This window comes from Peptoanaerobacter stomatis (assembly GCF_000238115.1).
GTDB lineage: Bacteria > Bacillota > Clostridia > Peptostreptococcales > Filifactoraceae > Peptoanaerobacter > Peptoanaerobacter stomatis.
Genome location: NZ_JH414553.1, coordinates 1 through 57,671, shown reverse-complemented (window position 1 = coordinate 57,671; position 57,671 = coordinate 1). Strand labels below are relative to the sequence as shown.

The 57,671-nt window shown below is 30.9% G+C and carries 57 protein-coding genes and 2 pseudogenes (1 of these 59 running past the window's edge); 15 read left to right on the top strand and 44 right to left on the bottom strand.

Annotation, left to right across the window (positions count from 1 at the left end; all coding sequences use genetic code 11):
* The 15 genes and pseudogenes from HMPREF9629_RS12215 to HMPREF9629_RS12205 form a co-directional block, all read right to left on the bottom strand.
* Positions 1 to 1,630, bottom strand: a pseudogene (locus tag HMPREF9629_RS12215) (recombinase family protein); it reaches 210 nt to the left of the window's first position.
* 50 nt (positions 1,631 to 1,680) lie between these two features.
* Positions 1,681 to 2,034 (bottom strand): hypothetical protein, encoded by a 354-nt coding sequence (locus tag HMPREF9629_RS06570; protein WP_009525594.1) that lies wholly within the window; start codon positions 2,032 to 2,034, stop codon positions 1,681 to 1,683.
* Positions 2,035 to 2,040: 6 nt separating this feature from the next.
* Complete coding sequence (locus tag HMPREF9629_RS06565) at positions 2,041 to 2,526, bottom strand: PcfB family protein (protein WP_009525593.1); 486 nt, start codon at positions 2,524 to 2,526, stop codon at positions 2,041 to 2,043.
* A gap of 4 nt (positions 2,527 to 2,530) precedes the next feature.
* Complete coding sequence (locus tag HMPREF9629_RS06560; protein WP_009525592.1) at positions 2,531 to 3,385, bottom strand: ATP-binding protein; 855 nt, start codon at positions 3,383 to 3,385, stop codon at positions 2,531 to 2,533.
* A gap of 89 nt (positions 3,386 to 3,474) precedes the next feature.
* A complete protein-coding gene (locus tag HMPREF9629_RS06555; RefSeq protein ID WP_009525591.1) occupies positions 3,475 to 4,494 on the bottom strand; it encodes a replication initiator protein A in 1,020 nt (339 codons plus the stop codon).
* Between the two features lie 98 nt (positions 4,495 to 4,592).
* A complete protein-coding gene (locus HMPREF9629_RS06550) occupies positions 4,593 to 5,480 on the bottom strand; it encodes a BRO-N domain-containing protein (protein WP_009525590.1) in 888 nt (295 codons plus the stop codon).
* 99 nt (positions 5,481 to 5,579) lie between these two features.
* Entirely contained in the window at positions 5,580 to 6,185 is a 606-nt protein-coding gene (locus HMPREF9629_RS06545; protein ID WP_330367846.1) for a hypothetical protein, read from the bottom strand.
* Positions 6,186 to 6,259: 74 nt separating this feature from the next.
* Complete coding sequence (locus HMPREF9629_RS12210; RefSeq protein WP_009525588.1) at positions 6,260 to 6,547, bottom strand: ParB N-terminal domain-containing protein; 288 nt, start codon at positions 6,545 to 6,547, stop codon at positions 6,260 to 6,262.
* The gene (locus HMPREF9629_RS06540) at positions 6,540 to 7,316 is read right to left on the bottom strand and encodes a ParA family protein (protein ID WP_009525587.1); all 777 of its coding nucleotides are present in this window, start codon (positions 7,314 to 7,316) and stop codon (positions 6,540 to 6,542) included. The genes HMPREF9629_RS12210 and HMPREF9629_RS06540 overlap by 8 nt, the downstream gene beginning before the upstream one ends.
* Before the next feature lie 145 nt (positions 7,317 to 7,461).
* On the bottom strand, positions 7,462 to 8,061 hold the full coding sequence (locus HMPREF9629_RS06535) for a VapE domain-containing protein (RefSeq protein ID WP_009525586.1): 600 nt from the start codon (positions 8,059 to 8,061) through the stop codon (positions 7,462 to 7,464).
* Positions 8,054 to 8,977: a DNA primase gene (locus HMPREF9629_RS06530; RefSeq protein ID WP_009525585.1), complete on the bottom strand. Its 924-nt coding sequence runs from the start codon at positions 8,975 to 8,977 to the stop codon at positions 8,054 to 8,056. The genes HMPREF9629_RS06535 and HMPREF9629_RS06530 overlap by 8 nt, the downstream gene beginning before the upstream one ends.
* A 15-nt stretch (positions 8,978 to 8,992) precedes the next feature.
* Complete coding sequence (locus tag HMPREF9629_RS12455) at positions 8,993 to 9,115, bottom strand: hypothetical protein (protein WP_278224220.1); 123 nt, start codon at positions 9,113 to 9,115, stop codon at positions 8,993 to 8,995.
* Positions 9,084 to 9,449 carry a plasmid mobilization protein gene (locus HMPREF9629_RS06525; protein ID WP_242822022.1) on the bottom strand — a complete coding sequence of 122 codons (366 nt, stop codon included), beginning with the start codon at positions 9,447 to 9,449 and terminating at the stop codon, positions 9,084 to 9,086. The genes HMPREF9629_RS12455 and HMPREF9629_RS06525 overlap by 32 nt, the downstream gene beginning before the upstream one ends.
* The gene (locus tag HMPREF9629_RS06520) at positions 9,439 to 10,563 is read right to left on the bottom strand and encodes a site-specific integrase (protein ID WP_009525583.1); all 1,125 of its coding nucleotides are present in this window, start codon (positions 10,561 to 10,563) and stop codon (positions 9,439 to 9,441) included. Before HMPREF9629_RS06520 ends, HMPREF9629_RS06525 begins: the two co-directional genes overlap by 11 nt.
* Before the next feature lie 2 nt (positions 10,564 to 10,565).
* Positions 10,566 to 10,880, bottom strand: a complete 315-nt coding sequence (locus tag HMPREF9629_RS12205; protein ID WP_242822021.1) for a hypothetical protein — start codon at positions 10,878 to 10,880, stop codon at positions 10,566 to 10,568.
* A gap of 166 nt (positions 10,881 to 11,046) precedes the next feature.
* On the opposite strand from HMPREF9629_RS12205, the gene HMPREF9629_RS06510 reads away from it, so the two are divergent.
* Positions 11,047 to 11,487, top strand: a complete 441-nt coding sequence (locus HMPREF9629_RS06510; RefSeq protein WP_009525581.1) for a helix-turn-helix domain-containing protein — start codon at positions 11,047 to 11,049, stop codon at positions 11,485 to 11,487.
* A 173-nt stretch (positions 11,488 to 11,660) separates the two neighbouring features.
* Here the strand turns inward: HMPREF9629_RS06510 and guaA are convergent, their stop codons facing one another.
* The 4 genes from guaA to rnc all read right to left on the bottom strand — a co-directional run bounded on the left by guaA (position 11,661) and on the right by rnc (position 16,705).
* A complete protein-coding gene (guaA, locus tag HMPREF9629_RS06505; protein ID WP_009525580.1) occupies positions 11,661 to 13,190 on the bottom strand; it encodes a glutamine-hydrolyzing GMP synthase in 1,530 nt (509 codons plus the stop codon).
* Positions 13,191 to 13,604: 414 nt separating this feature from the next.
* Positions 13,605 to 14,726 carry an amidohydrolase family protein gene (locus HMPREF9629_RS06500; RefSeq protein ID WP_009525579.1) on the bottom strand — a complete coding sequence of 374 codons (1,122 nt, stop codon included), beginning with the start codon at positions 14,724 to 14,726 and terminating at the stop codon, positions 13,605 to 13,607.
* Between the two features lie 46 nt (positions 14,727 to 14,772).
* Positions 14,773 to 15,801, bottom strand: a complete 1,029-nt coding sequence (locus HMPREF9629_RS06495; protein ID WP_009525578.1) for an elongator complex protein 3 — start codon at positions 15,799 to 15,801, stop codon at positions 14,773 to 14,775.
* 202 nt (positions 15,802 to 16,003) lie between these two features.
* Positions 16,004 to 16,705, bottom strand: coding sequence for a ribonuclease III (gene rnc / locus HMPREF9629_RS06490; protein ID WP_009525577.1), 702 nt, complete (start codon positions 16,703 to 16,705; stop codon positions 16,004 to 16,006).
* A 401-nt stretch (positions 16,706 to 17,106) separates the two neighbouring features.
* Here rnc and HMPREF9629_RS06485 point away from each other — a divergent pair, with 401 nt between their 5' ends.
* From HMPREF9629_RS06485 to HMPREF9629_RS06475, 3 genes are all read left to right on the top strand, one after another.
* Complete coding sequence (locus tag HMPREF9629_RS06485) at positions 17,107 to 17,364, top strand: glutaredoxin family protein (protein WP_009525576.1); 258 nt, start codon at positions 17,107 to 17,109, stop codon at positions 17,362 to 17,364.
* Between the two features lie 309 nt (positions 17,365 to 17,673).
* On the top strand, positions 17,674 to 18,180 hold the full coding sequence (tpx, locus tag HMPREF9629_RS06480) for a thiol peroxidase (RefSeq protein WP_009525575.1): 507 nt from the start codon (positions 17,674 to 17,676) through the stop codon (positions 18,178 to 18,180).
* Between the two features lie 181 nt (positions 18,181 to 18,361).
* Complete coding sequence (locus tag HMPREF9629_RS06475) at positions 18,362 to 19,204, top strand: NAD(P)H-hydrate dehydratase (RefSeq protein ID WP_009525574.1); 843 nt, start codon at positions 18,362 to 18,364, stop codon at positions 19,202 to 19,204.
* A gap of 93 nt (positions 19,205 to 19,297) precedes the next feature.
* On the opposite strand, the gene larC2 is transcribed toward HMPREF9629_RS06475, so the two are convergent.
* The 12 genes and pseudogenes from larC2 to HMPREF9629_RS06415 form a co-directional block, all read right to left on the bottom strand.
* Positions 19,298 to 19,648, bottom strand: a complete 351-nt coding sequence (larC2, locus tag HMPREF9629_RS12450; RefSeq protein WP_330367849.1) for a nickel pincer cofactor biosynthesis protein LarC2 — start codon at positions 19,646 to 19,648, stop codon at positions 19,298 to 19,300.
* A gap of 5 nt (positions 19,649 to 19,653) precedes the next feature.
* Positions 19,654 to 20,580 (bottom strand): nickel pincer cofactor biosynthesis protein LarC, encoded by a 927-nt coding sequence (gene larC, locus HMPREF9629_RS06465; RefSeq protein WP_009525572.1) that lies wholly within the window; start codon positions 20,578 to 20,580, stop codon positions 19,654 to 19,656.
* 129 nt (positions 20,581 to 20,709) lie between these two features.
* On the bottom strand, positions 20,710 to 21,456 hold the full coding sequence (larB, locus tag HMPREF9629_RS06460; protein WP_009525571.1) for a nickel pincer cofactor biosynthesis protein LarB: 747 nt from the start codon (positions 21,454 to 21,456) through the stop codon (positions 20,710 to 20,712).
* Positions 21,457 to 21,488: 32 nt separating this feature from the next.
* Entirely contained in the window at positions 21,489 to 22,304 is an 816-nt protein-coding gene (larE, locus tag HMPREF9629_RS06455; RefSeq protein ID WP_009525570.1) for an ATP-dependent sacrificial sulfur transferase LarE, read from the bottom strand.
* Positions 22,305 to 22,415: 111 nt separating this feature from the next.
* Positions 22,416 to 22,766: a hypothetical protein gene (locus tag HMPREF9629_RS06450; protein WP_009525569.1), complete on the bottom strand. Its 351-nt coding sequence runs from the start codon at positions 22,764 to 22,766 to the stop codon at positions 22,416 to 22,418.
* 450 nt (positions 22,767 to 23,216) lie between these two features.
* Positions 23,217 to 23,894, bottom strand: a complete 678-nt coding sequence (locus HMPREF9629_RS06445) for a GntR family transcriptional regulator (protein ID WP_009525568.1) — start codon at positions 23,892 to 23,894, stop codon at positions 23,217 to 23,219.
* Between the two features lie 179 nt (positions 23,895 to 24,073).
* Positions 24,074 to 25,045: a C-terminal binding protein gene (locus HMPREF9629_RS06440; RefSeq protein ID WP_009525567.1), complete on the bottom strand. Its 972-nt coding sequence runs from the start codon at positions 25,043 to 25,045 to the stop codon at positions 24,074 to 24,076.
* A gap of 11 nt (positions 25,046 to 25,056) precedes the next feature.
* On the bottom strand, positions 25,057 to 26,328 hold the full coding sequence (locus HMPREF9629_RS06435; RefSeq protein WP_009525566.1) for a TRAP transporter large permease: 1,272 nt from the start codon (positions 26,326 to 26,328) through the stop codon (positions 25,057 to 25,059).
* A 2-nt stretch (positions 26,329 to 26,330) separates the two neighbouring features.
* Positions 26,331 to 26,834, bottom strand: a complete 504-nt coding sequence (locus HMPREF9629_RS06430) for a TRAP transporter small permease (RefSeq protein WP_009525565.1) — start codon at positions 26,832 to 26,834, stop codon at positions 26,331 to 26,333.
* Positions 26,835 to 26,933: 99 nt separating this feature from the next.
* A complete protein-coding gene (locus tag HMPREF9629_RS06425) occupies positions 26,934 to 27,971 on the bottom strand; it encodes a TRAP transporter substrate-binding protein (protein ID WP_009525564.1) in 1,038 nt (345 codons plus the stop codon).
* 181 nt (positions 27,972 to 28,152) lie between these two features.
* Positions 28,153 to 28,557, bottom strand: coding sequence for an aconitase X swivel domain-containing protein (locus HMPREF9629_RS06420; RefSeq protein WP_009525563.1), 405 nt, complete (start codon positions 28,555 to 28,557; stop codon positions 28,153 to 28,155).
* Positions 28,557 to 29,761 (bottom strand): annotated as a pseudogene (locus tag HMPREF9629_RS06415) (aconitase X catalytic domain-containing protein). The gene HMPREF9629_RS06420 and the pseudogene HMPREF9629_RS06415 overlap by 1 nt, the downstream one beginning before the upstream one ends.
* Before the next feature lie 608 nt (positions 29,762 to 30,369).
* Here HMPREF9629_RS06415 and HMPREF9629_RS06410 point away from each other — a divergent pair.
* From HMPREF9629_RS06410 to HMPREF9629_RS06375, 8 genes are all read left to right on the top strand, one after another.
* Positions 30,370 to 31,662: a dihydroorotase gene (locus tag HMPREF9629_RS06410; protein ID WP_009525560.1), complete on the top strand. Its 1,293-nt coding sequence runs from the start codon at positions 30,370 to 30,372 to the stop codon at positions 31,660 to 31,662.
* 60 nt (positions 31,663 to 31,722) lie between these two features.
* Positions 31,723 to 32,451: a dihydroorotate dehydrogenase electron transfer subunit gene (locus HMPREF9629_RS06405; protein ID WP_009525559.1), complete on the top strand. Its 729-nt coding sequence runs from the start codon at positions 31,723 to 31,725 to the stop codon at positions 32,449 to 32,451.
* Positions 32,445 to 33,356, top strand: coding sequence for a dihydroorotate dehydrogenase (locus tag HMPREF9629_RS06400; protein ID WP_009525558.1), 912 nt, complete (start codon positions 32,445 to 32,447; stop codon positions 33,354 to 33,356). Before HMPREF9629_RS06405 ends, HMPREF9629_RS06400 begins: the two co-directional genes overlap by 7 nt.
* A 22-nt stretch (positions 33,357 to 33,378) precedes the next feature.
* Positions 33,379 to 33,966 carry an HD domain-containing protein gene (locus tag HMPREF9629_RS06395; protein ID WP_009525557.1) on the top strand — a complete coding sequence of 196 codons (588 nt, stop codon included), beginning with the start codon at positions 33,379 to 33,381 and terminating at the stop codon, positions 33,964 to 33,966.
* 111 nt (positions 33,967 to 34,077) lie between these two features.
* Positions 34,078 to 34,776 (top strand): orotidine-5'-phosphate decarboxylase, encoded by a 699-nt coding sequence (pyrF, locus tag HMPREF9629_RS06390; protein WP_009525556.1) that lies wholly within the window; start codon positions 34,078 to 34,080, stop codon positions 34,774 to 34,776.
* A 185-nt stretch (positions 34,777 to 34,961) separates the two neighbouring features.
* On the top strand, positions 34,962 to 35,600 hold the full coding sequence (gene pyrE / locus HMPREF9629_RS06385; protein ID WP_009525555.1) for an orotate phosphoribosyltransferase: 639 nt from the start codon (positions 34,962 to 34,964) through the stop codon (positions 35,598 to 35,600).
* Positions 35,600 to 36,523, top strand: a complete 924-nt coding sequence (gene pyrB / locus HMPREF9629_RS06380) for an aspartate carbamoyltransferase (protein ID WP_009525554.1) — start codon at positions 35,600 to 35,602, stop codon at positions 36,521 to 36,523. Before pyrE ends, pyrB begins: the two co-directional genes overlap by 1 nt.
* Positions 36,524 to 36,694: 171 nt before the next feature.
* On the top strand, positions 36,695 to 37,117 hold the full coding sequence (locus HMPREF9629_RS06375; protein WP_009525553.1) for an aspartate carbamoyltransferase regulatory subunit: 423 nt from the start codon (positions 36,695 to 36,697) through the stop codon (positions 37,115 to 37,117).
* 93 nt (positions 37,118 to 37,210) lie between these two features.
* Here HMPREF9629_RS06375 and sufU read toward each other — a convergent pair whose 3' ends face one another.
* From sufU to HMPREF9629_RS06320, 11 genes are all read right to left on the bottom strand, one after another.
* Positions 37,211 to 37,645 (bottom strand): Fe-S cluster assembly sulfur transfer protein SufU, encoded by a 435-nt coding sequence (gene sufU / locus HMPREF9629_RS06370; RefSeq protein ID WP_009525552.1) that lies wholly within the window; start codon positions 37,643 to 37,645, stop codon positions 37,211 to 37,213.
* Entirely contained in the window at positions 37,632 to 38,876 is a 1,245-nt protein-coding gene (locus HMPREF9629_RS06365) for a cysteine desulfurase (RefSeq protein ID WP_009525551.1), read from the bottom strand. The genes sufU and HMPREF9629_RS06365 overlap by 14 nt, the downstream gene beginning before the upstream one ends.
* Positions 38,877 to 38,882: 6 nt before the next feature.
* Positions 38,883 to 39,920, bottom strand: a complete 1,038-nt coding sequence (locus tag HMPREF9629_RS06360) for a SufD family Fe-S cluster assembly protein (protein ID WP_009525550.1) — start codon at positions 39,918 to 39,920, stop codon at positions 38,883 to 38,885.
* A 9-nt stretch (positions 39,921 to 39,929) separates the two neighbouring features.
* Complete coding sequence (gene sufB, locus HMPREF9629_RS06355) at positions 39,930 to 41,339, bottom strand: Fe-S cluster assembly protein SufB (protein ID WP_009525549.1); 1,410 nt, start codon at positions 41,337 to 41,339, stop codon at positions 39,930 to 39,932.
* Positions 41,340 to 41,402: 63 nt separating this feature from the next.
* The gene (sufC, locus tag HMPREF9629_RS06350) at positions 41,403 to 42,143 is read right to left on the bottom strand and encodes a Fe-S cluster assembly ATPase SufC (protein WP_009525548.1); all 741 of its coding nucleotides are present in this window, start codon (positions 42,141 to 42,143) and stop codon (positions 41,403 to 41,405) included.
* A 465-nt stretch (positions 42,144 to 42,608) separates the two neighbouring features.
* A complete protein-coding gene (gene hcp / locus HMPREF9629_RS06345) occupies positions 42,609 to 44,249 on the bottom strand; it encodes a hydroxylamine reductase (RefSeq protein ID WP_009525547.1) in 1,641 nt (546 codons plus the stop codon).
* A gap of 277 nt (positions 44,250 to 44,526) precedes the next feature.
* Positions 44,527 to 45,225, bottom strand: a complete 699-nt coding sequence (locus HMPREF9629_RS06340) for a Crp/Fnr family transcriptional regulator (RefSeq protein ID WP_009525546.1) — start codon at positions 45,223 to 45,225, stop codon at positions 44,527 to 44,529.
* Positions 45,226 to 45,444: 219 nt separating this feature from the next.
* Positions 45,445 to 46,278: a DUF6734 family protein gene (locus tag HMPREF9629_RS06335; protein WP_009525545.1), complete on the bottom strand. Its 834-nt coding sequence runs from the start codon at positions 46,276 to 46,278 to the stop codon at positions 45,445 to 45,447.
* A gap of 37 nt (positions 46,279 to 46,315) precedes the next feature.
* On the bottom strand, positions 46,316 to 46,882 hold the full coding sequence (locus HMPREF9629_RS06330; protein WP_009525544.1) for a hypothetical protein: 567 nt from the start codon (positions 46,880 to 46,882) through the stop codon (positions 46,316 to 46,318).
* 328 nt (positions 46,883 to 47,210) lie between these two features.
* The gene (rsmI, locus tag HMPREF9629_RS06325) at positions 47,211 to 48,044 is read right to left on the bottom strand and encodes a 16S rRNA (cytidine(1402)-2'-O)-methyltransferase (protein ID WP_009525543.1); all 834 of its coding nucleotides are present in this window, start codon (positions 48,042 to 48,044) and stop codon (positions 47,211 to 47,213) included.
* A gap of 16 nt (positions 48,045 to 48,060) precedes the next feature.
* On the bottom strand, positions 48,061 to 49,842 hold the full coding sequence (locus HMPREF9629_RS06320; RefSeq protein ID WP_009525542.1) for a heme NO-binding domain-containing protein: 1,782 nt from the start codon (positions 49,840 to 49,842) through the stop codon (positions 48,061 to 48,063).
* Positions 49,843 to 50,255: 413 nt separating this feature from the next.
* Between HMPREF9629_RS06320 and metG the strand changes: the two genes are divergently transcribed.
* From metG to HMPREF9629_RS06305, 3 genes are all read left to right on the top strand, one after another.
* A complete protein-coding gene (gene metG / locus HMPREF9629_RS06315; protein WP_009525541.1) occupies positions 50,256 to 52,196 on the top strand; it encodes a methionine--tRNA ligase in 1,941 nt (646 codons plus the stop codon).
* Between the two features lie 193 nt (positions 52,197 to 52,389).
* Positions 52,390 to 53,160, top strand: a complete 771-nt coding sequence (locus tag HMPREF9629_RS06310; protein WP_009525540.1) for a TatD family hydrolase — start codon at positions 52,390 to 52,392, stop codon at positions 53,158 to 53,160.
* Between the two features lie 14 nt (positions 53,161 to 53,174).
* A complete protein-coding gene (locus tag HMPREF9629_RS06305) occupies positions 53,175 to 54,068 on the top strand; it encodes a DUF368 domain-containing protein (RefSeq protein ID WP_009525539.1) in 894 nt (297 codons plus the stop codon).
* Positions 54,069 to 54,449: 381 nt separating this feature from the next.
* Here HMPREF9629_RS06305 and HMPREF9629_RS06300 read toward each other — a convergent pair whose 3' ends face one another.
* Together HMPREF9629_RS06300 and HMPREF9629_RS06295 are read right to left on the bottom strand one after the other, a co-directional pair.
* Entirely contained in the window at positions 54,450 to 55,775 is a 1,326-nt protein-coding gene (locus tag HMPREF9629_RS06300) for a sodium-dependent transporter (RefSeq protein WP_009525538.1), read from the bottom strand.
* 236 nt (positions 55,776 to 56,011) lie between these two features.
* Positions 56,012 to 57,394, bottom strand: coding sequence for a tyrosine phenol-lyase (locus tag HMPREF9629_RS06295; protein ID WP_009525537.1), 1,383 nt, complete (start codon positions 57,392 to 57,394; stop codon positions 56,012 to 56,014).
* Positions 57,395 to 57,671: the final 277 nt, after the last annotated feature.

Below are 57,671 nucleotides of genomic sequence, written 5' to 3'. Positions count from 1 at the left end.
TTCAAATTTTCCGATATAGTTGAAATACACTTCTATTCGCTGAACCGCATATTTTGCTCTTTTAACATCTCGCTCATGTACTACAATTTTACTGATAAATTCATTGATGGCGGTAGAGGTAAGTTCTTCAAAGTCTGAATAGCTTTCTGCCAGTCTTATAAAGTTCTTTGCTCTTTGGTTGGCATTTTCAAATTCAGATAAGTGTTCCTCTATTTTCTCTTGTTCTGCTTTCAAAGTATAATATTCTTCTGCATACTTCCTTGATAGTAATTCATAGCGTTCCCTTTCGATATTGCCCAGTGCATTGTCCTCATACAGCTTATTCATAACTCTTTCTATCTGTTCCATTCTGTCTGTGATTTGTGGTATACGCTTTTTCTGTTTTTTGATTTCTTCTGTCTGTTCTTTGGCAAGACTGCTTTTTACCAGTGCCTCAAATTCTTCTTTATTTGCCAATGAATACTGTGCTATCTTTCGCAAAACCTCTGTGAGATTTTCCATCACATCATCGACATCAATACGGTGGGGAGAATGGCATTTCGGGTGTTTGGATTTTCCTTTGGCATATTCGCTGCAATAGGTTACATGCTGTACCTTATTGTTCTTGTGTATGGTGCGTATGTGCATTTTTGTACCGCAATCTTTACAGTACATCAGTCCCGATAATGGGTGGATTTCTCCATCTCCGTTTGGTCTTTTTACCGGTGCATTTTTTAATATCCGTTGTACATTTTCATAGGTACTTCTATCTATGATTGGTTCGTGTACATCAGGGATTATTTGCCACTTGTCTTTATCTACATAATGGTTTCGCTTATCTTTATAATGCTTTTCAGTTTTGAAGTTGACTACATCGCCACAATACTCCTGCCTTTTCAGTATGCGTGTTAGGGTTGCTTTGTTCCAGTTATAGCGGTTTTCTTCATTCAGCTTTTTGTTTTTCGCTGTTCCTCTGTCTTGCTGTTTCATATAAAAGGTTGGGGGTTAGTATTTCTTTTTCTTTCAAGTAAACGGCTATATGATTGCGGTTTTTCCCCTCCATAAAGAGCGTAAAAATGAGTTTTACGACTTCGGCAGCTTCTTTATCGACGATCCAATAATCTTTGTTGTTTGGGTCTTTTATATAGCCGTATGGAGCTTCTGTTGCAACGGGCTTTCCGTTTGCTCCTTTGGTCTTAATGCCTGTTGTTACTTTCTTGCTGATGTCCCTTGCATACCACTCGGACATAATATTGATAAAGGGGGCAAATTCCAATGTGTTTTGGTCTTGGCTGTCGATACCGTTATTGATAGCAATAAAGCGTACATTGTTTCGTCTGAATATCTCCATAGCGTTTCCTACTTGAAGATAATCTCGTCCCCATCTTGTCATATCTTTCATAATGACAATGCCGATTTTATCGCTTTCTACATCGTTTATCATCTGTGTATAGGCACTTCTATCAAAGAACCTACCGCTTTCATCATCGTCGATATAGTGGCGAATATTCATCAGCTTATGCTGTCTTGCATATCGCTCTAAAAATGCCTTTTGATTTACGATACTGTTGCTTTCGCCACCGTCCCTGTCCTCATCACCAACTGAAAGGCGGGAGTATAGTGCTGTGATTTTATTTGTGTATTCTATCATGGCGTTATCCTCCTTTTTTGTGTCTATATATCACTCCTTTACAGTTAATATTATGCAACCCATCTTGCCGAGCCGTATTCTACTCCTTGGCGAAATTTCTTTGCATTTTTCTTTTTTTGATAAACAATAAGCCAAATAACTGCTGAAAAACAAATACCTGCAAATAAGTCATCTATATGAAATGATGGCAGATAAGACAGTGTTCCTATATCAGATAAAGCTACTATCATCTTATCTACATAATCACCACCTACATAACTGTTTATATGCCTTGAAAATATATTCGCCAGATAAAAGAAAAAGAGATAAGGTAAGTTTTTAATTACAAACTTTTTCTTATCTCTTATGTGAAATATATTTTTTATATCCTTTAGTATTTCTTTTACAATCTTCGTCTTTACCACTCCTTCCTACAAACTCTGTTCCTTATGCTTTTCTTTGATTTTATCTCTTTGGGGCGTGTTTTTCACTTTCTCTTTAAAGTGATTTAGCTTGTCTATTACAGATTCTCTTTTCTTATTCTTTCCTGCAAATTTTGCTACTGCTTCTTTAAATGCCTGTTCCATTACCTTTTCATCTTTTGCCTGAAAAAAGATAATATTGTTTCCTGTTGTCAAATCTTTTTTAATACTGAATTTCACGCCACTTTTATTTAGTTCTCTTTTTAAATTCTTTAAGTCCACATCATTTAACTCTAAGGTTTCAACTTTTCCCTTTTTTACTAAATCTTTTACCGTAGTTGGCTTTTGCTTGCCGATAAAGTCTTTTAAGCTGTTTTTTTCTTTTTCTGCCTTATTAAGTATCATTTTCATAAGTTTCACAACTTCTCTTACCGTTAGATGAAGTGCTTTTTTCTTTACTGCAATTACTTGCCTTGTAACTTCTTCATTGATCAATATATCACCTGCTTTCCATGAGTATTGTGTTTACCTTTCGTGCTTTTTCTTTCATCTTTGATATTCTTCTGTTTTCTCCTGTAAAAAGAATGGGTGTTGCCATTTCCAGTATCCTTGAATAAATTCTCTGTTCTTTAAGATTATTCGGATTTGTGAGCTGTTTTGCACTAAGATTCGTAGTCAAAATTATCGGTTTATTTGCTCTGTATCTGCTGTCAATGATATTAAAGATATGCTCTGTGGCAAAAGGGGTATCTCTTTCCATTCCGAAATCATCAATGATAAGAAGTCTATGTTTATTAAGCTTTTCAATATACTTATTTTTGTTGATGTCCAAATTCATCATATCGTTTAGAATGGTGGCAAAGTTGGTCATTTTAACGGAGATTTCTTTTTCAATTAGGGCATTTGCTATTGCCGATGCCAAATAGGTTTTTCCGGTTCCCACAGGTCCTGTAAGGAGTAAGCCTATATTTTCCTTTTCCATTTCTTCAAATTTTTTCACATAGTTTTCTCCGATTTTTCTATGCTCTAAGCTGCCATCTTCCGCTTCAAAGGTTTGATTTTGCAACAGCTTATCTTCAAATGCCTGTTTTCTTAAATCCGACAGGATACTTTGATGCTCCAGTTCTTTCCAATGCTGTCTTTCCTTCTCCAATTCTTTTTCTCTGCAAATACAGTTTTTAGGTATTTTCCTTAAACCTCCACCTATATTACTGATTTGCTGTTTGGGACTATGACATACTCCACAATAAACAAGTCCGTCATTCTCATTGACATAATCTCCGTTCTTTTCGTTTAAAATATCTTTTTGCAAACGTTCAAATACTCTCCCAAAGATATTCTCCGCATTATCCATATGATTCCTCCATAATCTCTACAATAATCTTTATAATTTCATTTGATTTCCCCAATTCTTAAACTTACTTTCCTTATCATTTACACCTGCTATGTGGTGTTGAAAAGCTCCTGCCATATTTCCATATCTTTGCTGTAATCAGTACCCTCTAACTTTGTATCTTCTGTCATTCCTAAAATATTGACCGGTGCATTATACAAAAGGGATAACAAATAGGCTCTTAGGTTTGTAATTGTCCTCTTATTTTCATCAAGAACAAATAGGACATAATTAATATGTTCTTTTTGTAGTGATAAAAACTGCTCTTTTACCGTTTCATAAGCAATCATTCTTCGGTTGATTCTTATATCCGTCTTGTTTTGAATTGCTTCTGCCATAAGGTTTAGGATAAGATCAATCTTTTCTTTATTTTTTGATTGTTCTTTCACAAGAAAAGAGTAATCTATATTCTCTTTTAGTATTTCTATAACCTCTTCTACCTCCGTATCCTGTTTCTGACTAAGTGAATTATCTTTTATGATTTTTTCTTTTGAGGGGGATATGGGGGAGGTATTATTATACTCAGTATCACTATATTCAGTTTTATTAAGATTAGTCTTATTACATTGTGATTTACACAATTCTTGTTTTGTGAAATTCACATTTCCTGAATTGTGATTTTCATCATTCTTGAGTTGTGATTTACATAATTCCTGATTTGTGATTTCTTCGATTTCTTCTTTTGATGAACTTTCTTTCTCCGACTCTTGTATGATAAAGTTTTTTACATATAAAATATTTGGCTTTCCAAGTCCGAGTCTCTTTTTTTCTACAAGTCCTATGCCTTTTTTATCATCTAATTCCTGAAGTATCTTTGTTGCTTTCTGTGTGGCACAGCACATGATTTCTGCGATTTCTTCAATGGTAAAGATAATATATACCTTGTTTTCTTCATCAAGCCAGCCGTTTTTCATAGATAAATTCATTCGATCCAGTAAAATCCCGTAAAGCACTTTGGCATCACTGCTAAGTTTACTAAATGTGGAATCTGTAAATAACAGTTTGGGAATACGAAAAAAAGAGAACTGCTCTGCTTCTTTTCCATAATAGTAGTTAAATTTTATGCTCATACTCTCTACCTCCTCCTATGTTTTAAGCATCAAAAAAGAGATAGCTGTTTTTCTTTGCTATCTCTTCACAAATGAATGCTCTAATATTTTATTTTTATCTATGTTTCATTATCTGTATCGTCTTTTTTATCTTGTTTTTTATTGAAAGGTTCTTTGACCACATCTTCAATCAGTCTTGATAGGTCAACTGCATTTTTTGAGGTAATGACCGGTTTGCCTGTTTTTTGTTCTATTTCTTTTCTTGCATTTCCTGCAACACTTCCTCCTTCTTTAGCAACTTTCTTGTTTTCTTCCAAGCCTTTCGGATTGGTCGTCTTAGTCAGTTCTGTTGTTGTAGCTTCTGCAAGCATATTCAAAACAATTTCAAGAGTAGTCATATTATCCCTTAGATTTTCTTTTTTCAAACCCTTCAGATTTTTATATCCTCTTGTTGTCATTCCTGACCATGCTTTGGTGATTTCATCAGTAAGAATTGCGTATTCTACACCTTTTTGTATTCCATGATCGTCCCAAGCATCGGTCAGTTCTTTTCTTACCTGAATGGCTTGAAGTCTTTGATTTATCCACTCACGTGTATACCCTTTCTTTAGGTAGGTTTCTAAGGCTCTGTCAATCGTAAGTTCAGGATCAATGATTTCATCGATTCGTTCTTTTCCTACTTCTGCAAGCCATAACTTAAAAGATTCTGCTTTAGGAGATGGTATGGACTGGATAATACGGAATATCCCTTGCATATCAGCTACATCAGTTAAACGCATTTTCCCATCCGTTGCTTTCATTTTCAACTGCTTACAAATTGTAAGCAGTTCATTTCCTTCTTCTTTTAATCTCTTTTTTAGTACAGCCCAATAAGTACTGGCGCCTCTTGCATTTTCTTGTCCTGTCAATACTCCAACTACATCAACTACTGAAAAATACCATTCTTCTTTTTCTTCATCCCAAACGGAGCGTATTTCTTTATTTTCATATAGTTTTATTTCATCCATTACATCTACCTCTTTTATATATTATCCTGTTAAATAAGCTCTTTTTTTACCTTTTTAGCACCTTATATTATACCTTAAATTTATAATTTTGTCTTTCTGCTAATGGAGATACTCTCTAAAGTAAATTTCCAGTGCTTTTTCTATAATTCCCTCTACTTCTTCCTTACTTTCTTCATATCGGAAAAATTTTTGATAAATACTCTGAGATAGCTTGATATTCTGATACTCTTTTACCTTCGGTTTTTTCAAGTTCAGCAAATATGTTGCAACCATTTCTTGATTCATCTCTTCTTGTCTGTTCATCAGATGAAGTGTTTTGGCATCGCTTGGTTTTAAGGACAGTTCCAATTCTTTACACTGTTGATACAGATATTCCTGTATCTCTTTTGTAAGATAGGATAGCTCCACTGCCATCGTCAAACCTATTTTATCTTCATCAACTTCTTGTTTCCAAGACTTAGATAATTCATTTAATCTAAGATACCTTGCAATGGATGCCCCCGAAAGATGATATTCTTTTCCGAGTGCTTTTCTGCTGTTTGTTTTATCTTCTGTTTTGCTTTCCTTTTCTATAATCCCCTGTTCTAAATTGTTTATCTCTTTTTGTAAATCATTTCTCTTTCCCTGACTTGCTATTTTTTCATATCTAATTTTAAGAACAAGGGCTTTTTCTGTCGGCAGTAAGTCGGAGAAAGAACGCTGCATCAAGTTGGTTTCTATCACATAGGTATAGGCTTGTTCTTCAGAGAGATTTTCTTTTACTATACAAGGAACAGTTTTTAGGTTCGCAAGTCTGGCTGCACCTGCTCTATTGTGTCCGGAAAGTATTTCATAAGCTCCATCTTCTTTTTGAGTATGATGATTGGATTAAGTATTCCATTTTCTTTAACACTTTCTACCATATCACTAAGTCTCTTTCCTGTGTATAGGGTAAACGGATGATCGTGATAATTTTCAAGCAGATTGAGTTCTATATTCTGTATATCTCCCTGTTCTAAAACACTTGTATCTTCAAGCAGAAAATCTACGGCATCAGTGATTTCTCTTTTTAGAAGTTTTTTACTCATAGCAGATCTCCTTTGCCAGATTGTCATAGGCAATATCTACACTGCTGCCTTTTGCATATTTTTTTATGCTTTGACCGCTGTATATGGCTTCCCCCACTTTGACTGTTTTCGGAATTTTCGTCTGAAAGACCTTAATTTTCTTTTGGAACATTTCTTCTACCTGCTCTGTCAGTGTTTTGGAGAGATTGGTTCTGTTCTCACACATGGTTAGCAAAATTCCTTGTACTTTCAGCTTAGGATTCACTCTCTTTTTTATTTTTTGAATTGTCTTTAAAAGTTCATTAATTCCAACGACTGCAAACAACTGTGTATCTGCTGCTATAAGGACACTGTCTGAGGCACAAAGGGCATTTATCGTTAAAATGTTAAGTGATGGAGATGTATCTATAAGGATATAGTCATAATGCTCTTTTGCCTGATTAACAATTTCCGATAATATCCGTTCACTTCCTGTTTCTATCCTCATTTGTGTTTCAACGGCGGATAAGTAAACACTTGAAGGGATAATATCTATCTCATCATAAGATTTGGTATAGTCCTCTACCAAGTAGCTTTCTTCTTCCTCCATTTCTGTTATTAACAAATGCCCTATGGTTTTTATATTTTCTGTATTTTCCACATCAAAACATCTTGTAAGATTGGCTTGTGGATCAAGGTCAATGACTAATACTTTTTTACCCAGTTCTTTTAGTGAATAGGCAAGGTTTAGAGTTGTAGTTGTTTTTCCAACTCCGCCTTTTCGATTGGCGATTGTTATAACGTCTGCCATAAAGTCCCTCCTTCTTCTCTATACAGAGATTTCATTTTATGCTATACTTTTAGATAATTTTAGATATAAAAAAAGATGATAGTCTTAATCCATCATCAAGTTTAAAAGTTTTGTGGAAGCCTTTAACCATTGATTTTACTTGGATTTATTGTACTATCATCATTATAGCATTATCCCCTACACCTTGAATTCCCGTAAGAACCATCAGCTCATCAAACTTGCATCCAGGATTAAAAACTCTTTTTACCATACCAACTAGCATATGCTCCATAATCCAGGCATTTAATTTTGTATCTTCTGCTCCAAGATATTTGGGAAGCAATTTAGATATATAACCCTCACCATCATACGCAAGCGATTTCATATACATAGCAGGAAGATTTATCGCCCTTTTATGAGCAATAAAAGTTATGGCATCATCCATTCTATTTTTAGAATACTTAATCCCAAATTCTCTTTCGATTTCCACCCCTAAAAGATTAGTTAAGTGATCGTTCCATTTTCTTATCTCATTTTCTTTCTGCTTTTCACCTTTCAAAGTTCCAAAAAACCTGACTGTCATGCTGCAAGTATCAAAGAAAATTGTTCCGTCTATCATCTGTTCTTCTTTGCAAAATAGTGGATTTACTAACACCGTGATGATATTGGTTGTGTTACTCTTTATTTGTCCCTTATCTGTGTATTCTAAATCTCTATTAAGATAATCCGACAGTTCATCGTCATTAAATTTCAACCAATCAGTCACGACTATCACCTACACTTTTTCTGTGATAGTTATAATCCCAATATCTTTGTTTCCCATACTGAATTGCTTTTTTAATACTATCCTCCAAATATCTGATATAAGCCGCTTCATTTTTTCTTTTACTCTTATCATCAATACGATTTAAGGCAGATTTTAGAAATATATCTTTCATCAACACCTCATTGCCATGTGTATAGCTATTTAATAATAGTAGTAATAGGAAATCATCTTTACTGGCATCACCACTTGAGATAGTTCCCTCAAACAATCCTTTAGCTTTTGTATTATGCTTGCACATCGTTTCTATGATTTTAGGTGCATCAGGCAGTAAATCATTATCTGATTGATATGCTTTTATTTGCTCTCTAATGCTCTTTTTAGGTGCAAAACATTCATAGTATTTATCAATTTCCTTTTGCTTATCTATGATGTTATTTAGCGTTCTATCAACACTGTTCCCAGTCATGGCAATACATCTGTTATTTTGATACATTTCCACTTTCTCAATTTGATTATTAAAATTATAAGCAATTTTCCCTTCTGCAAAAATATGAAGCCCTTTGCCGGATTGAGAAGTTTCAATGTAGGTATCATGAAAATCTCTGCAAAACATTTTTCTCATATCACGAGATACATTATCCAAGTCGATACAAAGAAATGGATCATCCTTGCTTAGTACAAAAGACAATCCATCACAACCACTACTCTCTATATTATTAACTGCTGTTTCAAAGTCTGCCCAGTTTTCTTTATTATTCCAATCACTTGATTTCAGGGTAATTGGACTTACAGGAATCTTAAGAGTTTTTTCTCTTCCTTTCAAATCCATTTTCCTAATCTTCTTAAACCATAACCACTGTTTATATTCTCTTAATTCCATTGGAATATTTTGTTTATACTTTTCTGTTTTTATCATTTTGTCCTCCAATCTTTATGTTGCTGACGGAAGTACAACCTGATAAAATAATCTTGTCAGGGATGAAATACCAAGTTGTACTTTCATCTTGCCTTTGGTCTTTTGGCTAAAGGCTTTTTTCTTGTTTAATTTCTTCATAAATCTCTAAAATATATAGCAAAAGATTTTGCTCTTCTTCATTTAATTTCCCGAACTTTTTAATCACTTTTGCTAATTGAAATATCTCTTTTGATATAGCATCTAATACTCTGTAGTCAGCTATAATTTTGATTTGATGTTCTCCAAGTAGCTGTATGAAATACTCTTGTTTTGATAGCCCACTTATTTCAATTTGCTTATTTATCAGATCATATTCTTCCTCTGAAACTCTGAAATTCAAAATACGATTACGCTTTCTGTTTTTCTCGTTCTTTTTCTTGTTATCTTTAATCTGCTTTGTTCTTCTTTGCAATGACTCCGGTCTAAACATCATCTTCATCCTCTTTCAATAAATCTTCCCAATCATTTTGAAAATTTGCCCTAACCTGTGTTAGTGAAACTGCCATTTCTTTTTGTTTACTTGGAAACAGATGTGCATATCTATAAGTTATATCAATTGATTCATGCCCTACTCTATCTGCAATAGCTGTAGCAGAAAATCCAAGTTCAATTAGAAGGGATACATGAGAATGTCTTAAATCATGCACTCTTATTCTTTTTATATTGGCTTTCTTGGAGCCTCTATCCATTTCATGGTGTAGAAAGCTCTTAGAAAAAGTAAATATTAAGTCTTTCGGCTTTAATTTATAAAAACCATCCAGATAAATTTTAATTTCCTCTGCCAAGAAATCCGGCATGACAACTTTTCTAATGCTCTTTTTTGTTTTAGGTGGAGTTATAAGATTCTTTCCATCAATTCTTTGTAGCGATTCATCAATTTTTATAGTGCCGGTCTTAAAGTTGAATTTTTCTTTAGTCAGTGCAAGAAGTTCTCCCATTCTAAGTCCACACCAATACAGAATTTCAAAAGCATAAAACGACTGTGGCTTGTCCTTAACCGCTTCAATAAATGCTTCATATTCTTCCTGTGTCCAGAACGACATTTCATCAGCTTCTTTTTCTCCCATAGTACCAACATCTCTTGCAACATTAGTTTTCAAGTTGTAGTATCTGCAAGCATGATTTAGGATACTGCTAAGTTGAGCATGTATTGTTCGAAGATAAGTCGGTGAATATGTTTGACCTCTATCATCTTTAATTTTCATCAATTCATTCTGCCACTGTATAATCGCTACATTGCTAATTTCATTCATTAACAAATCTCCCAAATATGGCATGATTTTAGTCATAACAATTGCTTCTTTCGTTCGCCATGTGTTCTCTCTAATGCGTGGCTTTTTATCTCTTTTATACAGTTCAAAGAATTCCCTAAATGTCATTTCAACCGTTCCAGCTTGTTGTGACAGAAACTCTTTTTCCCAATTCAAGGCTTCCTTCTTTGTTGAAAAGCCTCTTTTTTTCTTATATAGCTTTTCCCCTTTCCAATTCACATAGCTGAACTTGCAGTACCAAGTGCCGTTTTTATTTTCATCTCTATATGCACCCACTTTTACACCTCTTTTCTAACTTCATTTCCATAACAATACTTTTCCATGAAATACTGTCGATTCACTTTACCTCTTTGTACTCTATAGCCGAGCTTTGTAAGTTCTTGATTCATTTCGTTTATCAACTGATATGCAGTCGTTCTGCTGACTTCTAAAAAATCTTGAACTTCATTTGCTGTCATGAATACCTTTTGCATTTTTAGCCCTCCTTTCAATTCATAGTTTTTGCAAGGTTCTGCATCCATGTCTTGAGATAGGACGAGCGTCGATTTAAATATCTTGCGTTCTAACAGTTCGTATTTGAACTGTATGTCCATATTATAATAGTTCGTTTTCGTTCTGTCAAGCTTTATTATAAAATATTTTCTTCTATGATTGCTGATATTAAAGCGTTATTTAAAATATCAAACAGAACGCTTATGTTGTGTTTTGTGATTATTTATGATAAAATATAAAAGAAATTTTTAAGAGAGGAGTCCTAAAATGATTTCCGGTAAGAAATTAAAACAAATTCGTTTGTTTAGGAAACTAACACAGAAAGAACTTGCCATCATGTCCGGACTGACTGATGCTGCAATTCGTAATTATGAATTAGGAAATAGATCGCCAAACAAGGAACAATTAAGAAAAATAGCAGATGCACTTAACTGTGATATTTCAGCTTTAATCGACCATGAGCCGAATTCTATTTTTGAAATCATGCATATCATCTTTGACTACGAAAAGGAAATGAAATTCCGTCCCCTTGCAGGAAATGGCGAGCCTACTGCTCTTTTATCCCACAATCCTCATTTTGATGATTTTCTATTAGAATGGGACGAAATGAGAAAGAAACACTATAACGGAGAAATCTCCGATGAAGAATTTGAAGATTGGAAGTTGTCTTTTCCAAAGAAATCTCGCTTCCTGAAAAAGCATAAATAAACACAAAAAGACCGTAACAATTAAGCTACGGTCTAATTTTTTATTCATTTGTAAAGCCACTTTGAACTATTATCGGATTTATTCTTTTTGAAATTTTTACCCAATTTTGTCCCAGCCGCTCATTCTAACAGGCTGTAAACCTTGATTTTAAGCCATTTTTGAGAAAATCTACTCTATTCCCACTCGATTGTTGCTGGGGGTTTACTTGTTACATCATACACTACCCTATTTATTCCTTTTACTTCATTTACTATCCTTGATGATATTTTTTGCAATGCATCATATGGTATCGGGTAAAATTCAGCTGTCATTCCATCTGTTGATGTTACTGCTCTTAGACCAAGTGCATAGCTATATGTTCTTTCATCTCCCATTACTCCAACCGTTTTTATATCAGGAAGTATGGCAAATGCCTGCCAGATTTTTTTAGTAAGTCCGAAATTATCCAATTCTTCTCTATATATATGATCTGCTAATCTTAATATATCGCATTTTTCTTTTGTTGCTTCTCCTAATACTCTTATACCAAGTCCTGGACCAGGGAAAGGATGTCTAAATATCATTTTTTCCGGAATACCTAATTCCAAACCTACTCTTCTTACTTCGTCTTTAAATAATTCTCTTAGTGGCTCTATTAAAGTAAGTTTCATATCTTCTGGAAGCCCGCCGACATTATGGTGTGATTTTATTACACTTGCATCTTTTGTTCCACTTTCTATAACATCAGGATATATTGTGCCTTGTACTAAATAATCTATATTTCCTAATTTTCTTGCCTCTTCTTCAAATATTCTTATAAACTCTTCACCTATTATTTTTCTCTTTCTTTCAGGATCAGTTACTCCTTTTAATGCATCATAAAATTTTTGACTTGCATCTATTTTTATAAGATTTATATCAAATGTTTCTCTAAATACTTTTTCCACTTGTTCAGCTTCTTTATATCTAAGTAAGCCATGGTCTACAAATATGCAAGTAAGATTTGAACCTATCGCTTTGTTTACGAGTACTGCTGCAACTGATGAGTCAACTCCGCCACTTAACGCACATATTACTTTTTTATCTCCTACTAATTTTTTTATCTGTTCTACTTTATCATCTATGAATGATGTTGATGTAAAACTTGGAGATAGATGACATACTTCATATAAAAAGTTCTTTATTATTGTAAATCCGTCTACAGTATGCTCTACTTCCGGATGAAATTGCAGACAATAAACTTGCATATCATGGTTTTCCATAGAGGCTATTTTACAATTTTTTGTACTTGCTGATATGGAAAATCCTTTAGGCAAATCAACTATATGGTCTGTATGTGACATCCAACATATATTTGACTTGCTTATATTTTTAAACAGACTACTGTTTGCATAGTCTATCGTAGTTTTTCCATATTCTCTGTTTTCCGCTTTTTCTACTTTTCCACCTGTTTTTTTGGCTACCAATTGTGCTCCATAGCATATTGCAAGAATAGGTATGCCTAATTTGAATATTTCGTCGCTTATATCAGGACTGCCTTCTTCATTAACGCTTGCCGGTCCACCTGTGAATATTATTCCCTTAGGCTGAATAACTTTTATTCTGTCAAGAGCTTTATCATAAGGAACTATTTCACAATATACATTAGCTTCTCTCACTCTTCTTGCTATAAGTTGGTTGTATTGTCCACCAAAATCTACTATAATGGCTGTTTCGTTTTTCATGTATTCCTCCATTTTTATACTAATTTTTTATTTAAAACAAATAATACTAATATTAAATATACATACAACAAAAATGCTTAACAAATATGTATTTGATTATGGGTACTTTTTGCTGCAATAGTATTAACAATCTACTTAATCAAACACATTTAAAAGCATTTTTTATATTTTAATGTTATATGTTATTTTAAATAGGTTTTAGTATAATATGAAAACCTATTTTAAAAATTACGCAATAAAAATATTATAGCTGTTTGTAATCGCTTATTATTGTTTAAGTTGAATGTTATAAATCATATTTGATTTGGCGAAAATATCTTTTTTAGATATTACCCTATCTTTAATCAGCTTTAAAAAGACAGTAAATGTCCTAATTAACACAAGATAATATTGAAAAAATATAATTTATTAACATCAAATATTTATCTTAAACACTTCTTTTCCTGATTTTATCATATTAACTACAATCGGCTCTTCATCAAAAATTTTAAAAGCAATTATATCTGCAATATTGCCTTCTTTTATTTCGCCTCTGTCTTCTATTCCAAGTGCATCTGCAGGATTTTTTGTAGCAGTTTTCACTGCATCTTTCAGTCCTATTTTGTCTGCTATTTTATTTAGACATATCAGCAATTCACTCGGTTCTCTATCTGAGGAAATTATGACCTTTCCATCTGATAAGTACTCATCTGTACATTTTTCCAAGGCTTTTGATGTATTTATCAGCTTGAAATATATATCTCTTGATATGTTTTCTTTACAATTTTCGCTTGTAAGTGTTATTATGTCTGTAGTATCTTTAAACTCTTTATATATTTTATCTGCAGATTTGTACTCTGATGTGCACACTTTTACTCCTCTAAAATGGGCGTATTTGATTAGATATGCAAGCTCGTCTATATTCGATTCTCCTCTTAATTCTCTTATTCTTTCAATCACTTTGTCTGCTTTTTCTTCTGTTAGGTTCAACTCGTCTTGCAAAAAACTTTGCATGTACAAGTCTTTATAAAGGTTGTTATTCTTATAATTGGTCAACAAATCATAAGATACAAAATCAAGCAAATTTTCATCCAACATAAGTTTCACATCGTCCATAGTTTTCACAGAGTGTATTTGGAATTTTAAATGCGTCTTGTTGTCAATCAATGAAACAGGAGAATTATTGTAATCTTTTATAAATTGCATTATCTCCATAGTTTTCCCTTTTTCGTGCTCACTTTTTATGTTTTTCTCTGTGAGATTTATGCCGTGGTATAATGTGCTTACTCCTCCTGCTGCATAAGAATATTCTATAACTCTAAGTTTATTTGTAAATCTTGGTGTATCCATATCATATAAATCATTTTTATTCATATTATTGCTATTTATATTGATAATTCCTGCCATAATATTTGTTCCACTAAGATCTGTCAAATATTTTTCTTCTTCCTTTGTGATAGATTTATCTATTGATTGTATATAATTGTCCTGTATTTTTATATATCCCGAAAAAACTTTATCGGGCAATACTATCTTGTCTGAATAAATGACTAACATTGTTCCTCCAATCAATATTAATAATTTTATATGTGCAGATAAAAATTTATTGTAATACAGATTTATCTGAAAATCTTCTCCCCATTATGTCTATGATATCATCCTGAGAGGTTTCTATTTTTATGCTTATTCCATATTTGTCTTTAAAATAGTTATAGTTTTTCTTTTTGTTTCCAAGTATTTTGGAAATATATTTTTTATGTGATTTTATAACTACTGTCTTTTGAGCAAAATTTTCTTCTAACAATATCTGCTCAATTTTATCTCTATAAATCTTGTTTAAAACCAATTCTCCAAATGCACTGTGAAATGGACCTGCAACTACGTCTTTGTCAAAATTTATATTATCTGTAGCTTGTAATCCTATGCGTATTACATTTATGCCTGAATTTTCAAATTTTTTGTACATATATGCTGACAAATCTATCGCTTCATCAAGCTCCATTGCCTTATATATCCCCTGTCTGTACATATGTTCAAGCTGTGTGTCTTTTATGACCAGTACAGGATATATCCTTGCAATATCAGGTTTTATTGATATTACTTTTTCTATTGTATTATACAATTTTTCTTTTGTGTCATTTGGAAGACCTATCATTATCTGCAATCCCAAAGAAATATTTGCATGTTTTATAAGCTGAGATGCTTTAAACACCTGCTCGCTGTTATGTCCTCGATTGCTAAAAAAAAGAACTTCATCGTCTAAAGATTGTACTCCAAGTTCTACTGTGTCTACTTTATATTTTAATAATCTGTCTATAATTTTTTCGTCTATTGAATCCGGTCTTGTTGACAATTTTATTTTTATGTCTCTGTTTAACTTTTTCCTTAGGTTATTAGCAAGCGATAAGCATATTTCTTGCACTTCGCCTTCTATCGCTGTGAAACTCCCTCCGAAAAAAGCTATTTCTGCTGTATCTTTTTCATCAATAGTTGATATATCTCTAATTATATCTTTTTCTATAGCAACATAGTCAAGATTGGTTGTCTTGCCCGATATTTTGACTTGATTACAAAAAACACAATCATTTGGACAACCATAGTGAGGTATAAATACAGATGCTGTTTTTTTCAATCAAATCATTCCTTTTTTAATCATAAAAATTTATATAGCTTCGTCATAATTAATCTGTTGTCATCTTTAATAAAAATTGAAGGTTATACTGGATAAATTATAAAAACTAACTTAATGCTAAATAAATATTTAAAACTGTTCATATTAAATAACTATATAGGTTAAAGCATAATGTCAAATTTTTTTAACTTCATGCTTTAGCTTATAAATTATCATTTGGTTTGGAAAGTGCATCTTGAGCAGCATTTTGCTCAGCCTCTTTTTTGCTGTTTCCTTGTCCTTTTCCTATCAATTTGTTATCACAATAAACGCATATAGTAAATTTTCTGTCATGATCCGGACCTTCTACATCGACCACTTCATATTTCAAAACTCTACCTTTTACTTTTTGAATTTCCTCTTGCAGTTTGCTTTTATAATCGCTGTCTTTTTTGTGTTTAATAGCTGATACAATAGTATCTTCAAGCCATAATATCACATATTTAGAAACTGTTTCTAAATCAGAATCCAAATATATAGCTGCAATTATCGCCTCAGTTGCATCTGCCAATATAGAAGTTCTTTTTTTCCCTCCGGAGTTTTGCTCTCCCTTACCGAGCCTTATATAATCACCAATTTTAAGTTTATTAGCAACATTTATAAGTGATTTTTCACATACACAGCTTGCTCTTATTTTTGTGAGCTCACCCTCTTTTAAATTACTCTTGTAATTAAATATATAGTTGCTCACTACAAGACTTAATATAGAATCTCCCAAAAATTCAAGTCTTTCATTATCTCTTGAATTTTTATTTTCATTGACATACGAACTGTGTGTAAGTGCAGTTTTTATAAGCCCCTTATTTTCAAAGACATAACCTATATTTTTCTCTATTCCGCTAAAAAATGCTTTGTCCGATTTCACCGTCCACCTCCTTGATAAAATAAATTTTTAATACAAAAATTTATACAAAATCTCTTTATAATTATAGCATATTTTTTAAAAATAATGTATCAAAATGTTAATATTAAATTTTTTATGGTATAAATAAAAAATGTATTTTATATTAAAATTTATTTGAATATAAATAATAAAAACTATATTTTAAAATAAATTAAATAAATAGAAACTAATTTTTTGATTTATATTTATTCATAAACAATCGAATATTATTGAACATTTTTTTATCTATATAGATATATGTTTTTATTTTTAATATTAAAACTACAATCTTCATTTGATATATTTTACGTTTAATATGTACTCATATTGTTTATCAGTAAATTTTTTATATTATTATCATTTTATAGATAGGAGATTTATTTATGAAAAAAATAAGAATGTTCGTAGCATCATGGTGTCCACATTGCAACAACGCAAAAGCTTGGTTAAAAGAACTGCTAAATGAAAACGAAGAATACAAAAACTTGCCTATTGAGCAAATCGATATAGATTACGAAAAAGAAAAACTCGTAGACGTTGACTTTTACTATGTACCTACTTTTTATGTAGAAAATGAAAAAGTTTTTGAAGGAGTACCAAGCAAAGAAATAGTTAAGCGTGTACTTGATGAAGCTATGTAACAATTATTTTAACTCACCGCAATCTATTTCTTTTATAAAAAAATATAGAGTTATAATTATTTTTGCTTAAATTATTTACGATTACTAATTTAAACATATAAGAATATAAATGCTTTTTTTTACAATTAATATAGCAAATTCACTTATAAATCATCTTTTTAGGTTTACAATATAATTGCACACTAAAAAAATAATTACTTCAACTCATATTTTACAAATATTTTTATTACTTTATTAAGCAGATTTGCTGTTAAAATATAAAACAAAACTACACAAAAACAGTGTATTATAAAAAAGGAGATAATAACAATGGAAAAAAGAACAGTAACTATGGCTGGAAACCCTGTAACTTTATTAGGTAAAGAGGCAAAAGTAGGCGAAAAAGCTGAAAACTTTAATTTGACAAAACAAGATTTATCAAACTATAATTTTGATGAATCAAAAGGAAAAATAAGAATAATATCAGTTGTTCCATCTATTGATACAGGTGTATGTGAGTTACAAACTATCGACTTCAATCAAAGAGCATCTCAACTTAAAGATGTTGAAATCATAACTATAAGCCTTGATTTACCATTTGCACAAAGCAGATTTTGTGCAGCAAAAGGAATAGATAATATAGTAGTTGCATCAGATTATAAAGATAGAGAATTCGGACTTAAATACGGATTTTTAATAGATGAATTAAAACTACTTGCAAGAGGAATAGTAGTAGTTGACAGAGATGACACTATAAGATATGTTGAATATGTAAGCGAAGTTACAAACCATGTTGACTATGATAAAGCCATAGAAGAAGCTAAAAAACTTATATAATTAAAATCAAAATATTCAAATCTGTGTCTGAAAAGTATAATTTATCATTGATATTTTTATAAATATCCATACTTTTCAGGCATTTTTATACTAAATCTTATTTTTTATTTTAAAGAAATCTAATCAAAAAATCATTTTATTTCACTTTAAATAAAAAACAACTTTATCGAGGAAAATTAAAATGTCAAAAATATTATCCTTGCAAGATATAAAAAATTACATACCTATAAGAAAAGATGAATCACATAAAGGCAATTACGGGAAAATACTTATATTAGGCGGAAGCAGAAGATTTACAGGTGCACCTTGTATATGTGCATCAGCTTGTATGCGTTCAGGTAGTGGACTTGTTACGCTTGCTGTTGAAAATAATATATTTCCTATAATATCGCAAAAACTTAATGAAGTTATGGTGCTTGATATAGAAAATTATAAAGATGATTTTGAAACTATTGTAAAAACTGCTGATTGTATAGCAATAGGCTGTGGAATGGAAAAAAGAAAATACACACTTGACAAGCTTATATACTGTTTGAACAACTCCTCTTGTCCTATAGTTGTAGATGCTGACGGTATCAACGTCTTATCTGAAAATATGGATATATTTGAAAATTATAAAAATAAAATTATACTCACTCCTCATGAAGGTGAATTTTCAAGATTAAGCAAATTAGACATAAACTGCATACAAAAAGATAAAGCCAAAATTGCAACTGATTTTGCAAAAAAATACAATGCAATTTTGGTCTTAAAAGGAAAAGAGACTGTAATAACTGACGGAAATATCACATATATCAGCAATATAGGTGTGCCTGCAATGGCAACCGGCGGTATGGGCGATTGCCTTACAGGAATGATTGCATCTTTCATAGGTCAAAAAATATCCGTCTTAAATGCCGTTTCGTCAGCAGTTTATTTGCATTCATATATAGCAAGAAACCTTTCAAAAAATATGTATAGCGTTCTTGCAAGTGATATAATACAAAATATACCATATACTATAAATAATATAATATATTCTTAAAAACATATATATTTCTACTTAGATAATAAATCTATATTCCTATAAATATCCTTTATAATTTCAAAAGCTGCTTTTATAGGAATATTTTTATTTTTAGCCAATTTTTTTTGCACTTTCATATTCAGGATATATATATTCTTCATCTTCAAAATTTACTATTTTAAGATATAATTCCATATCTTCATAATAAACTTTTTCTGCTCTCCTACTCAATATATCCCTTTGCACTTCATATTTTCTCACACCTATTGTAGTAGTATTTCTAAATATTATTTTTTCTATCTCTTTCTCATACTCTTTATCGCATATTACTGATAATTTATATGCCGGACGATTTTTTTTCATAAATATAGGTGTAAAAAATATATCCAGAACTATATCATTTAACTGCTCCATAACATATCCAAGTACTTCCGCCGAAGTATCATCTACATTGGTTTCTATGACTTCTATTGTTTTTTTTTATCCGTTTCTATCTCTATAACTCTCAATATATTAGTTGTGTTTGCAAAATCTTTGTTTCCTGCACCTAAGCCTATTTTTTTGATTGTAAAGTCTTCAAGCTTATAACCTCTATTAAAATTAGCTACAATAGCTGCACCTGTAGGTGTGATATGCTCTCCCATATCATCTATTATATTTAATTTTAGATTATGAGCATTCACTATGTTGAGTACAGCAGGTACAGGTACCGGCATCATACCATGAGCACATTTTTGATAACCTTTCCCATCATATAAATCTGAAAAGTATATTTCTTCAACATTCAAGTCATCTAACAACACACTGACGCCTACTATATCTATTATGGAATCTATAGCACCTACTTCATGAAAATGTACTTCATTTTTATCTATATTATGTGCTTTAGATTCGCTATTTGCAATAATGTCGAATATTTTTTTAGCATTGTTTTTTATATTGTCATTAAAATCTCCTCTGTCAATTATTTCATATACATCTTTTAAATTTCTATGTTCATGTGAATGTTCATGATGATGATTATGGTCATGGTGATGCTCATGTTCATCGTGATGATGATAGTCATGGTGGTGCTCATGTTCATCGTGGTGATGATGGTGATGATGTTCTAAAAGTCCGCCATGATCATGTTCTTTGTGTAAATGTTCATGATGATGCTCATGCTCATCGTGGTGGTTATGTCCTTCTTCATCTGAATGATTATGTAATTCCACATCGAAGTTATAAGCATCTATCCCATTTTTCTTAGTTCTTGAAAAGCTTAGTTCATATCCTGATATATTTAACGATTTTATAGCATTTTCAAGTTTTTCTCTGCTTGCCCCCAAATCCAATAATGCGCCGATAGTCATATCGCCTGATATCCCTGAATACATTTCAAAATAAAGTTTCATTATTTTCTCCTTATTACAATAATTTTTTAATATCGATTTTTGTCTAAATAAATATTTTTAAAGTTTTATAGCAATATTTCATATAAAAATACTTTTTTAATATAGAGCTATAAATTTAAATCAATATTTTTAATATTTTTCAATCAATCTGTTTATTTGTACTGCGTTATAAGCTGCTCCGTAGCCGTTATCTATATTCACGATATTTATACCTTCACTGCATGAATTAATCATGGTCAAAAGTGGTGCCAAGCCGTTAAAATTTGCTCCATAACCTACAGATGTAGGTACTGCTATTATGGGTTTATCACACAAACCGGCTATTACTGTCGATAATGCACCCTCCATACCTGCAACTGCAATTATTACATTTGCTTTTTTTATTTCATCTATGGAGGACAATAATCTTTTAAGAGCCGATACGCCAATATCATAAAAAGTAGTTACATTTGCACCAAAAAATTCTGCCGTTATTCTTGCCTCCTCGCATACAGGTATATCGCTTGTTCCACCGCAACATATTGCTATATTGCCCTTTTTTTCTATTTCTTCAAATTCCAATCTTATAGTTCTTGACAATTCGTCATATATAAGATTGTCCATCTCTTTTGCCAAAAGCTCAAATTGTTCTTTTCTTGCTCTTGTTGCCAAAATATTTTCTTTTCTTTCAAAAAAAGACTTAAATATAGCTATCAAATGTTCATCAGACTTACTCTGTGCAAATATGACCTCAGGCAGATGTCTTCTTTTTTTTCTGTCAAAGTCAATTTTTGCAAAGCCTAAATCTTTGTAATTTGAATCTTTCATATATTCAAGACCATCTTCAATAGACATGGCTCCGTTTTTTATACCTTCCAAAAATTCTCTATCATTCATAATAAATCTCCAAAAATTATAAAATATTTTTTCTAATCTTTATCTATTACAATATCCATACTTCCGGATCTAAATCCCTCTATATCAAGATTTACATAGACAAATCCCGTTTCTTTAAATTTCTTGATAATCTCCAATCTTTTTTCAAAAAATAAAGGAAATTTATCTACATCAACCTCAATTCTTGTCACATCTCCGTACAATCTGACTCTATTATTATCAAAACCGAGTGATTTCAAATAATTTTCTACTTCATCTATCTTTGGAAATATACTTATATCCACTTTTTTATTATACGGAAATCTTGTCATAAGACATGGAGACGAAGGTCTGTTATGCACTTTTATTCCAAGTTTTTTAGCAAGTTGTCTGACTTCATTTTTACTCATTCCTGTTTTTTCAAGCGGACTTATAATACCAAGCTCTTTAAGTGCCTTTCTTCCAGGTCTGTACACATTTGCATCGTCAGCATTAGAACCGTCAAGCACATAGCCGAACCCTAATTTTTCTTTTAATTTTATAGCATTTTCAAAAAGATTTTTTTTACAATAATAACACCTCTGCTTGTCATTATATAATATCTTTTCATCCTCTATTTCATTTGTTTGTACAACTTCAAGTCTTACTCCAAAATCTTCAGCCAATTTTTTTGTAATATCTATATCATTTTTAGGACTGAGTACCGTATCAAAAGTTATAGCATATACATCCTTTGCGGATGACACATCAATTGCCGTTTTAAGAACAAGCGAGCTGTCTACCCCACCTGAAAAAGCTACTACAACTTTTTTATCGGTCAAAGATTTCATATATTCAAAAAATTGTTTTTCCTTGAAATTTAACTCCATAAAAACCTCTTATCTGTCAATTTATACTATTTCTTATTTGAAATGTAGTTTTTATTTCTATATTATATATTTTTATGTTATTGCATTATTTATATATATCACTTTTTCTTACTATTCTACTTTGATTCTAAAAAATTCCTGCGTTGATATTTCACCTATTTCGGCTTTTTCTCCTAAAAATGAAACATTTAAAACAGTATTGCAACCTTTTAATTCGATATCTTCCAAAGATACACCCTTAGCTCTCTCACGTAACTCTTCCATATAACTTTCTTCAGCTTTATCTTGAATAGATGAAATCTTACTATTTTCTTTTTTATTTTTCTTCATACTCCTAATCATAATTGCCATTTGATAACCTTCTGGATCTCTTTCTAAAATCATTTTTTCTTCTTCAGGAGTAAGTTTTTCGCCTTTTGCTAATTTCAATTTTAAAATCTTTTCTTCTTCTTTAACATACAACTCCCCTTTGAATCATAGTAATACTATTTTCTAATAAAATTATGGATAACTTATATAATTATATAACATCAATATAAATAATTTATTAAAAAAATTAATTATTATATTTTTCCATTGTTCTATTAGATTTTAGTATAAGACTGACTTTAATAATTTCATTATAACAAAGAACATAACAAAGCTATTTATAATTCATATTTTTGAAAGAGTGGAATCATTTATCAAGTTACATAGCCTAATCCGTATCATTTATGAGTTTTTTCACAAAGATTGATTCTCCATACTTGCTCAACAGTATTTATATCTTAAGAATATGCTTATATTGATTGCATTATGCATTGCGGATAGTAGGAATATTCTTTTTAAAATTTAAGTAGGAGTTTTGCCTTTTTGCACCAAGGTGAATTATCCATAAGTAAGATTTTATCATTATTATAAATTTCTTAAATTTTAATCTATACTTATATTATTGGATAATGCCTGACTTAGTACATTGAATGACCAATTTATATGATTCTCTAATGATTTTTTTGCTAATTCAAAGTTTCTGTTCATGATATTTTCTAAAATTTCTTTGTGTTGTATAGTACTATCTTTACCTGTATCAGTTAATATATACGCTTCGTATTGATATCTTATTATTTGACTTTTTATGTTATTGAATAGTTTTTTTATATAATTATTTCTTGAATTATTTAGAATTAGATTATGAACTTCATCATCTACATCAGCTATATATGAAGATTCTATAATTTCGTTATTATCATATTTAAATAAAATATCGTCTAATTTTTGCATCATTATTTCTATATCTTGACTTTTTATATTATTAATTGCTGTTTTTAATGCCAAGCTTTCTATAACTTTTCTTACCTCGTATAAATCTGAAAGATCCTGAATAGATATGCCTATAACAAAAGTACCTACACCATCTATTGATTTTACATAATTTTCTGTTTCAAGAAGTGTAATTGCTTTTTTTACAGGTGTTCTGCTCATACCTAAATAGGAAGCTATATTATGCTCTGTAATCATTTCATTTGCTTTTATTTCTCCATGTATTATTTTGTCTCTTAAAAAATAATAAGCTTTTTCAGATAAAATATTTTTTTTCTGTTTTACTATCAAAATTTCCCTCCTAACTTAGTATTTTTAACTTATATATTTAACATTTATATTGATTTTAACAATACATATTATGTCAAAATATTATACAACTATATATAAAATAATACAATATTATAAAACCACCTAACTTCTTAGGTGGCTTTATAAAAAATATAAGAACTTATAAGTTTTTTAGAACATCAATAAACCATATCTTTTGGTTTTTTCCCGTTAATCATATCTATTAAATTGTTTATGGCAAATTCTTTAAGTGCCCTGAAAGATTCTACAGATATATATGATATATGTGGCGTTACAAGTATATTTTCACATTCAAATATTGGATCTCCAACTTTTCCCGGTTCTTCTTTAATTACATCAAGTATGGCTCCGGCTATTAATTTTTCGTTGACTGCCCTTATAAGATCTTCTTCGTTTATAACTTTTCCTCTTGATGTATTTATTATATATGCCGTATTTTTCATAAGTTTAAGGGAATCGTATTTTATCTTATCTGCATTTTCATCACAACCTTTAAGATTTACACTCACATAATCAGCTTGTATTAAACCTTCTTCCCACGAAACTTTCTCGAAACCAAGTTTCTTTATAGATTCTTCATCTAAAAATTCATCATAAGCTATAACTTTCATACCCAAAAGTTTTGCTCTATTTGCAACTGCTAATCCAATTGTTCCAAGTCCTATTATTAGAAGTGTTTGATTGCTTATTCTATTTTGCAATCTATCTACTGAAGTTGCTCCCCATTTTCCAGATTGTATATCAGCTGATACATTTTTAGCATATTTTTCTATTTGCTTGTTAGCATAATAAATAGACGCTATCGTATAGTCTGCTAAATCTTCGGCACAGTAACCTTGAACATTAGTAACCATTATCTTATTTTCTTTTGCAGCCTCAATATCAACTCTATCATATCCTCCACCATAAACAGCGATGCCTTTACAGTTTTCAAGTCTATTTATAGTGTTTCTCGGGATATCAGCATAGACTTGACAAAGTATCCCATCTGCCTTATATCCAAAATTTTCTAAATCCTCTTTATAATCATATGTTGAACGTTTTATTTCTATGTTTGGAAAAGTTTTTGTTAAAATCTCTTTTTCTAAATCATAGTCAGACCATTCTTCATCTATAATCCATACAAGCATATATAATCCTCCTATTTTAAAAACATCATAGTTAAAGGGTTAAAAAATGTTACAAGCATAAGCACAATAATAAGCGATATAATCATTTTTATTATCTGCTTGGATAATTCTGTCATTTTCACATTTGATATAGCAGACGCAACAAACAAGTCTATACCATATGGTGGAGTACAAAAACCTATTGCCAAATTCATGGTAAGCATTATACCAAAAGTTATTGGACTCATTCCAAACTTGATAACAATCGGAAGAAGTATAGGTGTAAGTATTATTGTGGCAGGTATATTATCAATAAACATACCTACAAGTAATAAAAACATGTTTATTATAATGAGAACTATTACTCCATTATTACTTAAACTTGTAATAAAAGTGGCTATTTTTAATGGTATTTGTTCCATAGTTAAAAGAGCTGCAAATGCTGTAGATAATCCTATCATAAAAGTTGTTGATCCGTTCACTACTATAGCACTTTTAAAAGCATCATATGCCCCTTTTAAATCCAACTCCTTATACACAAATACGCCTACTATAAATGAATATACTACAGATACAACAGCTGCCTCAGTTGGAGTAAATTTTCCGGAGTATATACCTCCTAATATTATAACAGGAGATAAGATAGCCCAAAAAGCATCTTTAAAAGAAATCCATATTTCTTTCAAATTTTTTCTCTCATCACTTCCCTTATAACCATTTTTCTTAGAGACAATATAGCAAACTATCATTAGAGCAATTCCCATTAAAATTCCAGGTAAAAAACCTGCTGTAAAAAGCTCAGTTATAGATGAACCCGAAACTACTCCATATATAACAAATGGAATACTAGGCGGAATAATAACTCCTATCGTTCCTGCAGCTGCAGTTAAAGCAGCCGAAAAAGATTTATCATATCCATGATCAACCATCTGTGGAATCATAAATGCACCAACAGCAGATACAGTAGCAACAGCAGAACCTGATATCGCAGCAAAAAACATACATACAACTACTGTTACCATACCAAGACCACCTGTTATATGACCTATTATACTTTCAAAAAAATTTACAAGTCTTTTTGCTATCCCTCCACTACTCATTAAGTTACCCGCTAACATAAAAAACGGTATTGCAAGCAAAGGAAAAGAGTCAACTCCTGCTACTGCATTTTGTGCAATCATTATAGGGGATATTGTTGTAAAGTTTATCATGGTTATTATAGTCGCGATACCTATTGCATATCCTATCGGAACACTTAGAAACAAAAGTACGAAAAATATTCCAAATAACATAATTGATTCCATTACTAATTATCCTCCTTTTTACATGAAGATGAGGTCTTAGCATTAAATAAATCTATAAAACTAAGTATAATTCTTAAACTTAATACAAACGAACTTATAGGTAGTGAAGCATATATGTAAATAAGTGGTAGCCTCATACCTGATGAGAGTACATTTCTACCATTCATAGAATTTAATAATTCTATACCTTTTATTGTCAAGAATATATTAAATATAAGCCAAATTAAATCAACAATTAGTTTTATAATAAAATGTGCCTTTTCAGATTTAAATATATCATAAATAAGCTCCACTTTTATATGTGCATTGGAAGTATAAGCAATACTTGTACCTAACCATATTTGCCATATAAAAATATATCTTGATAATTCTTCTGACCAAGATAATGATAAATTAAATATAGAACGCATTATTATTTGAGTGAAAACTAATAATACATTGAATGCCAAACTTAATATTAATACTCTTTCTTCAAATAAGTTATATTTTTCCATAAATTTTTTCATAAACTCACCTTTTCTTTATAGCTAAGATAGTGTATATACACTATCTTAGCTTAGTGAAATTATCTGCTACTTATCATTTATAAAAATATATAAATTGAGTTATTTATTGTATTTATCACTCTTTTCAAATAATTCTTTACTGAATTTTTGAGAATATTCTTCATACATTGGTTTTAAAGCATCTTTGAATGCCTGTTTTTGTTCCTCACTTAATTCGTTTACTTGTAAGCCACCCTCTGTAGCTAATTTTTCTATTGCTTTTTTGTTATCTTCCAACTCTAAAGCTCTTTGCTTTTCTACATATGATTTTGCTTCTTCTGTTAAGATTTTTTGTTGTTCTTCTGTTAATGAATCAAATTTGTTTTTGTTCATTATGAATGCCAAGAAATTATGAACGTGTTCATCAACACTTAAATATTTTTGTACTTCATAGAACTTATTTGCTAAAATCAATGAAGGAGGATTTTCTTGTGCATCAACAGTACCTTGTTGTAAACCTGTATATAATTCTGTAAAGCTCATAGGTGTAGGATTTGCTCCCAGAGTTTTATAAAAATCTATAAAAATAGGACTTTCCATAACTCTCATTTTAATTCCTTTTAAATCTTCAGGTTTTTCAATAGCTTTTACATTTGTAGTTGTACTTCTTGGACCATTATATGAATAGCCTAAGTTATGTATTCCTTTTTCTTCCAATTTTGCATTGAAATATTCCCCTATTTCTCCATCCATAGCCTTAAAAGCTTTTTCAGGAGCAGTAAATAAATAAGGCATATCTAATACTCCGAAATCATCAGAATATGTTGTAAGTACAGAAGTAGAAGGTAAGGCCATATCTAAAGTACCCATTGCTACAGATTCAGTCAGTTGAACGTCTCCACCTAAAGCTCCATTAGGATGTATTTCAATAAGTATAGAATTTGATGTTCTTTCTTCAACATTCTTCTTAAATTCAAGTAAAGCTTGATGAGTGGATCTGTTTTCAGGTTCAACATGTCCAATGTTTAATGTTATACTTTCTGCATTTCCTGTATTATCATTCTTAGATGTTGGAGCTTCAGTTTTGTTAGAACAGCCTAATAGTACTCCTGATAGTACAAGACCAAGTAAAGCAAAATTAATAAAATTTTTTTTCATAATAATCCTCCTAAAATTATTAATGTATTTAAGTTTTAAAAGACTATAAAAAACGTTTTATCAAACAATAACTTGAAATATTGTTTATATTTTATTATAAACTAAAAATATATTTTTTTGTATTAACTTTTAAATAAAAGTATAAAATTGCATATCATTTTAATTATTTAGTAAGGTTAATTTATAGAATTGTAATTTCTTCTTTATCGGCATCTATTCTTATTAGATCACCTTCTTTTATTACATTAAAGAATTCTTCTTCAACCTTATCAACCATTGGAATTTCAAATAATATAGCACTAGTTACAAGTACAGTTTCTGGACGTTTAACAATCATGGCTGCAGGTTGATTTTTTTCTTTCATTAATTGAAATAATCCATCCGCTTGAACTACTGAACTTCCTTTTCCGCTTGGAAATATTAAAACTTTATTTGATACAGTTCTCCCATTCATATCATGAGCCTGTTCAAGAACTATTCCCGTTTTTGGATCTATAAGATAGAACATTATATCATCTTTTGATATAGTAACTTCAGCTTCAGCAACTCCTTCAGATATTTTATGACATTTAAAAACTTTTTTCATTATTTTACCTCCCCAGTTATTGCAGCATTTATACAAGTATCAAGATCTCTTATAACAAAGTTGATGCCCCTTCTTTGAGGATAGTATGCACATTTAGGAGATTCTGTAAGACCTACTTTACCTTTTAGAAAATGCCAACATGGTTGATCAGGACAAGTATCAGGAACTATATGACCACCCGCATTTTCAATAATCTCATCAAGACCCATTCTAATGGCTATACTTTTTACGTGACTTGATGTCAATATCCACATTTCTTTTTTAGTTTTTTTCCTTCTATAGCCATAGCTATATGTCTACATTCATTCAACGTGAAGTGAGGACATCCGAACATTACAAAATCTATTTCTCTATTTCCTTCAAGTGATATATTTTTTAAAACTTCTTCAAAATCTTCATTTGTTATAGTTACCTTTCTAAGTGGCTCTTTTTTATCAAAAGCTGTTTCTAAATCAGGAGCTTCAGGTGTAAAACCAAGTATATGATACATATCATAAGCACCTGATGTATTTAATTGAGCACCCAAATTTCTAAGAGCTTCAGGACTTATATATTTAGGGAGACCTGTAAAAACAGGTACACCATGACCTATTTTTTTGCCACACATACCAAGCATATGATAGCAGTAATCGTTTTTCATATCTGCCTGTACATCAACAAGAATATTTCCTTTTCTGTTTTCGTCTAAAAGAAGACCATACTCAGGAACGTAACCTGTAATAGATGCAAATAGTGCAGAATTGGCGCCCTCTCTATTAGTTCTTGCTCCCCAAACAGAATTGGCATAAGGAGTAGCACTGGATTCAGAAAAAGCAATTATTTCTCCAAAGTTAGGAACATTTGTATCTATATAAGGTGTACAGTTATAAGTTAACTGTGCTCCAAGTTTTTTATATGCGTTATGTGTCCTCTCCATCATGTCATAGTCTTCCTGAGAAACTAAGTTTTTAGCTTTAAAATATTCTCTACAAAAACCAGGATTTACAGTAGGAGCTATTCTACACTTAGCTCCTAAATTTACCATTTTTTCAGCAAGCCATAAATCTGCATCTTGGTTACTAAGTGCGACATGTGCTCTTGTTATTGGAACCATTCTTTCCGCTCCAAAGGATTCACCTATTGCTACTTGAACTTTCATAGCAAGTTTTGCACCTTCGCCAAAATCTCCATTTAAAAGTTTCTTTTGATCATCTGTTAAATTCATCATACCACTCCTTTTGCAAAAAACGTTTTCTCAAAATGTAAATGAAAGCATAAATAGAATATAAAGCATATTTTATAGCTTAATATTTGACAATTTATTTTAAAATATATGCTAATTATGTAAAAAATTTAAATACTATTTATAAATAAATATTATAATTTAAATAATTATATGAATAATTGAACGCATGCTTATATAAAAAATAAACTCCACAAATATTTTTATAAAATACGCAATTTAGATGTATACCAAAAGTATACATCTAAATTATACTTATGTCAACATACAAAATATAAAATTTTATATTATATACTACATATAAAAAAACATTTGAATTTTTTACACTCTTTTTAAAATGTAATATTTTATATATTGACATATGTTCTATGTTGTGATAGAATATCGAAGATTTAAGCAGAATTATTTTTATAAGTATATTTTTTTATGCCTTGCTCTGTTATAATCATAGCAAGAATACAATAATATTCCTGTATTTTGTATTAAAACATTTTTGACTTTTAAATACAAAACATTATTTTAATATGAATTTTATTACAAAATATTTTTATAAACTAATTTAATCTATTCTTCAAGAAAGGAGCTTATAAATGTCTACTTTATTAAAAAATGGTAATGTTTTTACTCCAAACGGCTTTAAAAAGACGAATATCTTAATTTCTAATTCCAAGGTGTCTTTAATTTCTACCTTAGATGATACTTCTTTTGATAATTCTATAGATTGCAACGGTTTATATATTGTGCCAGGTTTTGCGGATGTGCATGTACATTTTCGTGAGCCCGGCTTTTTTTATAAAGAAAGCATAGCCACAGGTTCACTTGCAGCTGCTCGTGGAGGATACACACAAGTTTGCACTATGCCTAATGTAAACCCTGCACCTGCAGATCTTAAATCATTAGATGTTCAACTCGAAATTATAAAAAATGACTCTGTTGTACACATAACTCCATACGCAACTATAACTTCTCGTGGAGATGGCAGGAGTACATTATCAAAAATGGCTGATATGGCAGATTATGTCGTAGGATATTCTGATGACGGTAAAGGTGTACAAACAGGAGAACTAATGGAAGAAGCAATGATAATGGCAAAATCACTCGATAAAATAATAGTTGCACATTGTGAGGATGAAAGCTTGTTAGACGGAGGATATATCCATAAAGGTATATATGCAGAAAATCATAACCACAAAGGCATATCTTCTGAGAGTGAATGGGTTCAAGTAGCAAGAGATGTGGAGCTCGCAAAAAAAACAGGTTGTAAATATCACGTATGCCATATATCCACAAAAGAAACAGTGGACATAATAAGGCGTGCAAAAGCGGAAAATGTAGACGTAACTTGTGAAACAGCTCCTCACTATCTTATATTGTGTGATGAAGATTTGAAGGAAGAAGGTCGTTTCAAGATGAATCCTCCTTTACGTTCAAAAGAAGATAGAGCAGAACTTATAAAAGGTATACAAGACGGTACAATAGATATGATTGCAACAGACCATGCACCTCATTCACAAGATGAAAAATCTCGCGGCTTACAAAAAAGTCCCTTTGGTATAGTAGGACTTGAAACAGCCTTCTCACTCTTATACACTCATCTTGTAAAAAAAGATATAATAAGCCTTGAAAAACTTATAGAGCTCATGTGCATAAATCCACGAAAGAGATTTCCATTAACAGGCTCTTTATATATAGAAAATGATACACCTGCAGATATAACTGTACTTGATCTTAGCAAAAAATATAAAATAGACTCTAAAAATTTCTTATCAAAAGGAAAAACCACTCCATTTGATGGAGAATATGTAATCGGAGATATATTATATACTTTTGTAGACGGAAATATGGTTTATGATTACAAAAATCTGCCAAATTACCAAAAATAATTTTCCAAAAATCTATTTATACTAAACTTCTGAAACAATATTTAATTTTAGGAGAATCAAATGAAATGTGAAAAATTTAAAATTTTAGAAAACAAAAAAATTGCAAAGGATGTATTTCTTCTTACGCTTAGAGGAAATACTGATGAAATAAAAAATCCTGGACAATTTGTAAATATATTGATATCATCGTTTTACTTGCGCAGACCTATATCCATATGCGACTTTGAAAAAGATATTCTCAAATTAATATATAAAGTTGTAGGTGAAGGCACACTTGCTCTTTCGCAAAAAAAACCTGAACACTATCTTGATATATTACTTCCTTTGGGCAACGGATTTGATATAGATAAAACCACAAAAAATACCGTATTAATAGGTGGAGGTGTAGGAGTTCCTCCACTTATAAACCTTGCAAAAAATATGATAAAGATTGAAAAAAAGCCTAAGGTAGTAATAGGTTTCAATACAAAAGACGAAATATTCGCCGTAGATATGTTTGAAAATCTTAGAATACATCCTATTGTTTCAACTGTTGATGGCTCTTATGGAGTTCACGGTTTCGTAACAGATGCCCTTAAAAGTATAGATTATGATTATCTATGTACCTGCGGACCTGAACCTATGTTAAAAGCTCTCAGCAATCTTGATGTAGACGGTCAATTCAGTTTTGAAGCGAGAATGGCATGTGGATTCGGAGGATGTATGGGATGTTCTCATGAAACAAAATCAGGTTATAAAAGAATATGTAAAGAGGGTCCTATACTTTTCAAGGAGGAGATAAAATGGTAGATACTTCAGTAAATCTAAGCGGTCTTGTCCTTGACAATCCAATAATTCCTGCCAGCGGTACGTTCGGATTCGGACAAGAGTATAAAGATTTTTATGATATAAATATATTAGGCTCAATTTCATTCAAAGGCACTACTGTTGATATGCGTTTTGGAAATATGCAACCGAGAATAGCAGAATGTACAGCAGGACTTATAAATTCCGTAGGTCTACAAAATCCCGGATTGGAAAAAGTAATATCAGAAGAATTGCCAAATCTTGCAAAAATATATCATAAAAAAGTAATTGCAAATATTAGTGGCTTTTCCATAGATGAATATGTAAAATGTGCAGAAGCTATGAACGAAGTAGATATGGTGGGAATAATAGAAGTCAATGTTAGCTGTCCCAATGTACATAACGGTGGAATGGCTTACGGAGTATGCCCAAAAAGCGTATCTGAAGTTACAAAAGCTGTAAAGAAAGTGACTTCAAAACCTGTATATATAAAATTAAGCCCTAATGTAACAGATATAGCCGAAATTGCAAAAGCGTGTGAACATTCCGGTGCAGACGGTATAAGCATGATAAATACTCTGCTCGGTATGAGAATAGATATACGAAAAAAAGCACCTGTAATTGCAAATAAAATGGGAGGTTTTTCAGGACCTGCAATTTTCCCTATAGCTCTCAGAATGGTATATCAAGTTGCAAATGCCGTAAAAATACCAATAATCGGTATGGGGGGAGTAAGCAGTACATCTGATGTTATAGAAATGATGATGGCAGGAGCAACTGCTGTACAAATTGGAGCCGCAAATCTTGTAAATCCATTTATATGTAAAGAGATTATAGACTCTCTCCCTTCTAAAATGCAAGAACTTAATATAGAAAAATTAAGCGATATAATCGGAATTGTAAAATAAAGTCTAAGAATCGAGGAATCAAATGAATGTTCAAAAAGATATAGAATTTATAATATTACTCGAAGAAATGAAAAAAATACAAAGACAAACCAAGGTACTGGGAAGCAATAGAAGAGAAAATGACGCAGAACATTCTTGGCACGTTGCAACTATGAGTATGTTTTTGCAAAATTATTCAAAATTTGAGACAGACATAAACAAGGTTATAAAAATGCTCTTAATACATGACCTTGTAGAAATATTTGCAGGTGATACCTTCGCTTATGATACAAGCGGATATGAAGATAAGATTTATAGAGAAACTCAGGCTATGAATAAACTAAAAGGTTTTTTGCCTCAAAATATGGCTGAGCTTTTAGAATCGCTTTGGCTCGAATTTGAAAACGGAGAAACAAATGAGTCTAAATATGCTAATGCAATGGACAGACTCCAACCTATGCTAAGTAATCTATTCAGTAATGACGGCGGTACTTGGGCTGAACATAAAATAAAAGTATCACAAGTTTTAAAAAGAATGGAACCTATAAAGGATTTTAGCGAAGAAATCTACAACTTTATTTATGAAAATATACAAGATAACGTAAAAAAAGGATATTTGATTGCCGATTGATATATTATTTTTCGATAATATCAAAAAACAAACAAAAATATTATAATTTAATTTTTTATACTTTCAACATTATTAACCCAAAAAAAATAATTTTATATAAGGAGTGTTGTTATGAAAAAAGATGTTATTATAGCACTGGACTTTCCAAATGGAAAAGAAACATTGGAATTTTTGGATAAATTTGAAGGCAAAAAACCTTTTGTAAAAATAGGCATGGAACTTTTTTACAGCGAAGGACCAAGCATAATAAATGAAATAAAAGCAAGAGGACACAAGATATTTTTAGACTTAAAACTTCACGACATTCCTAATACAGTTGAAAAAGCCATGATGTCCTTGGCTAAATTGGATGTGGATATGTGTAACGTTCATGCCGCAGGTACTATTGAGATGATGCAGGCTGCTTTAAGAGGTCTCACTTCTATAAAAGTAGAAAACAGACCTTTGCTCATAGCAGTAACTCAGCTCACTTCCACAAGTGAAGAAAGAATGCAAGAAGAACTGCTTATAAATCACAGTTTGGAAGATACAGTTACAAAATACGCTCAAAATACAAAATTTGCAGGTCTCGACGGAGTTGTATGCTCCCCAAGAGAATCTGCTCTTATTCACAACGCTTGTGGCTCAGATTTTCTTACTGTTACACCCGGAATAAGATTTGCAGAGGCAAAAAAAGATGACCAAGTACGTATAACTACACCTGAAGATGCAAAGAAATTAGGTTCAAACTTCATAGTAGTGGGCAGACCTATTACAAAAGCGGATGATCCTGTACTCGCATATGAAAGATGTTTAAAAGAGTTTTTATAAAAATTTTAACTCATATAAAATTTAATACTTTATAATATTATAAATACAATAATATTATAAAACTAATTAATAATTTTTTTGTATTATAACACACTTAATTTTAAAAAATTTACAACTATACATCTGTTAATTAAATTTTGCTTATTTACTTATTTTATGTCAAGTATTTTTATCAGGAGGTATATATGAAACATGATATTGCAAAAGCTCTGCTATCTATACAAGCTGTATTTCTAAGACCTGATGAGCCTTTTACATGGGCATCAGGAATAAAAAGCCCTATATATTGTGATAACAGACTTACACTCACTTCGCCACAAGTTCGTACACTAATCGAACAATCTTTGGCAAAAACTATAAAAACATATTTTCCTACTTGTGAAGTGGTTATGGGTACAAGTACTGCCGGTATTGCACATGCTGCAATAGTAGGACACCTTATGAACATCCCTATGGGATATGTCAGAGGCTCTGCAAAAGATCACGGCAGAACAAATCAAATAGAAGGAAGACTATTGCCTAAACAAAAAGTAGTTGTAATTGAAGACCTTATTTCTACGGCAGGTTCATCTATAGAAACTGTAAATGTACTTAGAGAACATGATGCTGATGTACTTGGAATCGCCAGCATATTCACATACAATATGAAAAAATCAAAAGACAAATTAAAAGAAAATAATGTTGTAAACATAAGCCTTTGTGATTTGGATACTTTGCTCGATGTAGCAATAGAAACAAGATATATAAAATCTGACGATAAAACAAAAATACTTAAATTTAGAGATAACCCACAAAATGAAAGTTGGATGAAAGGAGAAAAATAATGGATAGTGTAAGAAATTTAATCAATATAACAGATTTATCCGTGCAAGAAATAGATAAATTAATCGAAATAGCAGATGATATTGTCAAAAATCACAGCAAATATGAAAACATATGTGCCCATAAAAAACTTGCCACATTATTTTTTGAACCGAGTACAAGAACACGTCTAAGTTTTGAAGCAGCTATGTTAGAGCTTGGAGGAAATGTATTAGGTTTTTCATCCGCAAACTCAAGTTCAGCTGCTAAAGGTGAAAGTGTAAGCGATACAATAAGAACAGTAGGTTGTTATGCAGATATAATTGCTATGCGTCACCCAAAAGAAGGTGCTCCAATAGTAGGCGCACAACGAACTACAGTTCCTATAATAAATGCAGGTGACGGAGGACATTTTCATCCTACTCAGACACTTACAGATTTATTAACTATAAAGCGTAAAAAAGGCAGACTGTCCGATCTGACAATAGGTGTATGCGGAGACTTGAAATTTGGACGTACAGTCCATTCGCTTATAGAAGCTATGTTAAGATATGACAATATAAAATTTGTTTTAATCTCACCTGTAGAATTACAAGTACCAGATTATATAAAAGAATCCATGAACAAAGCCGGTGTATTATGGACAGAAGTCGAAAGTTTAGAAGAAGCTATGCCTATGCTTGACATACTATATATGACAAGAGTTCAAAGAGAAAGATTTTTCAACGAAGCCGACTATATCCGATTAAAAGACAGCTATATATTGGACTTAGAAAAACTGGAAACTGCAAAAAAAGACCTTACAATAATGCACCCTCTTCCAAGAGTAAATGAAATATCTGTAGAAGTAGATGATGATGAAAGAGCATGCTATTTCTTCCAAGCATTATGCGGAAAACATATAAGAATGGCATTGATATTATTACTTTTAAATATACAGGTATAAAAAAATCATATAAACTCTTACTTTGTATTGAAATTTACTTATACTAATATTTATTTGAAAAACGGATATAGTTATCGTCTAAAAAATAAATTTTTCAATAAAGATGTATGCAAAAACAATTATCCATTATTCTATATAAATAGTATTACAAATTAAAATTAGGAGGCAATTATGAATGTAGATGGTGTAAATAACGGTATTGTACTTGACCATATAAAAGCAGGTCTAAGTATGAAGATATATAAATTGCTCGGATTGGACAAATTGACTTGTACGGTAGCTATAATTCAGCATGTAAGCAGTACAAAATACGGAAAAAAAGATATAATAAAAATAGATGAAGATATAGAATTGGATTTTGATGTATTGGGTTATATAGACAGCAATATTACTGTAAACAAGGTAAAAGACGGTAAGTTGTCCAGTAAAGTACACCTATCTTTGCCTGAAACACTTAAAGACGTAGTAATTTGTAAAAATCCGCGTTGTATAACTTCTGTTGAACAAGAAATAGTCCATACTTTCAAATTGGTTGACAGAGATAAAAAAGTTTACAGATGCGCTTATTGTGATTCAGAACATATAGCAAGATAATATTTTAAATCCGTAAAAAAGTTCCTAAAAATAGTATTCACTATAATTTAGGAACTTTTTTATAAACTTATATTTTCAGATAATTCACTCTTATTAATTTTTTGTTATCATATCATTTAAGGTATGCCATGCAAGTACTGCACATTTTACTCTTGCCGGCATATTACTTATATTTCTGAGAGCCTCTGCATCTTCCAGTTTTTCAAGAGTTTCATCATCAGTTATCTCACGTCTTATCATACCTAAAAATATTTCACACAATTCTTTTGCTTCTTCAATGGTTTTTCCTCTTAAAAGGTCGCACATTATTGATGCGGATGCTTGAGATATTGCACATCCTACACCTGTAAAAGCAAGATCTTGTATATTTTTCTTATCATCACTCAATTTTACCTGCAATGTTATTTCATCACCACAGCTTGGGTTATGTCCCGGCTCGGACATATCATAACTTTCCAAATCATGTTTATTTTTTTTGCTCTTTGAGTGCTCCAATATTATTTGCTGATATATATCATTCAAGTCCATAACCGAGTGTCCTCCTTACATCTTCAAGGTGTGTCAAGAATTCGTCAATTTCTTGTTTTGTATTATAAAAAGATATTGATGCTCTACAGCTTGCATTTATTTTTAAATATTTGTGAAGAGGCATTGCACAGTGATGACCGCTTCTTACAGCTATATTAAAATTATCAAGTATAGATGCCACATCATGAGGATGTATTTCTTTTACATTAAACGCTATGGCACTGCCTACATTTTTTGCATTTTGCGGATAATATATGTCTATATACGGTATTTTATTAAGCTGTGATACTGCATACTCGCTCAACTGTCTTTCTCTTTCATATATGTTATCCATACCTATAGCTTCCATATACTCTATTGCTTTTGCAAGTCCTATAGCACCGCCTACATTCATAGTACCGGCTTCAAATCTTGTAGGAGAAAGTGTAAATGTAGAGTGGTCTTCATAAACATACTCTATCATCTCTCCTCCATACATAAATGGTTTCATATTGTCAAGTATATCTTTTTTTCCGTATAATATACCTATTCCCATAGGTGACAGCATTTTATGTCCTGAAATAGCAAAGAAATCACAATTTATTTTTTGCATATCAACTTTTTTATGTGGAGCGAGCTGTGCACCGTCAACAACTACTATAGCTCCATTTTTATGAGAGAGCTCTACTATTTTTTCGATATCAGGCATACAAGATGTAACATTTGATGCGCCTGTAACAGATACCAATTTTGTTTTTGAAGTAAGCTTATTTTCAAAATCTGTCATATCAACACTGAAATTGTCGTCAAGATATACTATTTTCAATTTAGCACCTGTTTTTTCAGCTACATAGTGCCAAGTTGTAAAGTTGCTGTGATGTTCCAGTATTGTTATCAATATTTCATCATCTTTTTTCAGATTTTCAAGCGCATAACTATATGCTATCAAATTCAAACTTTCTGTCGTATTTCTTGTGAATATTATTTCATCTGAAGATTTTGCATTTATAAACTTTGCTATTGAGCTTCTTGCATTTTCATACGCCTCTGTAGCCTTGACAGTCAAATAATGCGCCCCTCTATGAGGGTTTGCATTTTGATACTTATAATAATCGCTCAATGCATCTATTACACAGTTTGGCTTTTGTGAAGTAGCAGCATTATCTAAATATATTATCTTTCTTCCCAATTTTTGCTCATCCAAATAAGAAAAATCTTCTCTTATTTTAACAATCTTATCATCTAATAACATAGTATCCTACCTTCTTGTCATTTTTTCTTTAAGATTTTCAAGCAATGTATCTCTAAGCTTTGTATCCGGTAATTTATCAATTACTGGTACTAATCTCGCTTCTACTATAAGGCTTGTAGCCTCGTCTCTGGAAAATCCTCTACTCATTATATAAAACAACATATCCTCATCTATTTGGCCTGCACTTGCGGCATGATTTCCTGTGATGTTTTCTTCACTGCACAAAATTATAGGGAGTGATTTTGATCTTACCGTCTTATCTAAAAGTGTTACATATTCAGACTCAGAGCCTTTTGACGCTCTTGCTCCTCTTTTGAAATCCAATGTTCCTTTAAACACTTTCCTTGATTCATCTTTTTGAACACCGTTTACTGTTATTTGCGATTCACTTTGAGCGCCGAATAAATTTACGTTATAAAGCATATCAAAAGTCTGTTTTTTCTCCAAAAAATATGCTCCATCTATATTAAACACACTCTTATTTCCGTCTACATTGGCTTGACAAGAAAATAATTTATCTCCCATTCCAAGCTCTACCTGATACAAGTTTACATTTGCGTTTTCTTTTGTTATAACTCCTACGCTTTGATATATCTTAGCATTATCATTTTGTCTTGATACCAAAAATATATCTACATTTGCGTTTTCTTTTGCATATACATAAAGTACGGAATTTCTGAATGTCTTTTCATTTTCTTTATTGCTATAATCTATTATAAAACTGCTCTTTGTATTTTTTTCAGCCTGTATCTTTATATCATCAAGCAGTACATCGTTTTTGGCAGATAATTCATACTTTATAGTCTTGTCGGTATCCTTATCCACTTTTATTATATATCTTGCATTTGCTTTTTCATTATTCAGTTGAACCAGCTCTTTATTTACACCTATCTCTAAATTTTTAAACTCTTTATTTAATTCTTCAGCTTTTGAATTATCGTCTACATTTGCATATGGTTTGGGAGTTATATCTTCAAACTCTATATCCGCTTTATTGCCTTTCAGATATCTAAATGTAGGTGATGAGATTACATTTGCTAACATTTTTTCCTCCTAACCATTAGTTCCTTCCAACTCCATATTTATAAGATTATTCATTTCTACAGCATATTCTATCGGCAATTCCTTGGCAACAGGATTTGCAAATCCTCTTACTAACATCGCCCTTGCCTCTTGCTCACTTATACCTCTTGTCATAAGATAAAATATAGAGCTCTCATCTATCTTACCTATTCTCGCCTCATGTCCTATATCTATATCATCAGTATATAAATCTATAACAGGAATAGTATCAGATCTGCTCTCCTCGCTTAGCATTAATGACTCGCAATTTACAGTAGATTTACTTCCGTTTGCATTCTCTGAAGATTTTATAACTCCTCTGAAAACACATACTCCGTTACCTGATGATATACTTTTTGTATTCATCGAAGATTTTGTATTAGGCGCATAGTGGAAAACTTGAGCGCCATTGTCAAGATATTGTCCTTCTCCTGCAAAACTTATAGATGTAAGCTCACTGCTTGCACCTTCACCTATAAGTATAGAAGTTGGATAAAGCATAGATACTTTTGAGCCGAATGAACCTGAAACCCATTCAATTCTACCGTTTTCTTCAACAATGGCCCTCTTTGTATTCAAGTTATACATATTTCTTGACCAGTTTTCTATTGTAGAAAATCTCATAGTCGCATTTTTACCTACAAATATCTCAACACTTCCTGCATGAAGATTAGTAACATCATATTTAGGAGCTGAACACCCTTCTATAAAATGACAATTTGCACCTTCTTCAACTATTATCATAGTATGCTCGAACTGTCCTGCACCCGGAGCATTTAGTCTATAATATGATTGTAAAGGTATATCTACATTTACACCCTTCGGCACATATACAAAACTTCCTCCGGAAAATACAGCGCCATGTAATGCAGCATACTTATGAAGTGTAGGCGGTATTGCTTTTTGGAAATATTTTTTAACTATGTCAGGACATTCTCTTATAGCCGCATCAAAATCTGTATATATAACACCTTGATCAATAAGATATTGTTTAATACTATGATATACTTCTTCAGAGTCATATTGCGCCCCTACACCTGCAAGCGCCTCTTTTTCAGCCTCAGGTATTCCAAGCACATCAAAAGTGTTTCTTATATCGTCAGGAAGAGCATCCCAGTTTGTAGCAAGACCGGCTTTCGGTCTTATATATGTTGTTATTTCAGAAATATCAAATTCAGATAAATCCGGTCCCCATGTAGGGTTTTCAGTTTTATTAAATATTTCGAGAGATTTCAACCTTTTTTCAAGTACCCAATCAGGTTCTTTTTTATTCCTTGATATCTCCCTTACTATATCTTCATTAAGTCCTTTATCAGTTTTTTGTGAATAGGTAAATTCATTTTTTAAATCATAAATTCCCCTATTTATATCAGCTATATATGTCTTTTTCTTAGATTCCATATTTATTAAAATTCCTTTCACTTTTTAAGCTGTGAAACAAGTAATAAAAAGAGCTGTTCTTTATTACAGATTTGAAATATTTTCATATCCGTTTTCTTCTATCTTGTCAATCAATGTTGCATCAGAAGTCCTTATAAGCTCGCCGTCTTTAAGTACATGAACATAGTCGGCTTTAACATTTTTTAATATTTCCTTGTGGTGAGTTATTATTATGATGGCTTTAGTTTCATCAAAAAAATCCTTTATAGCCTCAGACACAATTTTTACAGCATCAACGTCCAAGCCTGAATCTGTTTCATCCAAAAGAGCAAGTTTAGGATTTAATATAGACATTTGCAACATCTCATTTTTTTTCTTCTCTCCACCGGAAAAACCTACATTCACATATCTTTGAGCATAAGAGTTGTCCATTTTTAATGAATCCATTTTTTTAACAAGCTCCTTATGAAATTTAAGCGAACTTCCATAATCTTTCCCTTGAGAATTCAGAGCCTCTTTCAAAAACTCCTCGACATCCACACCTTGTATTTCTTCAGGATTTTGGAAAGACATAAATATTCCTTTTTTTGCACGCTCATCAGTTCTGCTGTCAGTTATATCTTCTCCATCAAAAATTATCTGTCCTTCAGTTACCGTATATTTAGGATGTGCCATTATAACGTTCATAAGTGTTGATTTACCGGCACCGTTAGGTCCCATAAGCACATGTATCTCTCCTGCATTCACAGTCAGATTTATATTTTTTAAAATACTCTTATCTTCTACACTTGCAGATAAATTTTTTATTTCTAAAAGCTTTCCCATTGTCCACCTCATAAAATTGTATTAAATATGATAAATTTTATAAATCATATTCTATAATTAATTCTTGATATAAGATTTATATAAACACATTTTGTCAAACAGCCGAATAAATAACAAAAAATATATATTATTAAGTGTTACACTTATATTGTAAACCTAAAATAACAATATAAAAACATTTTACAAAAACAAAACTAATTATCAATTAATATTGTGCTTAAATTTATTTTTTTTCAAATTATATTTTTAAAAATTCTGTAATAATTGATTTTAAGCTATTTCTTTATATTATATTTTTCAGCTTGTATATTATAGCATATTACTCGGAATTTGTTAAGTGATAAAACACGATTTTTTTACTATGTTTTTAATATACCACTTTTTTAGTATATTATTCTGAATTTGAAATAAAAAATTAAAAATAAAAGCCACTCTATCATAAAATAATAAAGTGACTCTTTCATATTATTCAAAGAATAATTTTATATCGTCTTCTACTGTTCCTATACCTGCTATGCCAAAATTTTCTACAAGAACATTTGCAACTGCAGGTGATAAAAATCCTGGTAGCGTTGGACCTAAATGGATATTTTTAACACCTAAATACAACAATGCAAGTAATACTATTACGGCTTTTTGCTCATACCATGCTATATTGAATACTATAGGCAATTTATTTATATCGTCAAGCTCAAATACTTCTTTCAATTTTAATGCTATTACAGCTAATGAATATGAATCATTACATTGTCCTGCATCAAGTACTCTTGGTATTCCTCCTATGTCTCCAAGATTAAGTTTATTGTATCTGTATTTTGCACATCCTGCTGTCAATATTACCGCATCTTTTGGCAAAGCTTCTGCAAACTGCGTATAATAACTTCTACCTTTTTGTCTTCCGTCACATCCGCCCATAACTACAAATTTTTTGATTGCTCCTGTTTTGACAGCTTCAACAACTTTATCTGCAAGTGCAAATACTTGATTATGTGCAAACCCTCCTACTATATATCCTGTTTCTATTTCTTTAGGTGCAGGACATTTCTTTGCGTGTTCTATAAGCTCAGAAAAATCTTTATGCTCTCCCGGTTCTCCCTCTATATGTTTACATCCCGGATATCCAGCTGCGCCTGTTGTATACATTCTATCTTTATAACTGTCTTTTGGTGGTACGATACAATTTGTAGTCATAAGTATAACTCCGTTGAAATTTTCAAAATCATCTTTTTGAGCATACCATGCTCCACCATAGTTACCTACAAAGTTAGGATATTTTTTAAGCTCCGGATAATAATTTGCCGGTAACATTTCACTGTGAGTATAAACATCTACGCCTGTGCCTTGAGTTTGTTCAAGCAACATTTTCATATCAAATAAATCATGCCCTGAAATCAATATTCCCGGATTTTTTCCAACACCTATATTTACTTTTGTTATTTCAGGATGACCATATGTTGATGTGTTTGCACCGTCTAAAAGTGCCATACCTTTTACACCGAATTCTCCTGTTTTAAGTGTAAGTGCTACAAGCTCATCTAAAGTCTTATTTTCATCAAGCAATTGTTCAAGTGTATCTTGTATAAATGCATCCACTTCTTCATCGTCTTTTCTGAGGTTGTTGGCATGTTTTACATATGCAGCCATACCTTTCAATCCGTAAGTTATAAGTTCTTTTAAGCTTCTTATGTTTTCATCAGCTATTGATAATATACCTATTTTTGCAGCTTTTTCAAGAAGTTTAGCTGCATCTCTTTCATCGTAGAAAACAACTTCTTTTAAACCTTGTTTTTCTTCATCTGATAATTTAGATAAAAGCTCTTTTTTCATATCCATAGTCTTGTGTATTTCTCTAACTATGGCCTCATCGTCAAAATTGGCGTTTGTTATAGTAATAAACAGATTTTTAGTGACCATATGATTTACCTGTTTGGATATTTGCTCGCCTTTTGCTCTTAACTTATTAGCCAATATAGCCAATCCTTTTGTTTGCCAAACAAGCATATCTTGAAGATTTGCTACATCCGCTGTCTTTCCGCACACACCTTTTACTGTACAACCTTTATTTCCGGCTGTTTCCTGACATTGATAACAAAACATACTGCTCATAATTTACCTCCGCTTTTACTTTAATCTTAATTTTCTGTAATTTTCAATATTTAAATTTATATAATTTGTTTTTCTTTACTAATTATAAAAAAAATATATATAAATTCCGTATCATTTGTTACAAATTTATAGATTATTTTTAAAAAAATGTCGATAAATTATATCAGATGATTTTTGTAATCAAAAAACTCTTTATATAAGCACAAATCACTTAAATAAAGAGTTTACAATACGTTTGTTTAAAGAGCAAATATTTGTATTATTAACAGTTCAATCATCATATTATTTCTTGCAATTTTTGTATATCCAACACTGTAAATGTATTTTTGTCCAAGTCTATTATGCCTTGATCCTGCATAAGCAACATTTCTCTTGAAAGTGACGGTCTTGTAGTTCCTATAAAATCAGCCAATTCTTCACGTTTAAAAAGCAGATTTATCTTCTTATTTTCTTTACCGTCGCACTCTCTAAGCCTTTGCAACAGATAACTTGCTATTTTTTGCCTTAGCGTAAAACTGCTCAGTATCAACACCTTTTGATTTAGATATAGAGCTTTTCTCGATAAAATTTTAAGCATATTTTGAGTTATTTTATAGTTATAACTCTGAGTTAAACTATCTATGTTCATAAAAAATTCTCTCGGTATAGCAAAAACTTTGGTATTCTTGATAGCTATACAAGAATAATCATATAACTTATCGCTGAAATACACATAAACTTCAGCAAACATAACTCCTACTTCATCAAACCTGTTCATTATCATTCTTTTACCGTTTACATCGGTTTTTTCTATTTGTACCGCTCCGTCTATCAATATATATAGGTTTCTCGGCTCGTCTTCCTGATAAAACAGATATTCATCTTTTTTTAAACTAATTAATCTTGTTTTTGAAAATTCAATTATATCTTTTAATTCCTGCTCTGTAACGTTCTCAAAAAGTATAGATTTTTTCAAAATATTATTTATATTATCCATTTATTTTCTCCAAGATAAAGTTATAATAATACTAAATTAAATAGCACTTATAATAAATCAAAAATATAATTGCTTTATAATATTTTTTGAACAGACTGACACTAAAAAACTATTGAAAGCCATGTAATTGTATCACACCAAAATTATCTATACTCTCAAATTATAATTTCATCATATAAAATATTCGACATTATAAATGATTGTTAGTATAAGTATAAATCAATCCATATATTTATAAAAAAATGCTTTATCCATAAGCAAGGCACTTTCTTTAGGAAAATCTTTAATGATTCTGTTTACACATCTCTTGCAAAACTTGTAGTTTTCACTTTCATTTTGAGCCAATACATTTTTATATCCCCATATATGTGTAAAATTATCTTGATTCCCTATAGCCTTTGGAAATTCTATCAAATAATCTACATTTATATCTTTTTTCTTTGCACACATGGATAAAAGTCTTTGTTCCGCAAAAACCATATAACATAGTTTGTCATCGCTTTTAGCTGAATTTTTCATAAAATTTATAGCTTCATCACAATAATAATTCTTAAATTCCTCGTCCTGTATGTATAAAAAAGCTGTATTTGAAGGCAAAACGTCCCAGTCAAATTCATCATCAAATGTGTAGTCACGCCTCATATTAAAATAATATTTGTCTTTATAAGTATTGGACATTATAGGCTCACTATGTATAGCTGCTATTTTTTTATCAGACAGTTCATCTTCCATATTGTTCCATACTATCATATCCAAATCTATCATTGCTATAGGAGTGTTTTGAGATTTTAACGCAAAAATTTTAGCGCCTGCCCAAAACATCTCATAATCTATATCTTCTTCTTTTAATAATTCTATGTCATCCCATATATATTCTAAAAAATTGTCCTTTATATATTTTAAAGCACATTCATCTAATACAAGTTTTATATTACCACAATTTTTTCGCCATTGAAGCGCGGACAATATCATAGTCAATATTTGATAGTCTTGCATATAAAACTCCTGATTATAAAATGCAGGTTTACTGCATATACAATGAAAAGCATTCATGTCTACTCCTCCAATATCAATTCAGATAAAGAATTGTCTATATAAGCTCCAATCCGTATCCCATAACAAAAAAACTCTGTTTTATATCACAAGAAGTGTATTGATATTCATTTTTATATATAGTTCTTAGCCTATTTTTATACATTTCCAAATTTACAAAAAGGGATACATTGTTGTAAGTACAGGCGTAAAAGCTATTGTATAAACTGTACGCATTTGCAAATGAACCGTATGAACCATAAGAATTGTACGAATTATATGAATTGTAAGAGTTATATGAGCTGTATGAGTTATAACTGTTATATGAGTTATACGAATTATAACTCCCATACGAAAAATAACTGTTATAACTGCCGTTAATACTATATTCTTGTATATAGTCATCACTGTTTACAAAAATATCGCTTACATATCTATGTTTCATCTTATATATTCTATCTATGAGACTGCTGCTGTATCTCGGTTTATTTATATAATTATGTTTAAAATATATTTTATTGAAAACGGAATCTGTCATTTTTATATAACAATGCTTATTTTTGAAATCTGTATAGACTTTTTTTAAATGCTCTTTAAATTTACTGCTATGCACTGAAGTATACATAATTATTCACCTTTTTATAATTCGCATAATAATTTTTTTATACTTAAACTAAATCCAATTCAAACTAATACTAAACACCATTACAAAATATAAAATTTCCAATTTTTATATATTTGCCAATTTTAAAAAAATATGATTTTTTTAGATATATAATACAACTTTAATCAGCATTTAATATAAGATATGCTCAAACTGTTTTTCGATAGAGATTGCTAACGTTTTTATAAATATCCACTACAGATATTTATAAAAAAAGTGCTCAAAGTAAAATATATTTGAGCATCATATAAAAATATATTTAATTGAATAATAGTATAATTTCTCCGTATTACTCGGATAACGATGTAGATATATTATATACCCTGTTCTTATTTATATTATACTCTTTTGAAACAAATTTTACAGCATCTTTTGTAGATAAACCGGAATCTGTTTTTTCTTTTAAAATTGAGATTATTTCATCATCAGATAATACTTGCTCTTGCTTTATATCCTTATTACCTTCAATTATTAATATGAGCTCTCCTATAAGTTCTTTTTTTTCATAATTTAACATATAATCCAAAGTTTGTAAATCTGTTCTTATATATTCTTCAAATTTTTTACTTATTTCTCTTGCTATTACTGTTTTTCTGTTTAAAAATACCTCATAGAGTTGTTTGACTGTCTGTTTTATTCTGTGTGGCGACTCGTATATTATAAGGGTTTCTTCTTTTTTTAATAATTTTTCCAACTGTGCTTTTTTCTTACCGTTTTCTCTCTCTAAAAAACCTACAAATGTAAAACTTCTTGTATCTAAACCGGAGTTTACAAGTGCAACTACCATAGCGCTTGCACCGGGTAAAGTTGTAACTTGAACGCCGTTTTCTATACAAAGCTGTATTAATTTTGAGCCCGGATCCGATATTCCGGGCATTCCTGCGTCCGATACATATGCTATATTCTTACCTGATTTTATTTTTTCTATAACTTCATCACTCTTCATATTTTCATTATGCTCGTGTAATGAAAATAACGGTTTTTTAATCTCATAATGATTCAGCAATTTTATTGTATGTCTTGTGTCTTCACAATATATTTCATCTGCAAATCTTAATGTATTTAAAGTCCTTATTGTTATATCTTCAAGATTTCCTATAGGTGTAGGGCATATATACAGCATAATTTATTCCTTTTATCTAAAGTTTATATTCTGAAAGCATCTTGTCAAATTGACCTATTGCAGATTCAAAATTTCTTATTCCTAAAACAAGTTTATTCAATTCTCTTGAATAACTGTTTACATTATCTTTTGCAGACTGTGCCAAGTTTGCATTATCACCTGCCGTTTCTGATAACATATTCATATCCTCAAGTATATTTTTCAAATTTTGAGCCTGTTTTTCCAACTTATCGGCTGACAATGACATTTGCATTGATATTTTTCCTATTTGAGCGTTTGATATTTTTGTTATATCCATAGATTCTTTTATGGTTTGTGTACCTGATTGCAATATTTCATTTTGTTCATATATCTCGGATACCATAACTTCTATATCACTTAAAAAATTAAATATGTTATCTTTTATCTTTGTAGCAGCTTGCTCCGATTTTTGTGCCAATTCCCTTACTTCTTCCGCCACAACTGCAAATCCTTTACCCGCTTCACCTGCTCTTGCGGCTTCTATCGATGCATTTAACGCAAGCAAGTTTGTCTGATATGATATGCTTGATACGAAAGATGCTATGTCTTCTATTTCTTTACCGTTTGATTTTAATCTGTCACTGTTTTCTTTTAAACTTTCAAATTTATCAACTATAAATTGTAAATTTTTCGTAGTTTCATTTAACTTTTCAAATGATTTAGTAGTTGTCTGCACAGCTTTTTCAACTTCAGCTTTATTGTTCATCTCCGTTTTTGACAATTCTATTATATTTTCTACATTATCAGAAAGCATAGAAACATTTTTTTCAGTATAATTTGACTGTTCCAAAGACTTTTCATTTAACCTGTCAACAGATTTTGATATTTCCGCACTGGTTTCTTGCATTGCATTTGATATTTCAAGCAAATCCCCTGAAAATGATGCCATTTCTCCAGTCATACTTGATAAATCTATAAAACCTTCCGCAAATTTTTCCTTATGCTCTTTTATACTGTCAAATATCTCGTTATATTCATCATATGTGTTATATTTTTTGCGGGAAATATAATTTTTATCGGATAATTTATCAATTTCATTTTTCATGTCTTCAACAGGAGTCATAAGAACTTTACTTCCTATAAGGGCAAGCAAGGCTGATATAACTGATATTACAAAAGGATTTTTTATAAATATTGATAAAATTAATGCCGGTATTAAAGAAAATAAAAATATTTTTATAGGCTGATTTTTTATAAATCCTAATGACAAGATTTTCCCGAATAAATAATTTTTATGCTCCATAAGTTCATAATCAAAAGATAATTTTAAAACTAAAATACCGTTACCTCTTGATAATTCTTCAATTTTTACGTTTTCATTAAAATGCTTTTTAGTTCCTTCTAAAAGTCCGATAAGATAATCAAACATATTTCTGCCGGACTTATATGTCATAGTAGCCTCTTTTTTGCCCACTATCTCTATATCCAATATAGGAGGATTTGAGCCTGATATCCTTTTTCTGACAACTTGGTGTATATTATTTAATGAACACAAGAATAAAAACATATTCGCCTTGTTGAAAAATACAGGATACCATTTAAAAAACTCTTTTATATTATCCTCTCCAATCATTCTCCACAGATTTGATTCGGTGATATTATAATGCTGTGCTACTGCACCTGTCATCTTATATACAATACCATCTTCCACATTTTCAAGAGGAGATATGGCTCTTGCAGGATCCATACCTATACTTCTTATAATATCATTTATCTCATTCTCCCCATATATACCTTTGAGAGTGTTTATCCAGAGTTTTACAACAGTACCTTTCATAGCTCATTCTTTCCTTTCATTGTTAAAAAACGCAATATTATAAGTTATTTATATACATTTATACAAAAAATAAACATTTTACATACAAGTTATTTTTTATTAAACATTTTAGCATGTATTTGTATTTTACAAATTTCATTCTTTTTACAAAAATTCTTGTATTATTTCATATTTTTTTGTATTATAATTATGTTGTAAATTTAAAATATAGATTTATTTTTTTAATAAAGAGTAAATTGAAATTATGCTTATTTTCAGATACTAATTACTTTTTTAGTATAATTAATATCGAAAGTTAATAGAATAATGGATAGCATTATTTTTAAATATTCAAAAGTAAACTACAATCAAAATAAAAAATATCCATTAATTAAAAGGATATTAGTATAAATATTAAATTTGGAGGAAAAATAATGTGTGAAAAAAAGAAATTTTATATAACAACTCCCATATATTATCCAAGCGGCAGACTTCATATAGGACACACATATACTACTGTTGCAACAGATGCAATATCAAGATATAAAAGATTTACAGGTTATGATGTCAGATTTTTGACAGGTACTGATGAGCATGGCGAAAAAATACAAAAAAAAGCCGCTGAATTAGGACTTGAACCTAAAGTATATCTTGACGGTATGATAGCAGACATAAAAAAACTTTGGGAAACTATGGAAATATCCTATGACGATTTCATAAGAACAACTGAAGAAAGACACGAAAAAGCCGTACAAAAAATATTTCAAACTCTATATGATAAAGGAGATATATATTTAGGTGAATATGAAGGAAATTACTGTGTTCCTTGTGAGTCATTCTGGACAGATTCACAATTAGTAGACGGTAAGTGTCCCGACTGCCACAGAAAAGTACAAAAAAGAAAAGAGACTTCTTATTTTTTCAGATTGTCAAAATATGGCGAAAGATTGAAAAAACATTTTTTAGAAAATCCTGATTTCTGTTTCCCTGAAAGCCGTAAAAATGAAATGCTCAGCAATTTCATAGACAAAGGTCTTGAAGATTTGTCAGTATCCCGTTCGTCATTTGATTGGGGTATAAAAGTTCCTTTTGATGAAAAACACGTTATTTATGTGTGGGTGGATGCACTTTCCAATTATATAACAGCACTCGGATACGACAGTGATGATGACAGTTTATTTCAAAAATATTGGCCTGCCGATGTGCATTTAGTAGGAAAAGAGATCGTAAGATTTCACAGTATAATCTGGCCTGCACTCTTAATGGCTCTTGATGTACCTCTTCCTAAAAAAATATACGGTCACGGCTGGATATTATTTTCCGATGACAAGATGAGCAAGTCAAAAGGAAACATAGTATATCCCGAACCTATAATTGAAAGATACGGAATTGACAGTTTAAAATATTTCTTACTGAGGGAATTCACTTTCGGTCAGGACGGAAATTATACAAATTCAGCATTTTTAAACAGAATAAACTCCGATCTTGCAAATGATCTCGGCAATTTATTATCAAGAACAGTTTCTATGATAGAAAAATATAATGGTGGCATAATTTTAGAGAAAAAAGAAAATACTCCATATTTTGAAAGCTTATTGGAAGTAGTTAAGGCTATGCCTCAAAAAGTTGACAGCGCTATGAATGAATTGCAATTCAGCGAAGCGTTGGAAGAAATATGGAAAGTTATAAGACGTGCAAACAAATATGTTGACGAAACAATGCCTTGGAAATTAGCAAGAGATGAAAAATCAAAAGAACAATTAAACGCAGTATTGTATGATTTGGCAGAAACGCTCAGAATTGCAACAGTAATGATAAGCCCTATACTTCACTATACTGCAAGCAAAATTTTTGCACAGCTAAATACACCTGAAGATCTTAGAAATTACGAATCTGCACTTACTTACGGATTGACAAAAGGCGGTACGAAAGTACAAAAAGGTGAAATATTATTTCCAAGACTTGACATAGAAAAAGAACTGCAAGTAATGCACGATATGTTCGCACCAAAAGAAGATGTAAAAAAAGAAGAAACATTTAAGGAAAAATCCGAAATAACAATAGACGATTTTGATAAATTGGATTTGAGAGTAGGCAAAATAATAGATGCAAAAAAACATCCTGATGCTGATAAATTATTGGTTTTCCAAATAAAATCAGGAGAGCATACGAGACAAATAATATCAGGAATAGCAAAATTCTATAAACCTGAAGATTTAATCGGAAAAAATATAGTTTACGTTGCAAATCTGAAACCTCGAAAACTTAAAGGTTTAGTATCACATGGAATGATATTGTCGGCAGCAACAGCAGATGACAAAGATCTTATTGTATTAAATGCAGACGGCATAGACGACAGTGCAACCGTATCATAAATTTTTCTTTTACTGATATTGAGCAATGTTATACATTGCTCTTTTAAATTATATATTTTATACTGATGTCCAATAGAATAAGTATATGAATTCATATAAGAAATTTATAAACAGCATAATATTTTACTAAATTACACAATATTATTTTCTGCCGTTCTATTGATTTTCAGCATTAATTATTTAGGAGATTAAAATGATATTCGATACACACGCTCATCTCGATAGTGAGGATTTTGAAAAAGATTTAGATGCAGTTATCAAAAATCTGAAAGACAATGACATATCTCTTTTAGTAAATCCAGGTTGTGATTTAGACACATCAAAAAAATCCGTCGAGTTATCCAATAAATATAATTTTATATATAGCGCTGTAGGATTTCACCCACACGAAGCAAAATATATGAACGATGATAATTTTCAAAAAATAGAAAAAATGGCTGTAGAAGAAAATAAAGTTGTTGCAATAGGTGAAATAGGTCTTGATTATTACTATGACTTTTCTCCAAGAGATATACAGCACGAAGTGTTTATAAAACAAATAGAGCTTGCAAACAAACTTAATTTACCATTCATAATACATTCAAGAGATGCCTCAAATGACACATATGAAGTGTTGAAAAAACATAAAAAAAATGCAGATTGTGTCTTGCACTGCTATTCACAAAGTAAAGAAATGGCAAAATTATATCTCGATTTAGGTTGCTATCTATCATTTGCAGGTCCTGTAACTTTTAAAAAATCCACCAACCTTCAAGAAGTTGCAAAATATGCACCACTTGACAGAATATTTATAGAAACAGACTCTCCATATCTTTCTCCGGAGCCTAAAAGAGGTAAGAGAAACGAACCTGCCAACGTGAGATATGTAGGACAAAAAATAGCTGAGTTAAAAGGATTAGAAGAAACAGAAATATTCAATATAACGAAACAAAATGCAATAAAATTTTTCAAAATAGAAATATAAACAGGAGATAATTAATGATTATAAATATATTCTACGGTTTTTGTATGGCACTTGCCGACAGCGTGCCGGGAGTTTCAGGAGGAACAATAGCTTTTATACTCGGTTTTTATGAAAAGTTATTAGATTCAGTACATTATCTGTTTTCAAAAGAAGATCCAAAAAAAAGAAGTCAAGCTATATATTTTATAGCCAAACTTATAATCGGCTGGATTATAGGAATGGGTATGTCAGTTGCGGTACTTTCCAATTTATTTGAAAGTAAAATATATCTTCTAAGCTCAATATTTTTAGGACTTACATTGTCATCAATTCCATTTGTAATAATATCTGAAAAGAAAAATATACAAGGAAAATATGGAGAAATACTATTTTCCATACTCGGCATAGCTCTTGTAATAACAATATCTTCTCTACGTTCATCTGTACTGAATAATTCATCAATTCATTTTGAATCTCTCAGTGCATCGCAATTTATATATGTGTTCATATCAGGTATGATTGCCATAACTGCAATGGTCTTGCCGGGAATATCAGGCTCTACACTGCTTCTTATATTCGGTGTTTATGTTCCTACAATTACAGCTGTAAAAGAGTTTATTACATTTAATTTTTCAGTAATATGGGGGCTTATGGCATTAGGTCTCGGAATACTGTTTGGGCTTGCCATTTCTATTAAAACCATACGCTTGACACTTAAAAATCACAAAAGTAAGATGATTTATTTTATAACAGGTTTGATGATAGGCTCATTATATGCCATATCTATGGGCCCTACAACACTGAAAAATCCATTACCTCAATTAAGTTTTTCAACATTTAACATATTCGGATTTATACTTGGTATAGCAATATTATTAGCCTTGGAATTTATAAGAAGGTATTTGGAAAAAAAATCTTATAATCAGTAGTAACACTTATATATGTTTAATTAATTGGATATGTTTATATAAATTATTTTAACTATACTTAATTTTACTTATACTAAAAACTCATTAAATGACCATATAAATTATATTACAACAAAATTATTGATATTATAAACTCACCAAATATAAAATAATTGGTATTATAAACGGTTATTAGTATTGGCTAATAAATTCTTAAAAACAGAAGTATCCATTATTTTATTAATTTTTAGTATAACTATAAAAAATATTATAATATTTTTATAATTTTTCTTAATAAAAGAGAGTAGCCGCTTTTTTAGCAGATACCCTCTTTTTTTAATTTGAATTTAAACTTGTACTTTTATTATATAATCATAATTTAATAATTACACTTTAAATAATTTAGAAAGAAATACCTTTAACCAATGCTATTATACAAAGTATAAGTGCTAAAGGAACATATATAAATTTACCTATTAAATACCAAGACTCTGATACAGGTTTTTTTGCACCTTTGTTTATTTCATCGATCAAATCTTCTTTTTTCATAACCCAGAACCAAGATATCGCACCAAGTGTAGCACCTATCGGTATGATATATATTGATACTATATCCATCCAAGGTCCCCATTTATATATAGGCTCCATAAATACTCCTATACCCATGCATATTACAAACAATCCTGCAAGTATATAATTTCTTTTTATATTAGGTAAACGGAAATTTACTGATTCCAAAACAACTTCAAGCATATTTTGAAGTGATGATATTCCACCGAATACAACTGCAAGGTAAAGAACTATAGCAAATAATCTTCCTCCGGGCATATCTTGCAAAATAGTCGGTAGAGTAACAAACAATAATCCCGGTCCGCCTGCCGGATCTTGATTATATGCAAAGCATGCAGGTATCATAACAAGCGCTGCAACCATAGCGGCTATTGTATCAAATAATGCTGTACTTTTTGCTCCATCTATTACGTCTTCAGCATCTGACAAATATGCTCCATAAACTATCATACCGCTACCTGTAACTGAAAGTGAGAAAAATGCTTGTCCCATTGCCCATACCCAAACCATAGGGTCTGCAAGTTTACTCCAATCAGGAATAAATATGTATTTATAACCTTCGATTGCTCCCGGCAACATAGCTATTCTTATTGCCATAAACACGAATAATATGAAAAATAACGGCATCATTATCTTATTACTTTTTTCAATACTTTCTGCCCCGAATATAAGTGTAAGCAATGTTATTATAAGAATCGCCAAGTGTAGAGGTACAACTGAAAAATCCTTCATTGCAAATGATTCAAACCATTCACCGGGAACTACAGTCATTATACTGCCTGTTATAGATTGCAACAATCCTTTTAGTACATATGATATTATTACGGCATATCCTATGGCAATACACATTGAACCCGCAAGTGGCAACCAACCTACATTTTTACCTATTGCATTATCTTGTCCGCCTGATTTCCAAGCCATTGTATATGCTCCGACAGTACCTGTCTTAGCTCTTCTACCTACTGCATATTCAGTAGACAGTCCTACATAACTGAATATAACTATAAATATTAAATATGCTATTAAAAAGGCTGAGCCTCCCATACTTCCAAGCTTATATGGAAATCCCCAAACATTAGCCATACCGACTGCTGAACCTACACATGCAAGCACAAATCCCCATTTAGACTTAAATTGTTTGTCACTATTATTACCCATTACTAACCCTCCTTGCTTTTTGTAAAGATTATAAATAAAAAAATATTAAAATCGTTTGCCATATAAAAATATTTAATGCCTATATATTAATAAAACTCAATTCTCGCACTTATATTCAGTTAAGTCTTTTTAATTACTATAATAAATGAATTGTGCGAAAATTGAGTAAACTTATAATAAATAATAAACTAATTATATATAGCTTTTTATAAAGCTGTTGTTTTAATCAAGTTATATTATTCAGCTATATCAAATTTTGCTGTGAAGAAACGTAATTGTTTTGGTTCATAAACGAATTTCAACGGTTTTATATCTTCTTTATGTTTGAATAGTTTTATACAAGCTTCAGCAACTATATCCATATGAGCATATGTGTATACTCTTCTTGGTATAGTAAGTCTTACTGTTTCAAGTTTCGGTTTATGGTTTTCACCTGTTTTTGCATCTCTACCTGCAGAAACTATTCCTCTTTCCATTGAACGAACACCTGCTTCAACATATAATGCTGCTGCTAATGATTGTGCAGGGAATTGTTCTTGATTTAGATGTGGACAGAATCTTCTTGCATCAAGGAATACAGCGTGTCCTCCAACAGGTTCTACTATTGGTATTCCTGCTTCTTTTAATCTATCTCCTAAGTAACGAACTTGTTTAACTCTGTGTTCTATATATTCAAATTGCATAGCTTCTCTAAATCCTATAGCTATAGCTTGCATATCACGTCCTGACATACCGCCGTATGAAGGCATACCTTCAAATACAACAACTATTTCTTTAGCTTTTCCGAATAATTCGTCATCATTTATAGCTAAGAATCCACCTATGTTTACTATACCGTCTTTTTTACCTGAGCAAGTAGCTCCGTCAGAATAACTGAACATTTCGTGGCATATTTCTTTTATAGTTTTATCTTGATATCCTTCTTCTTGTTCTTTTATAAAGTATGCGTTTTCTACACAACGAGTAGCATCATAGAATACTTTAACTCCGTATTTGTCTGCAACTTTTCTTACTTCTTTCATATTTTTCATAGAAACAGGTTGTCCACCTGCTAAGTTTACTGTTACTGCCAAGCAAACATAAGCTATGTTTTCAGGTCCTTTTTCTTTTATTATACTTTCCATTTTTTCTACGTCTATATCACCTTTGAAAGGTATGTCTATAGTAGCATCATGTGCTTCTTGACGGATTATATCCATGAATATACCGCCATTTCTTTCTTGATGGTAACGAGTAGTTGTGAAATACATATTTCCAAGTACATATTGTCCCGGTTTTATAGCTATTGTAGAAAGTATATTTTCTGCTCCACGTCCTTGGTGAGTAGGAACAACATGCTTAAATCCAAATAATTCTTTTATAGTTGATTCTAAGAATACCCAGTTTTTAGATCCTGCATATGCTTCATCACCTATCATCATTCCTGCCCATTGAGAATCAGACATAGCGTTTGTTCCGCTGTCTGTCAATAAATCTATGTAGCAATCCTCAGATTTTAAGTTAAATGTATTATATCCAGCTTCTTTTATAGCAGCTATTCTTTCTTCTTTAGAAATCATTTTCACAGGTTCAACAACTTTAATCTTAAAAGGTTCTGCAGGGTATTTTGAAAAGTCCATAATTTTTTCCTCCTAAAAAATCAAAAAAATTTAAATTAAAAAGTTAATATGTATAATGCATTGTGCTTTATGCAAATATAATAACTCTTTCTTTCATTTTTGTCAAGTAGGAAAATATTTTTTTCAATAATTTTTTTATTTTTTTAATGATAAATTGTCAAGATAAGTGCAACACTTTTACGTATGTTTTTTCATAATAACATTAAAAAATAATTATGTATTCTATAAATTGAAGAATAAAAATTTGTTTTTCATCTATAACACAAAAAACTACTGT

What these genes read in the sequence shown, in the direction of transcription:
- HMPREF9629_RS06430 (WP_009525565.1), bottom strand. Translation starts at nt 26,834, where the DNA reads ATGAAAAAATTTATGGAAAAATATAACTTATTTGAAGAAAGAGTATTA.
- pyrB (WP_009525554.1), top strand. Translation starts at nt 35,600, where the DNA reads ATGGATAGTGTAAGAAATTTAATCAATATAACAGATTTATCCGTGCAA.
- HMPREF9629_RS06295 (WP_009525537.1), bottom strand. Translation starts at nt 57,394, where the DNA reads ATGGACTTTTCAAAATACCCTGCAGAACCTTTTAAGATTAAAGTTGTT.
- HMPREF9629_RS06550 (WP_009525590.1), bottom strand. Translation starts at nt 5,480, where the DNA reads ATGGATGAAATAAAACTATATGAAAATAAAGAAATACGCTCCGTTTGG.
- HMPREF9629_RS06410 (WP_009525560.1), top strand. Translation starts at nt 30,370, where the DNA reads ATGTCTACTTTATTAAAAAATGGTAATGTTTTTACTCCAAACGGCTTT.
- tpx (WP_009525575.1), top strand. Translation starts at nt 17,674, where the DNA reads ATGGAAAAAAGAACAGTAACTATGGCTGGAAACCCTGTAACTTTATTA.
- sufC (WP_009525548.1), bottom strand. Translation starts at nt 42,143, where the DNA reads ATGGGAAAGCTTTTAGAAATAAAAAATTTATCTGCAAGTGTAGAAGAT.
- HMPREF9629_RS06375 (WP_009525553.1), top strand. Translation starts at nt 36,695, where the DNA reads ATGAATGTAGATGGTGTAAATAACGGTATTGTACTTGACCATATAAAA.
- HMPREF9629_RS06500 (WP_009525579.1), bottom strand. Translation starts at nt 14,726, where the DNA reads ATGTTAGTCATTTATTCAGACAAGATAGTATTGCCCGATAAAGTTTTT.
- HMPREF9629_RS06305 (WP_009525539.1), top strand. Translation starts at nt 53,175, where the DNA reads ATGATTATAAATATATTCTACGGTTTTTGTATGGCACTTGCCGACAGC.
- HMPREF9629_RS06365 (WP_009525551.1), bottom strand. Translation starts at nt 38,876, where the DNA reads ATGTTATTAGATGATAAGATTGTTAAAATAAGAGAAGATTTTTCTTAT.
- HMPREF9629_RS06435 (WP_009525566.1), bottom strand. Translation starts at nt 26,328, where the DNA reads ATGGAATCAATTATGTTATTTGGAATATTTTTCGTACTTTTGTTTCTA.
- HMPREF9629_RS06330 (WP_009525544.1), bottom strand. Translation starts at nt 46,882, where the DNA reads ATGTATACTTCAGTGCATAGCAGTAAATTTAAAGAGCATTTAAAAAAA.
- HMPREF9629_RS06420 (WP_009525563.1), bottom strand. Translation starts at nt 28,557, where the DNA reads ATGAAAAAAGTTTTTAAATGTCATAAAATATCTGAAGGAGTTGCTGAA.
- larB (WP_009525571.1), bottom strand. Translation starts at nt 21,456, where the DNA reads ATGAATGATAGAGAATTTTTGGAAGGTATAAAAAACGGAGCCATGTCT.
- sufU (WP_009525552.1), bottom strand. Translation starts at nt 37,645, where the DNA reads ATGGACTTGAATGATATATATCAGCAAATAATATTGGAGCACTCAAAG.
- pyrF (WP_009525556.1), top strand. Translation starts at nt 34,078, where the DNA reads ATGAAAAAAGATGTTATTATAGCACTGGACTTTCCAAATGGAAAAGAA.
- HMPREF9629_RS06555 (WP_009525591.1), bottom strand. Translation starts at nt 4,494, where the DNA reads ATGAGCATAAAATTTAACTACTATTATGGAAAAGAAGCAGAGCAGTTC.
- HMPREF9629_RS06510 (WP_009525581.1), top strand. Translation starts at nt 11,047, where the DNA reads ATGATTTCCGGTAAGAAATTAAAACAAATTCGTTTGTTTAGGAAACTA.
- HMPREF9629_RS06440 (WP_009525567.1), bottom strand. Translation starts at nt 25,045, where the DNA reads ATGCTTGTATGGATTATAGATGAAGAATGGTCTGACTATGATTTAGAA.
- HMPREF9629_RS06475 (WP_009525574.1), top strand. Translation starts at nt 18,362, where the DNA reads ATGTCAAAAATATTATCCTTGCAAGATATAAAAAATTACATACCTATA.
- larE (WP_009525570.1), bottom strand. Translation starts at nt 22,304, where the DNA reads ATGGAGTTAAATTTCAAGGAAAAACAATTTTTTGAATATATGAAATCT.
- HMPREF9629_RS06300 (WP_009525538.1), bottom strand. Translation starts at nt 55,775, where the DNA reads ATGGGTAATAATAGTGACAAACAATTTAAGTCTAAATGGGGATTTGTG.
- HMPREF9629_RS06335 (WP_009525545.1), bottom strand. Translation starts at nt 46,278, where the DNA reads ATGAATGCTTTTCATTGTATATGCAGTAAACCTGCATTTTATAATCAG.
- HMPREF9629_RS06310 (WP_009525540.1), top strand. Translation starts at nt 52,390, where the DNA reads ATGATATTCGATACACACGCTCATCTCGATAGTGAGGATTTTGAAAAA.
- hcp (WP_009525547.1), bottom strand. Translation starts at nt 44,249, where the DNA reads ATGAGCAGTATGTTTTGTTATCAATGTCAGGAAACAGCCGGAAATAAA.
- larC (WP_009525572.1), bottom strand. Translation starts at nt 20,580, where the DNA reads ATGAAACTTTATTTTGAAATGTATTCAGGGATATCAGGCGATATGACT.
- HMPREF9629_RS06360 (WP_009525550.1), bottom strand. Translation starts at nt 39,920, where the DNA reads ATGTTAGCAAATGTAATCTCATCACCTACATTTAGATATCTGAAAGGC.
- HMPREF9629_RS06545 (WP_330367846.1), bottom strand. Translation starts at nt 6,185, where the DNA reads ATGCAGCGTTCTTTCTCCGACTTACTGCCGACAGAAAAAGCCCTTGTT.
- rsmI (WP_009525543.1), bottom strand. Translation starts at nt 48,044, where the DNA reads ATGCTGTATATATGCCCTACACCTATAGGAAATCTTGAAGATATAACA.
- HMPREF9629_RS06525 (WP_242822022.1), bottom strand. Translation starts at nt 9,449, where the DNA reads ATGATGTTTAGACCGGAGTCATTGCAAAGAAGAACAAAGCAGATTAAA.
- HMPREF9629_RS12205 (WP_242822021.1), bottom strand. Translation starts at nt 10,880, where the DNA reads ATGGACATACAGTTCAAATACGAACTGTTAGAACGCAAGATATTTAAA.
- pyrE (WP_009525555.1), top strand. Translation starts at nt 34,962, where the DNA reads ATGAAACATGATATTGCAAAAGCTCTGCTATCTATACAAGCTGTATTT.
- guaA (WP_009525580.1), bottom strand. Translation starts at nt 13,190, where the DNA reads ATGAAAAACGAAACAGCCATTATAGTAGATTTTGGTGGACAATACAAC.
- HMPREF9629_RS06540 (WP_009525587.1), bottom strand. Translation starts at nt 7,316, where the DNA reads ATGGCAGACGTTATAACAATCGCCAATCGAAAAGGCGGAGTTGGAAAA.
- sufB (WP_009525549.1), bottom strand. Translation starts at nt 41,339, where the DNA reads ATGGAATCTAAGAAAAAGACATATATAGCTGATATAAATAGGGGAATT.
- HMPREF9629_RS12455 (WP_278224220.1), bottom strand. Translation starts at nt 9,115, where the DNA reads ATGAAGAAATTAAACAAGAAAAAAGCCTTTAGCCAAAAGACCAAAGGC.
- HMPREF9629_RS06400 (WP_009525558.1), top strand. Translation starts at nt 32,445, where the DNA reads ATGGTAGATACTTCAGTAAATCTAAGCGGTCTTGTCCTTGACAATCCA.
- HMPREF9629_RS06320 (WP_009525542.1), bottom strand. Translation starts at nt 49,842, where the DNA reads ATGAAAGGTACTGTTGTAAAACTCTGGATAAACACTCTCAAAGGTATA.
- HMPREF9629_RS06530 (WP_009525585.1), bottom strand. Translation starts at nt 8,977, where the DNA reads ATGATAAAAACAGAAAAGTATAAACAAAATATTCCAATGGAATTAAGA.
- HMPREF9629_RS06425 (WP_009525564.1), bottom strand. Translation starts at nt 27,971, where the DNA reads ATGAAAAAAAATTTTATTAATTTTGCTTTACTTGGTCTTGTACTATCA.
- HMPREF9629_RS06340 (WP_009525546.1), bottom strand. Translation starts at nt 45,225, where the DNA reads ATGGATAATATAAATAATATTTTGAAAAAATCTATACTTTTTGAGAAC.
- HMPREF9629_RS06485 (WP_009525576.1), top strand. Translation starts at nt 17,107, where the DNA reads ATGAAAAAAATAAGAATGTTCGTAGCATCATGGTGTCCACATTGCAAC.
- HMPREF9629_RS06560 (WP_009525592.1), bottom strand. Translation starts at nt 3,385, where the DNA reads ATGGATAATGCGGAGAATATCTTTGGGAGAGTATTTGAACGTTTGCAA.
- HMPREF9629_RS06395 (WP_009525557.1), top strand. Translation starts at nt 33,379, where the DNA reads ATGAATGTTCAAAAAGATATAGAATTTATAATATTACTCGAAGAAATG.
- HMPREF9629_RS06405 (WP_009525559.1), top strand. Translation starts at nt 31,723, where the DNA reads ATGAAATGTGAAAAATTTAAAATTTTAGAAAACAAAAAAATTGCAAAG.
- HMPREF9629_RS12210 (WP_009525588.1), bottom strand. Translation starts at nt 6,547, where the DNA reads ATGAGTAAAAAACTTCTAAAAAGAGAAATCACTGATGCCGTAGATTTT.
- metG (WP_009525541.1), top strand. Translation starts at nt 50,256, where the DNA reads ATGTGTGAAAAAAAGAAATTTTATATAACAACTCCCATATATTATCCA.